Genomic DNA, 57,186 nt, shown 5'->3' with positions numbered 1-57,186 from the left:
TGCGGCCGTGGGCTCGTCAAAGACGGCAACCACGTCGAGCCCCGCTCCCTCGGCGACGTTTTTGACAACGCCGCCGTCAAGACCCTCGGTTCCCGGAGGAAGGGCCACGGCACAGGGCTCAAGCTCGCGCCCGAGCCGCTGTTCGAGCTCCTCCTTGAGCTCGCGCGCGATATCGACCGCACCCATGTAGTCGACGACCATGCCGTCCTTGACCACGCTGGCAAAGCGATACGCGCAGGCCACAGGCTCACCCGCGGCGTCAACCACAGCGAGCACGATAAATGCGGTGCCCACGTCAAGACCGCAATACAAGGGCTCGTCGGCGCTTACCGGGCGCGGGCTGCCCACACGGTCGAGCAGATCTTGAAGGCGAGCGTTGGCGGCCTCGAAATCAACCATGGTGCGCCTCCCCTGCGACCTTTTCCAAACACGTAGCCAGGCACGCACGACAGCGAGTCACGCTTTGCGCCCACGCGTCAACGCTGGCATGGCCCTCGGCCGTCATCTCGCCCGCAGCCTGCGCCCAAAAGCGCTGCGTGCGCGCGAGCTCGGCTTCGAGCAGCGCCATCTCGTAATAGAGCGGGTGCACTGCCGCGGAAAGCGGCGGGAGCACGGGCGCTGTCAAAGCGTCGCCTGCGGCTTCGCATTCGGAAAGGAGACCGCCCAGGTCGGTGTGGTTTTGCCACAGGGTTCCCAACGTGTCGCACACATGGGCGATATCGTTCTCGATTCCCAGGGCGTTGCGGCCCAGCATGCGTAGTCGGGCACCCAAAACGGCGATATCGTCGTAAAACGATGCCAGGGCATCCTCGGCGCGGGCCGCAGCGGCGGCAGGATCGTGCACAGAGGTGTCAGCATTGCCGCAAGCAGCCCCGTAGCCCTCGTTAAAGTCGATGTGAAAATCGATGAGGAACTGACGGGCGCTCGGGGTGAGTTTGGCGTCCTCGGGCAGCGTATAGCTGGAAAAATGTTCCCGGTTGTACGCGCCGCGCAGCTCGTTTTCGGTTACATAGAACATAGGTGTCTCCTCCTTTCTGGTTATCGGTCACTCGTTGGGTGCGACGTTTCGCACCCAGTCCAATAATTCGTTCACGCCCTCCCCGGTTGTTGTCGAAAGGCAAAGTGCCATATCGACGCCGGCATCCACGAGCCTGGCCAGCCCTTGCTCGCGTTCCTCTTCGCTCAGCAGGTCGCACTTGGTAAGCACGCCCAAGCAGGGCTCATTGAACGCACGGGCAAAACCGCTCGAGTAGAGCGTCTCGCCGCTCGCCCCGTCGATCAAAAGGAGCACCCCAGAAGCCTGGTTTTGCGACAACATGATCACGATGCTGTGCATCCAGTGGTTCTCGATATAGCTCCCCGGAACCTCGAAGCTGCGCGAACGATACAAGCAATCTTCCCGATGCTGATGGTCGGAGGGCTCCCCCTCCACCAGATCGGAGATCGTCGACTTACCCGATCCGGGCAAGCCGATGACCATAAGGCGATCTCCCATCACGACCTCGTGACCTCATGAGCACGAAATCCCAGGCCGTCATGGAGAACGCGAACGACCTCCTGCATCGACGTCTCGACGCTTTGCACGTCGCCCAAGACCACCACAGCACCGGTAAAGCGATCGAGAAACCCGATGCTCACCGGAGCCGCCTTCGCGGCGATATCGGCCGCGATAATGGAGGTCTCCTCCGGCGACAGCGTGAGGATGCCGATGGATTGGCCATGCGGCACGCCGATGCGGTCGTAGATATCCGGCGCGGGAGACGCGATGACGTGTGCCAACACGACTTCCTTACCGTCGACCGACTCTTGGATGATGCGCTGAAGATGCTCCATGCCCCACCCCTAGTGCCGAACGAGGTTGACCTTGAAGTCCGCCTCGGAGATCCAGCCCTCGATGCGGTTTAGGTCGTCCTCGGAAAGCGACGGGTCGCCTTCGATCTCGTAGTCACGGCCGAGCTGCGCGTACTTGCCCACGCCCAACTTGTGGTACGGGAGCAGGTCTACGCCGTCGAAGTTCTTCTGGTAGCGATACGGCGTGAAGAACTCGATCATGGCGTCTATCTCGGCCTTGTCATCGTTCACCCCGTGAAGCAGCGGCATGCGCACGCGCACGTTAAAGCCGTTTTCCAGCAGGGCACGGATGTTGGCGAGAATCTGCTCGTTGTTCACGCCGGTCCACTGCTTGTGCTTGACCGGGTCCATCTGCTTGATGTCGAACAAGAACAAGTCAACGTAGCGCGCGATATCAAGAATCGTCTCGGTCTTGGTGTAGCCGCATGTCTCGATCGCCGTGTGGTAGCCGCGGTCCTTGCAGGCCGTAAGCAGGGCGCGGGCGGCCTCGGGCTGTGCCAAGACCTCACCGCCGCCCAGGGTCACGCCGCCACCGGACATACGGTAGAAGTCCGCATCCTGGTCCATAAACGAAACCAGGTCGCAGATCTTGCGATCCTCGCCCATGATGGAAAGCGCCTTTTGCAGGCAGGCCTTCTCACAGGCACCGCAGCCCAGGCACTGCTTGGTGCGGTCCACCACATGCTCGCCATTGACGAACTGGTGAACCCCTGCGGGGCACGCCTCGACGCACGCCCCGCAGTTCACGCAAGCAGTCTGCTTGAACATGACCTCAAAACCACGATGCTGGCTCTCGGGATTGGAGCACCACTTGCAGCGCAGAGGGCATCCCTTGAAGAACGCGATGGAGCGAATGCCCGGGCCGTCGTACATGTTGTACTTCTGCGTATTGAAGATGCGCGCGCGGCGCTCGAGGCTCTCTTCCAGCTGCTCGCTCATGTGCGTCCTCCTTTCTGTTGGGGTTGCGCCCATTTGGGCTTGAGTGGTTACGTGCTTAGAGCTTGGTCAGCATCGTGCGGCTGATGATCTCGTCCTGAACGTCCTTGCACAGCTCGACGAAGAACGCGCTGTAGCCGGCGACGCGAACCACAAGGTCGCGATGCTCCTCGGGATGAGCCTGGGCGTCGAGCAGTGTCTGGTTATCCAGGTAGTTGAACTGCATCTCGCCGTTGCCGTACATGCAGGCCGTACGCAGAAGCGTGACCAGGCCGTTTTCGCCCTCGGGGGTATCCAGCAGGCCGGCCATGAGCTTGAAGTTGTGCACCATGCCGATGTTCATGCTGTCGTTGCTCATCTTGGAGACCGACTTGATGATGGCTGTGGGGCCATTGTGGTCGGCACCCTGGGTGGGGCTGATGCCGTCGGACAGCGGGGTCCAAGCCTTGCGGCCGTTGGCAGAAGCGCCGGTCATCTGGCCAAACGGGGTGTTGTTGGAGATGGACAGCGTGCCGTGGGACAGGCGCGAGTACAGGGTCTTGAACTGGCTGTGGATATGCTCGGTGAAGTAGACGATGTCCGCCACGAAGTGATCGGCATAGTCGTCGTCATTACCGTACTTGGGGGCGTCCAGGCAGTCCTGACGCATCCTCTCATAGCCCTCAAAATCGGCCTTGAGGCCCTCGTTGAGCTCGCACAGCGTGTACTTGTGGTCGTCAAAGACGAGCTTCTTGATAGCGGCCATGGAGTCGGCATAGGTAGCAAGACCGCTCCACACGACACCGGGTCCGAAGTTGTACATGGCGCCGCCGGCAGAGACGTCCTTGCCGGACTCCATGCAGCCCTCGAACATGATGGACATGAGGGGCTTAGGAGCCATGTCGCGATGTACGCGCTGCGAAATCACCGTCATGACGCTCGTCCACTTGGTGATGTAGTAGATGGTGCTCTTGACCGCAGCCTCGAACTCCTCAAAGGTGTGGTACTGGTCGAGGTCGCCCAGGTCGGGGGTAACCTGCTTGCCATACCACAGGGGCACGCCGTGGTTGAGCGTGAGCTCGATGGCGATGGGCCACTGAGTGTAGGAGGTGGAGGTCCACTGATACAGGCGGCCGGACTTCTGCGGTTCGACGCAACCCATCATGCAGTAGTCGCGTGCGTCCTCAACAGAAACGCCCTTGGCAAGCATCATCTTGATGTGTGTGTCGTCAAAGTGGCAAGCGGGGAAGCCCATGCCGGAGCGAACAACGTCGACGATCTTGCGCAGGTACTTCTCGGGGCTCTTGTTGTGAATACGGCAAGCCAGGGAAGGCTGGTAGATCTTGACGTGACGAACGGCGTCCATCAGCAGGTAGGTGAGGTCGTTGGTGGCGTCGGCGCCGGAGCGGGTCACGCCGCCGAGCGTCATGTTGACGAACGGCTGATAGCCGGCGAAGAACTTGGAAGCGTCCTCGGAGGTAGCCCACATCATCTCGCTCATCTTGATGAGCATGCAGCCGGCGATATCAAAGGCCTGGTAGTCGGTCAGGCGGCCAGCCTCTTTGTCGGCCTTGTAGAAGGGATACATATACTGGTCAACGCGGCCGATGGACATACCGGTCTGGTTCTCCTCGACCGGCAGCAGGCTCTCGACAACCCATACGGACTGCACGGCCTCCCAGAAGGTGCGCGGCTTGTGAGCAGGCACGTTCTTGAGGTTCTCGCAGATCTGCAGGAGCTCGGCGCGGCGCTTGGGATCGCTGCACTCCTGGGCCTTCCGGCAAGCGAAGTCGGACAGACGGCGGGCGTAGATCATAACGCCCTCGGTGGTGTCGATGACGGACTTGTAGAAGTAGATCTTGTCCAGATCATCGGGGTTTGCGTAGTCAAGGTGCTTGAGGTGCTCGCGAGCCTCGTCCTGGATGTCCTGCATGCCCTTCTTCATCAAGATGACGTCATAGCCGGGGTTGGAGTCGCCGCCGCCGTTCACCTGGTGATAGGAGCAGTCGGAAACAAAGGACTCACCGGAGAGCTCCCAGCCGCCGCACTCGCGGTACTGGTCCTCGCAGACCTCGTCGAGCGACTTGCCCTCCCAGAACGGGAAGAGCTCCTCGCGCATGTACTTCTTGTCCTCTTCGGAGATGTAGAAGGGGTCCTGAGCGCGCGTGCCAATGGTGTCGAGCTCGTCGCGCAGCCAACGCCAGGCGATATCGGGCGAGAAGGCGCCGGCGCGCGGAGCACCCGTGGGGTTGCCGACGATAAGCTCGTCGTCCTGGATGATCAGCGGGGCGGTCTCGCAGCAATAGCGGAAGCACTTGGCACGCAGCTCGATCTTGGGCATGCCCGGGTTCTTGCAGGTAAACTCGGTGACGGCGCGAGCGCGGTAGGTGGTGATGGAGGGAACCTGCTTGAGGAAGTTCTGCTTCAAGCGCAGATGACGCTCGGTAGGTCCGTTGGGCACCTCGGTGCACTCGGCGTGGGCGACGGTGCTGTCCAGGGGGCGATCAAGCTGGTCGGCAACCTTGCTGAACATCGCACGGACGTTTGCACGCTGCTCTTCGCTCATGTCCTTGGTGGCGTCGGACAGCTGCTTGGCAAACTCTTGAATATCCATCAGTACTCCTTTTCTTCTAATCGGTCATGTTTTTAAGCAGGCTTGCAAACCATGTGTTGTCCTGCGGGGCAACTTCTGTTGCAGGCTGCTGTTCGGTCATATGTGCGACGATCTTCCGATCCGGCACCCGGTTGAGACCGGCATCCTCGAGAAGAGAAAGATCAGAAGACTCGAGGCTGCACCCAACCTGGCGCCGGCGGATAAAGTCGCGATAGGTCACACCCAGATTCGAGGTAGTCGCGCTTTCCCAGCCGGTAACAGTGAGGGTCTTGGGCAACGTGGAATGGCAGCCGGTAGCTCCCATGCCGGTGCCCACGTTCACAAGAATGCGTCCCACCGGCTTTTTGAGCACAAACTGACGAACAACTTCGCCATCGCGCGAGAAGATCGAAAGCGCATTGCCCGAGCCGCTATTCAAGATCAGCTCGATGCACTTCTCGCAGGCGTCACGCCAGTTCTCCTCCACGTAGTAAGACAGCACGGGGCCGTACTTAGTGCGCGAGAAAAAGCTGCGCTCGGAGACATAGGGCTTCTCGGCCACGAGCACGCGCGTAGAGGCAGGCACCGCGATGTCTGCACGACGAGCCAGGTCGCATGCCGATTTGCCAATGAGCTCACGATAGGTGCGCCCGTCCTCGCGAAAACACACGTGGTAAAGACGCTGGCACTCCTCGTCGGAAAGGAAGTAGCAGCCGCGGTGCTTGAGCTCGGTCTTAAAGGCCTCGTCCACAGCTTGCTCGACTACAACCGACTGCTCGGCGCCCGGCAGCATGCCGTAGCAAAACGACTTGCCGCACACAACTTCCTCGGCGCACAGGGCCAAATCGGCGGTTTGCTCCACAAAGACCGGATTGTTGCCAATCGATGCGCAGTACACATCCTTGCCCGTGGTATCGGCCACGTGGATGTGCTCGCACTCGCGCGAATCAATAAGCACGCGAACGGCCGGCTGAGCCGCCAACCACTCTTCACCCTCGGGGGCATAGAGCTCCAGATACGTGAGGGCGTCGAGCGGATAGTGGCACTCGGCGGCAACATGGCGCACGTCCTCGATAACGGCCTTGCAGGCGGCATGTGTACGCTGGCGAGCCGAGAAGACAATCGGGCTCTTGGATGCAACGGCACACACAAGCTGCGAAAGCATCGTGGGAATGCACAGCCAATCGGGCAAAAGCGAGACGACCGTGCCCTTAGAGATGCCCACCTCGACGGAATGCGTGGTGCTGCGCGAGTAGAGCTCCTGCGTGGGCATCTGGGCGTACACGTCGTCCAGAAGCTCAGTGAGCACCCACTCGATGAGGACCTGTTCGTCCTCAGCGTTGCCGTAGTCGCTCTCGTCTACGGCAAGTTGAGCATACGAGGCAGCATGCGGAAGCAAGCGCTCGCGCAGAGCCTCCAAAAATCCGTCGATAAGCGTGCCGGGCAGACCCTCGAGAGCTTCCCTCGACTCCTCGGCGTGCTCCAAAAGGATGCGCGCCTCCTGAACGGAGCGAAGATCGGTGTCAACAAGGGACATGGCACACCTCCTTAGTAGGGAAGCAGGTTCTCAAGACGGTAGCGATCGGTGATCTTCTTCAGATCGGGATGCGGGCGCGGGATGACAACCGAGCTGTAGACCTCGGCGCCCAGGGCCTCGACGGCCTCGACGCCCGCGTGAACGGCTGCCTCGACGGCCGAGACATCGCCCTCGACAAGAATCGAGATGTAGCCGGAGGCGGTGTTCTCGTAACCAATCAGGTTCACATCGCCGGCCTTGCACATGGCGTCGCCAGCTTCGAGCACCCACACGAGGCCAAAGGTCTCGATGGCACCGAATGCGTTGCCTTTGCTTTCAGACATCAGGACCTCCTAAAAATCCACATCGTGGACGGAAACAACATCGCCAATAGGCGGAACGGGGCGCTTCATGACGTTTTGCGCCGTGACCTTGCCGATGGCCGATGCGGCCTCGACGCCTGCCTTGACGGCGGCCTCGCATGCAGCGACATCGCCCTTGACGATGACGGTGACGAGCGTGGAGCCAACGTTTTCATAACTCACGAGCTCGCAGTCGCCCGCCTTGAGCATCTTGTCGGCGGCTTCCAGAGCCGGAACCATGCCGAGGGTCTCAATGAGGCCGATGGCCTCTTCGCCGGTATAGCGCATGGGGTAGCTCCTTTCCTATTTGATGTAGGAATTGATGGTGTCGCGTTGCTCTTGATCAGCGCTGTAGTAGACACGGACCTCGCCCGCGCCGTCCAGGTCAAAGCGGGACTCGCTGATCAGACCGTTCTTCTCGGCGGTCATCAGGGCCTCCTGCATCTTGGGCTTGGTAAAAGCGGTAAACGAGGAGTACTCGCCCTTGAGGGCCTCCATGACGTCGTCGGCGCAAGCCTCGTCATGGCAGGTAAAGTACTTGAGCATGGCATAGTTCAAAGGCAGCACGTTACTCACCGTCCTTCTTCAGGAGGTCCATCGGGTTCACGGCGATCAAAAAGATGCCGATAAGGTTGACGATGGCAGCGACCCAGGCGATGGGAGCCAGCGCATAGCCGTCAAAGCCCATGACCAGGCCGAGGATGATCCAAGTGGCAAGCGGAGCGGTGAAGGTATAGGTGCCGTTGATGGCCATACCCAGGGCGGTGCCGCACATGGCGTTAGCGCGGTACCAACTCATGAAGGAGAGGTAGGCGGCGGCGCCGGAGACGGCGAAGAAGATGACGGAGGGGCCGTCGGTGAGCGCCTGGGCAACATAGGTGTAGCTCTGGGCAAGGGTGCCACCGCACACGAGGGTGAGGATCGGCAGAACGATGATCAGGTTGCCGATGCCGGAGACGAGCTGACGGATATTGATGGCGATCTGCGAGTCGATCATGCAGGTGGCGTAGCCGCCCACGCAGCCTTCGATACCCCAGCACAGGGCGGCGAGAAGAGCCAGGCCCAGACCAAGTGCCATGCCCGGTGCAGCCTCGCCGGTGAGGCCGGTGCTTCCGATCATTACGCCTGCGATGACGCAGATCACGATACCCGCGATAACACGGGGGCCAAGCGGCTGCTTGTAGAGGATGCGAGAGAGGATTGCGCCGATTGCGGGGTTTAGAGCCGCGATGGGCACGGCAAGGGTGCCGGCCTGAGAAAGCGCGATAACGTAGGCAGCAGAGGCAATGGGGCCGCCGATGAAGGCAGCAAGGATCACGATGCGACCGGGCTTGGAGGCGATGCAGCGACCCAGGTCGGCGATCTTGCCCTGCTTGAGGGTAACGAGCGTGGCCCAGATGGCGCTCAGGGTATCGTTGATGCCCGAGGCAATCGTAGGCAGGATGAAGACGACGACCAGGCTGGTAGATGCGAGCGCACCAAACCAATTGCCCCAGACGCCAAAGAGCTGACCACCAGTAACGAAGGCAGTGTACAGCGCGTACATTATGCTGGAGAGCGCCGCGATAGCGATGCCTTTCTTGAAGAAGCTTGCGTCGAGCGCCTTCTTCTTTTTGATCGCAAGTGCGCGATCAGTTGGAGCTGTTGCGGTTGTTTCCATGCAAGCGGTCTCCTTTCCATCATTGATCGTTTGTTGGACACAGGTGTCGACTCCCATGGCGTTCAATGACTGAAATGCTAGAAATTGACGCGGGCGTGAAAGAAAGGAATCGACCGTTTGTATTCCGTGAACGGCATTAGCCTGCGTTTTTTGACCGTTTGGCGCTCACGAACGGTCAAAAAACGGCCGCAAACGGCATAAGTGCTTCCATTCTCATATCATTTGTCGGCAGCAAGGTTATCGCTCACACCAAGGTGCGCGCACATTAAATCCCCCCTGACAAAGCGAAGGCTTCTCTAATGGCAGCTGAGACTCTCCCTGTTAAAAGTGATAATCGACCGCAAATCAAATGAGGATTCCCCTCACATTGCGAAGCAATTTAGAAACAATTACCTAACGTTAAAGTGTCGAAACCAGCACACAATAAAAGGACCGTATCGCGCACGACACGGTCCAGAACACAGCAGAAGTCCATGGGTTGTTTTGTCATATTTTTGGGACGTGAAGGCTGCTCCCCCGCACCCCAAAGCTGCATAGCGGCGTTGAAAAAACTAGGCTTCGCCGTCCTTTCGCACGGTCTCCACCTCGTCAAATGCCGCCTTCATGGTCTTGTTGCCCCACGTGAGCTTGCGAATGGTAAGATCGTCGGCCTTCTTGTTTGCCAAGCGTAGATTGTTCTCGGAGGACAGCAACGCCTCCTTGGTTTTCTGCAGATGGCTAATCGTCTTGTCAATCTCATCGATCGCCGTTTGGAACTTGCGGCTCGCGATCTCGTAGTTGCGGCCGAAATCGTTCTTGAACTTCTCCATTTTGGCCTCGAAGTTCGTGACGTCGATGTTCTGCTGCTTGTACTCCGCCAGCTCCTGCTTATAGCGCAACGAACCCATGGCAGCGTTGCGAAGGAGCGTGATCATGGGAATGAAAAACTGCGGGCGGATCACGTACATCTTCTCATAGCGGTAACTCACGTCCACGATTCCCGCGTTATAGAGCTCGCTCTCGGGCTCGAGCAGGGTGCAGAGCACCGCATACTCGCAGCCTTTCTGGCGACGATCGTGATCGAGTTTCTTAAAGAAGTCCTCGTTTTTATGCTTGGTCGCGGTCTCGTCGTTCTCGTTTTTCATCTCGAACATAATCGAAATGACCTCGTTGCCGCTCGCGTCGCACTCGCGGAAGATAAAGTCGCCCTTGGTACCCTCGGACGCATCGTTATCCTTCTCGAAGTACGCGTTAGGAAATGCCGTCATGCGCAGACGGTTAAACTCGGTCTCGCAGTGCTGCTCGAGCGACTCGCCCACCATCTTGGTAGACAGGCGGACCTTCATGTCCTTAAGGCGCTCAATCTCTTCATCCTTGTAGCGAATCAGGTCATCACTCGCGCGCTTGGCCTGCGCAAGCTCGAGCTCGTGTGCCGCCTTGGCCTGTTCCTCGCGAGAATCGCGCACCGCCAGCTCGCTCGTCAGTTTGGCACGCGCCTCATCGCGCTCACGCTCCGCCGCGGCGACAGCCTCCGATAGGTTCATTTTGGCCGTCAGCTCCTGTTCGCGCAGCTGCACACGCAGGCCCTCGGCCTCTTGCTCGGACTGAGCCTTTGCTGCGGAAAACTTCTCCTGCACCTTCGCGCGGTAGTCTGTGAGTGTGCGTTCGGCCTCGCTGCGAGCGGCATCGAGCTCACGCTGCGACTCGGCCGCAGCGGCGGCAAGGGCCATCTCCTGGGCCTTGTCCGCCGCGGCAAGCCTAGCCTGCAGCTCGGCAATCTGCGCATCCCGTGCAGCTAAATCGTTTTGAGCGGCATTGCGCACCGCCGCCTCGGCGAGTTTGGCTTCGTCATCCTTGCGCCCCAGCCGCGCGCGCAAGTTGTCGATCTCGCGCTGGAGCTCTGCGTTTTCCTTCTGCGCATCCGCACGGGCCTCAACCGCCGCACGCTGGCTTGCACTCTCGCGCTCTGCGGCAGCACCCTCGAGCTTGACACGTAACTCAGCAAGTTCGGCATCGCGCTTGGCAACCTCTTGAGCCAGCTCCTGAGCTGCAGCATTCTTCTGCTCGACAAGCTGAGCGTCGTGCTGAGACTCTGCCTTTTGCAAGGCAGCCGTCGAGCGCGAGCGTTCAAGCTCCAACGCCTGCTCGCCCTCGCGCTGGACTGCCCTCACACGCTCGTCCAGGTCGCGCGAGAACTCGGCGTCGCGCACCTGCTTGACGATATCCGCATAACCGGACGCATCGACCTTAAAAACTTCGCCGCAATGCGGGCACTTAATCTCGTTCATGGCAGCTCCTCGATGGACGCAAATTTCAACCGCCTACACTCTACCGCGCCGCGCGGACAAAAAAGGCGCCGCCGCCATAATGGCAACGGCGCCAGAACCACGACAAAGGTGCCTGGCCCATCTTGTGGTGGTTCGAGAATTACAGCCCAAAAAAGCCGAGAATCTGGTCTCGGCTTACGGGCTTATACCCGTTGGCGTCGAGGCCCACATCGTAGCGAAAAATGGGTCGCTCGCGATCGCGGTTGCGTGCGTTGGTGCGGTCTCCCCTGCTGTGGATATGCCCGTGCAGCATGATGGCACCACGCGCCTTGCCGTTCCAGCTGAGCATGGGGTAGTGGCTCATCACCAGACGATGGCCCTTGGCATAGCCGGGAGCAATCTCCAGGTAATCGCGCACGTCTTCCCAAATTTGCGGTACGTCGGGATCTTCCCAGTCACCGTCATGGTTACCACGGATGAGCGTCACGTTCTGGCATTTGATACGCTCGCGCAGGCGCACCGCTTCCGCCAGGGGCAACCGATAGGTAAAGTCTCCCAAGATATAGAGGCGGTCGTCCGCCGACACGCACTCATTGATGGCAGCGATGACCTTGCGGTTCATCTCCTCGACCGAATCAAACGGTCGATCCATATCGTGCAGGATATTCGTATCGCCCAGGTGCAGGTCGGCGGTAAACCACATCATCGTCTATGCCCTCATTTCGCAACGCATATAAGACCTGTTTAGTATACAGACGCGACGATGAGACAGTCATCCAAAGAGCCCGCCGAACAGACCGCGGTGGCGCTTGTCTTGCTTCTTCGAAGCGTCACCCTGAGTTTTCTTGCCCTGCCGCTTCTTACGGTCCTGCTCCAACTCATCGTCATCGAGCAGCATATCCCACTCAAACGGATCATTCGTCAAATCGAACAGATCGTCGTCATCAAACATGGCTGCCTCCCTTGCAGACTAGCGAGCATCCACCACACAGTTGAGAAGTCTACAGACCCGTGCGGACACAAATTCATCCTGTCTGCGCCTTTCAATCGTTTGCCGCAACGCTTGCGCGACGGAACGCTTGCAGATAAGATAGGAATACGGATGGCACCCGTGGCAGCGGGTCTTGCCAACTCCGATACACGTTTTCATCGTGAGAAGTGGCCATCTTCGCTTACGCGGGGGCAGCCACTTTTTATCCCTATGCCATCTGTTTCTAATGCACAAACATGCGCACGAACTTGTGCTTCCAGCTTGTGTAAGGGGCATAGCGGAATGGCACGTCCAGCCACGTTGCCTTGTTCACGATGCTCTTCTTGTGGCTAAACGCATCGAAGCTCTCGCGACCATGGTACTGCCCCATGCCGCTCGCGCCCATGCCGCCAAAGCCCATATGACTCGTAGCCAGATGCATGATGGTGTCGTTGACGCAGCCGCCGCCAAAGGGCACGTAGCGCACAAAGCGCTGCTGAACCGCGCGATCCTGGCTAAAGATATACAGGGCCAGCGGCGTCGGACGATTTGCAATAAACGCCTCGGCCTCGTCGAGGCTCTCAAACGTCAGCACCGGCAAGATGGGGCCGAAAATCTCCTCCTGCATCACGGCGTCATCGGGGGACACGCCGTCCAAAATCGTCGGCTCGATCTTGAGCGAAGTCTCGCGCGCGGTACCTCCAAGCACGACCTTATCGGGATCGATCAGCCCGCGCACGCGCGCAAAATGCTTGGCGTTGACGATATGCCCGTAATCCTCGTTATCGAGCGGATGCTCGCCAAACATACGGCGGGCCTCCTCCTTGATGAGGCCCAGCAATTCGTCGTGCACGCGCGTATCGACCAGCAGGTAGTCGGGCGCCACGCAGGTCTGCCCCACGTTGAGCCATTTACCAAAGGCGATGCGCCGTGCCGCGACCTTCAAGTTTGCCGTCGCATCCACGATACAGGGGCTCTTTCCGCCCAGCTCAAGCGTCACGGGCGTAAGGTTTTTGCTCGCACGCTCCATGACGAGCTTGCCGACCGGAACGCTACCGGTAAAGAAGATCTTGTCCCAGCGCTCATCGAGCAGCGCCTCATTCTCGGCGCGCCCGCCCTCGACGACCGTCACCAGGCGCGGATCAAATGCTTCCTCGCAGATTTGCCTGAGAACTGCGCTGGATGCCGGAGCATAGGCACTCGGCTTGATGACCACGGTGTTACCCGCAGCGAGCGCGCCGGCGAGCGGCTCGAGCGTCAGCAAAAACGGATAGTTCCAAGGCGCCATGATCAGCGTGACGCCATAAGGCACGGCTTGCGTCTTGCACACGCTAATAGCATTGGCGAGGTCGCAGGGGTGCAGGCGCGGGCGGCTCCATCGGACCACATGCGCAATCTGATGGCGAATCTCGGAAAGCGACGTGCCGATCTCGCACATATACGCCTCGTCATGCGACTTACCCAAATCGGTCTTGAGCGCATGGGCGATATCGCCCTCGTGCGCACGAACCGCATCGCGCAGGCGCACCAGTGCGCGGCGGCGAGCATCGACATCAAACGTGGCATGCGTCTTAAAATAGGCGCGCTGATCGGCAACGACGCGCGCGATCTCCTCGGTATTCATGGACCCTCCTAGTTCTCGCCCTCAAACATACCACCCGCGACGACCGCGTACATACGCTCAAGCTCCAAACGGTCCATCAAAAGTGGAACGGGATATAGCGGATTGGCCTCTGTATCGGCATGGGCCGCCATTTGCGGAATATCGGAGCGGCGAATACCCAAGACATATTTGGGAATTCCCAGGGCCTCATTCATACGGTCGACCCAATCGATAAAGGCCTCGGCCGCAAGACTGTCCTGCGCGGTAGCCGGCGCAATGCCCGCCATGCGGGCGAGATCGGCGAGTTTAGGAGCAGCAGCTTCGCCATAGGCGCGAAGCATATGCGGCAGGATGATAGCGTTGGCCAAGCCGTGCGGAATCCCGCAACGCCCGCCCAAGCTGTGTGCGATGGCATGCACATATCCAACATAGGAGCGCGTAAAGGCAACACCCGCCTTATACGCCGCCGAAAGCATATTGCGGCGCGCACGCATGTCGTCACCATGCTCATAGGCCTCGAGCAAATTGTCGCGGATGAGCCGGACCGCCTGACGCGCCATCTTGCGCGTGTAGGGCGTGGTGCTGCGTCCGATAAAGGCCTCGACAGCATGCGTCAGGGCATCCATACCCGTCTGCCCCGTAATGGCGGCAGGCAGGCCGCGCGTAAACTCGGGGTCGTGCACCGCAAAGCGCGGGATGAGCACAAAGTCGTTAATGGGGTATTTATAGTGCGTCTCGGCATCGGTGATAACCGCCGCGAGCGTGACTTCGCTTCCCGTACCAGCGGTAGTGGGAACCGCAATAAGCAGCGGCAGGAGACGGTGGACGCGCAACAGGCCGCGCATCTTGTTGATGGGCTTGTTTGGCTGCGCAATGCGCGCCCCCACACCCTTGGCGCAGTCCATGGCCGAACCGCCACCAAAGCCGATAATGGCCCGGCAGTCGTTCTCGCGATACAGCGCCGCCGCTTCCTCCACATTCGAGACCGTGGGGTTCGCACGCGTTTCGGCATAGACCGTAACGCCAATCCCCTGAGCCGTAAGCGCGCGCTCGAGTGATGCTGTGAGCCCCAAACGTGCAATACCAGGGTCTGTCACGATAAGGACCTTCTGGATCGAGCTCTTTTGAAGCACCGCGGGCACATCCTCGGCATGCTCCAAAATGCGCGGCTCGATATAGGGCAGGATCGGCAATGCAATGCGAAAAACCGTCTGATATGTTCGGCACCAGGCGCGACGGGCTAGATGCATAGAGGAAACTCCTTTATTTGTTGATAGGTCAACATTTTGCTCGACCGATTGTACTCATCGGCGTCCGTATATGGCTTGCCAACCGTTAATCAATCAACATCTTCATATGCTTAAAAATATTTATTAAAAATCATTCCTAATAGGCTTCACTTTCAGTCTCATTTATGGATAATAGAACTCGTTAAGACGCACGTCCGGAGAGGGCCCTTATGGGACCGGGCGAGCGCACCATCGCCATCGATCGAAGGGATCGAATCATGAAATTTGTTTGCCCCGTTTGCGGTTATGTTGAAGAGTACGACGGCGACCAGCTGCCCGAGGATTTTAAGTGCCCCCAGTGCGGCGTTCCCGGTTCCCGCTTCCTGAAGCAGGATGAGGGTGGCTTTACTTGGGCTGCCGAGCACGTTGTGGGCGTTGCCAAGGAGGGCGTGCCCGAGGACATCGTCGCCGACCTGCGCGCCAACTTTGAGGGCGAGTGCTCCGAGGTCGGTATGTACCTGGCCATGGCCCGCGTCGCTCATCGCGAGGGTTATCCCGAGGTTGGCCTTTATTACGAGAAGGCAGCCCATGAGGAGGCCGAGCACGCCGCCAAGTTCGCTGAGCTCCTGGGCGAAGTCGTGACTGACTCCACCAAGAAGAATCTCGAGATGCGCGTTGAGGCCGAGAATGGCGCCACCGCTGGTAAGACTGATCTCGCCAAGCGTGCCAAGGCTGCCAACCTCGATGCCATCCACGACACCGTCCACGAGATGGCTCGCGACGAGGCTCGTCACGGCAAGGCCTTCGAGGGCCTGCTGAAGCGCTACTTTGGCTAAGCCAGCCGCCTGAGAGACACTCTCTAGCTCGATAAGGCCCGGACCGCACGGTTCGGGCCTTTTTCGTGCCTCACAGAACTTGTTAACGCCATGAAATAGGACCACCTTAGGCCTCGGCTTCTCATCAAAAACTAAGTGAGTAGACTTTTTAGAACTTGCCGAGCAGGCCATCTATATTGCTTTATAAAGTCGCAGGTAAATGACTTGTTGCAAACCGGCCTGGTCGACATCACGCCAAAAGTCTACTCACTTAGATCCGCAGCCGTCCACGATCGAGCTGTTTTGTGTCTAACGGGCATCTTTCCGTCGATTACTCCCAGTTTTGACCAGTCCACGAATAGCTCAGACCGGAGTAATGCCTCAGCCCTTTGCTCATCCGAGCTTTTATCACGATATTCAACATCGAGCATCCTGCATACGGCCTTAACGATCGCGCGGAATCTATCCTCATCGGATATCTGTCTGTGCGTCAGGAGAAGTACATCATAGCCCATGGCCTGAAGGGCCGTCATGCGGTCAGCGTCACGCAAACCATCCCCTGCGCGTCCGTGCGAGGCCTTTCCCTGACATTCAATGGCCACCTGTCGCCTGCCGTCCGGCGAAGAAAGAAGTAGGTCGATATACACACGCGACTTTCCTACAATCGATCGAGCACTTGTGCTTAGCGCCACTTCGACATTGAGTTCTATGCCGCAAAAACCTTCACCTCCCAGGGATCGCGACAGTCCAAACAACAAATACGCCTCAACCTCAAAAGGCGATGCGGCGCCCAATGGAACGAGATGCGATACCGCCATAAATCGATTGCCGTAACGCATCCCGCAAACATCTGAACAAAAACGGTCAAGGTCGCCGCCCAAAACCAAAGCGTCTCGACGCCATAAGTTTGAGGCGGTACCGTCCTCGGACGGACAGCGCGACCAGCCCAGCGTTGTCGAAATCGCGCCCGAATCAATTGCACGCGAAAGCTCCGCCTCAAGCGCCGCCGGCAGAGCACACACCGCAAACAGGCCGCACATTTCCGCCAATACCAAAAGAAGCTGAAGATCCGTCAAATGCCGCGACATGATGAATGCCGTCAGTAGAGGAGATGTAATCAAAAATCCATGCTCCGTTTCCAGCACAGATTCCCTGGGGAGCTCGCCAAGAAACAGCCGCTGCCTCATGCTGACAGAGCATGTCCGCTTGCTTCTCGTCCGAACCAATGTATACAGCGGAAAGCCAAGCACAACCGCAGCCGTCGGGTTACGGGAGAGGTCATATCGCTACCGGTCTTCTTCTGGTCGTGGAAGCGGCGGACACAAAGCGCGGACTTGAGGGGGCAAACGCCAGTACCTAAAAGCCGATATGTCACAAAGTAGATCCTTCATAGGCACAGGAAAACACGGATTTCAACACAGCCGGTCTCGCTATGGCGCAAACGCACCAAAAATGGTGCCGAACGGACTGCCAAGTTTTCAACAGCCCTCCCCAACTGACCAAAAGCTTGCCAAGAACTGGACGGGACCCTGTTGAAAACCCCATTTTTTTCTCGTGCGGAAGCTTTGCGCGGCAAGTGAGTAGACTTTTTGGAACATCCCGAGCAGACCGATCATCCTGCTTTTCAAAACCGCAGGTAGACAACTTGCTACAAAACCGTCTGGTCGCCGAAGTTCCAAAAGCCTACTCACTTAGGTTGCAGAGTGCCCCCATTAGCTGCAATTCCAAGGTATTAAGCACATTTGGACTCAAATCGTCATACTGGACAAGGATTCGAGTCGGGTTTTCAGGGACAGATGCGCCATCGGCACACCAATAACAGTCACTGATATCGACAAAAGGGATACCCGAGCGCGTGAGGGCCTGTGCAAAAGAGCTTCCGCCCGTTCCACGCTCCGCAACCACAGTGCAGTAAAGGCCTGCGTCTGCATACTCGATCGAGACCTCCCCCGCCGGAAACGCTTTCCGTACAAGTGCCGCCAGGCCATCACGCGCCTCGCGAGCACGAACGCGCACGCGGTTCACATGCCGCTCGTAATCACCCGATTCCAGCAAACGCGCCAAAGCGACCTGGTCAACAGAGCTCACCGACGAGGCGTAAAAACCAAGGTTGCGCTTAAACCGCTCCATTAGCTCATCGGGCAACACCATGTACGCTAGACGCAACGCCGATGACAGGCTCTTCGAAAACGTGTTGGTGTAGATAACAGACTGGGCGGCATCGATCGACGCGAGCGCGGGAATCGGCTTGCCGGCAAGGCGAAACTCACAATCAAAGTCATCTTCGATGAGATACCGACCTGGTCGCTCGGCGGCCCAGCTCAACAGCGCATATCGGCGCGCGATACTCGTCACAAGGCCGGTTGGATACTGATGGGACGGCATCAGGTGAAGGACGTCGGTCCCGGTTTTCTGCAGAGTGCTCAGGTCCACGCCGTCATCATCCAACGGGATATGTCGTACTTGGCAACCCATAGCCTGATAGATGCGCGTCAGGCGCAAATACCCCGGATCCTCAACGGCATACACCTTGTCGGCTCCAAGCAATTGAACCAACATGGTATCGAGCAGCTGGGCACCCGCACCGATAACAATGTTGTCGGGGTCGACATTCATGCCCCTCGTCCCGCGTAGATGGTGCGCAATCGCACGTCGCAGCCGAGCGGTGCCCTGCGCCGGCGCGGGCGAAAAGATTTCACGTTCGTCTTCGGATGTCAGCGTCGCCCGTAGCGCGCTTTGCCAAAGCCGCGCCGCCTCCAAAGCGGAAGGAGAAAGAGCATCGAATTGCTCGACCCGTCCGTTGACATCATGCGCGCCGAGGTCCACAGAGACGGCATCTCGATCGATACTCCCCGTAACCAAAGGCAAAACCGGTGCATCCGGAAGCTTGCAAGCGTAGTAGCCACGCCGCGGCATTGAACAAATATAGCCCTCGGCAAGTAACTGGCTATATGCATTCTCGATAGTAATGACACTGATTCCCAGATGACTGGCAAAGGCGCGTTTAGACGGCAGATGCTCTCCCGCCGCAATGCGCCCAGCAACGATATCATCTCGAATTTGCTGGTAAACATACTCATAGAGCGATGCCTCGCCGCGTTGTTCCAAATTATAGTCAAGCATGAGTTTGTCACCTGACCTTATCGAGTCATTCAATCTGACATTAGTCTGACCTTATTATTATCTCGAAAACTGAGTATTTCGCCATACCCAGCTCCCCGATAGGATGTTCCGTCAAGCAATGCACATGCCAACCAAGGGAGCAACCATGGCAGAGCAGACCAGCAAGGCCGATCGCGTCAAACTCAACCGCGAGCTCGCGCAGATGCTCAAGGGCGGCGTCATCATGGACGTCACCACGCCTGAGCAGGCACGCATCGCCGAGGAGGCAGGCGCCTGCGCCGTCATGGCTCTCGAGCGCATCCCGGCCGACATCCGCGCCGCCGGCGGCGTGTCGCGCATGAGCGACCCCAAGATGATCAAGGGCATTCAAGAGGCCGTCTCCATCCCCGTCATGGCCAAGTGCCGCATCGGCCACATCGTCGAGGCGCAGGTCCTTCAGGCCATCGAGATCGACTACATCGACGAGTCCGAGGTTCTCTCCCCCGCCGACGATGTCTACCACATCGACAAGACCCAGTTTGACGTCCCATTTGTCTGCGGTGCCCGCGACCTGGGCGAAGCGCTGCGCCGTGTTGCCGAGGGTGCCACGATGATCCGCACCAAGGGCGAGCCGGGCACGGGCGACGTGGTCCAGGCCGTGCGCCACATGCGCAAAATCCAAAAGCAGATCCGCGACGTTGTTGCCCTGCGTGACGACGAGCTCTTTGAGGCAGCCAAGCAGCTGCAGGTTCCGGTCGAGCTGGTGCGCGAGGTCCATGCCACGGGCAAGCTTCCCGTCGTGAACTTTGCTGCCGGCGGCGTAGCAACCCCCGCCGATGCCGCGCTGATGATGCAGCTGGGCGCCGAAGGCGTCTTTGTCGGATCGGGCATCTTTAAGAGCGGCGACCCGGCCAAGCGCGCGGCCGCCATCGTCAAGGCTGTGGCTAACTTCACCGACGCCAAGCTCATCGCCGAGCTTTCGGAGGATCTAGGCGAGGCCATGGTCGGCATCAACGCCGACGAGATCGAGATCATCATGGAGGAGCGCGGACGCTAGTCCGGCAGAAAGGATCGCACATGAGCGATTACACAGACCAGACGGTCGCCGTGCTGGCGGTCCAAGGTGCTTTTGCCGAGCACGAGGCGAGGCTGTCCGAGCTGGGCGCACGTTGTATTGAGCTGAGGCAGGCGGCCGATTTGAAGCAGGACTTTGACCGTCTGGTACTTCCCGGCGGCGAGTCTACCGTTCAAGGGAAGCTGCTTGATGAGTTGGGCATGCTCGAGGAGCTTCGTGCCCGCATCGCTGAAGGCATGCCCGTCCTGGGCACATGCGCCGGCCTGATTCTGCTGGCTCACGACCTTGCCGCCCATGACGATAAGGGGACGCCGCGTTTGGCAACCATGGATGTACTTGTCGAGCGCAATGCCTACGGCAGGCAGCTCGGCAGCTTTCGAACCAAGGGGCAGGTAGCCGGCATCGACGGTGAAGTGCCGCTGACGTTTATCCGCGCGCCCCGCATCGTCGAGGTCCACGGCGACGCCAAGGCCTTAGCGAAAGTCGACGGGCGCATCGTCGCCGCCCGCCAGGGCAACCAGCTCGGCGTAACCTTCCACCCCGAACTCGATGAAGACACCCGTCTCCACGAACTGTTCCTACAAATGTAGGCGGAATAGAAACGAGAATGGATACTCTCGTTCTATTTAGTCGTTGGGGACGTTCTTAAACGACTACTCAAACAAGAACGTCCCCAATGACCCAATGACTACATTGCGATAGACGACCACGTTTGCCCAGATAAAACCGACCAAAATGAACCTGTCCCTTTTTGGCAGGTTTCGACCAAGACAACGCCGATGTCTTGGTACCGACAGCGAAAACCCGTCAGAGTGAGCAAGGTGCCTTGAAACGAGGCGGCATTGACCTTCTGGTCATGCCGCCGAAGTTGAAAGGCAGATTGCCGCTCTGGCGGGTTTGCAGCGTCAACTAGTTACGCGGTTTGGTAAAACCGCGTAACCCAATTAGAAGCGGTTGCCGCGGAAGCCGCCGCCGTTGCGGCCGCCACGGTCGCCACCACGGCCACCGCGGTCGTTGCCACGGTTGCCGCCGAAGCCGCCGCGGTTGCCACCGCGGTCGCCATAGCCACCACGGTTGCCGCCAAAGCCGCCGCGGCCGCCACGGTCGCCGCCGCGGTCACCAAAGCCGCCACGGCCGCCGCGATCGCCACCGCGACCGCCACGGTCGCCACCACGGCCACCGCGATCGCCAAAGCCGCCGCGACCGCCACGGTCGCCGCCGCGGCCACCGCGCTCGTCACGGCCGCCGCGAGGACCGCGGTCCTCGTCCAGGCCCATGGCGACGAGCGGAGCGATGACCTTATCGAGAGCGGCCATCAGCTCGGTGGCCTCCTCGTAAGAAAGCTCGGGCAGGAGCTTCTCCTTCTTGTTGGCAAGCTCGACCAGGCCCTCAGCAGCATCCTCGGCAGCGAAGACGACGATCTTGCGCATATCGCCCTCGGCGTCGTCGATGCGGCCGACCAGATCGGCAGCCTCGGCCTCGGCCATCAGGCCATCGAGCTCACGGAGGCGCATGCCCAGCAGATCGGACATTTCTTTCTGCTCCATCTTGGGCTTGAGGTCAAGGAGCTTGATGGCGCGCTCGATGTTTGCCATGCGCTCGGCCTTGGCCTCCTCCTCCTTGGAAATAGCAAAGCGACGGCTACGCAGCAGGCGGGCGGCCTTCTGCATCTTGTCCATCAGCTCTTCGTCATCGTAATCAGCGGTGGCCTCGACAACCTCGGCCTCCTCCTCGGCGGAAACCTCGTCAGCAGCCTCAACCTCGGCAGCTTCGGTCTCCACGGTCTCGACTGCCTCGACCTCGGCAGCCATGGTCTCGTTCTCGGTCTCGTTCATGATCTCTTCGTTCTCGGACATGAGACTCCTTCTTGGCCCTTTCGGGCATCATCGCCCCATTCGCGGGGCCCGTCGCGCACTCTTTGCGCTTTAAACAATCATGCCTCTCGGCAAAACGTCCATTAGTTTATGGTGTCGCCATCCAATCTAGCTGCAGAATCTATGTGCACACATTAATGCGACATGTCGCGGTATCATGACCTGAACCAAACGTGTCCACCTTAAGGAGCCCGCCATGATTAAGCCCATCATGAAATCCGAGTTCTTTTTACGCCTGCCTTCCGAAGACGCAGGACCCGACGACGCCGTGACCGGGCAGGACCTCCTGGATACGCTCCATGAGCATGAGCACGAGTGCGTGGGTCTCGCCGCCAACATGATTGGCGTGCGCAAACGCATCATCTGCGTAAAAGATGGCAACAGGGCGCTCCTGATGTACAACCCTCAAATTCTTGAGCAGGTCAATGCCTATCGGACGAGCGAAGGATGCCTCTCGCTGATCGGCGAGCGTCCCTGTACCCGCTATCGCCGCATTAAGGTTGAGTATTTGGACGAGAACTTCGTCCATCGCATCAAAAACTTCTCGGGCTACACCGCCGAGATCATCCAGCACGAAATCGATCATTGCTGCGGAATCGTTATTTAGACAGCCAGGGTAACGATGCAGGTTGAGCACACGACAGCAAGCGGTCCGCCGTTCGGTAGAACGGCAGAACCAATTAGCTCTGGCGGTAATGATCGAAGAAGTCAGCCAAGTCTTCGAGCGACTCTTTGAGCACTTCCATGCGCGGCAGATACACGATGCGGAAGTGGTCGGGCTCGGCCCAGTTAAAGCCGCCGCCGCGCGTAATCAGGATCTTCTTCTCGTGCAGCAGGTCGAGGGCGAACTGCTCGTCATCGGTGATGTTGAACTTCTTCACATCCATCTTGGGGAAGATGTAGAACGCCGCGCGCGGCTTAACCACCGAGATGCCGTCGATCTTGCTGAGTGCCTCATACACAAAGTTGCGCTGCTCGTAGACACGACCGCCGGGGCGGATGTAGTCGTTAACCGACTGATGGCCGCCGAGCGCCGTCTGGACGATCGACTGAGCCGGCACGTTGGAGCACAGGCGCATGTTTGAGAGCATGTTGATGCCCATGATGAAGTCGCTCATGCAGCGCTGGTTGCCCGAAAGCACCATCCAGCCAATGCGATAGCCCGCGATCATATGCGACTTGGACAGGCCGCTAAACGTAATGCAGGGCAGGTCGGGGGCGAGCGAGGCAATGGAGACGTGCTCATAGCCGTCCATGCACAGGCGGTCGTAGATCTCGTCGGCAAAAATCATGAGCTGGTGCCTGCGCGCGATCTCAACAATGCCCTCGAGCACCTCGCGCGGATAGACAGAGCCCGTGGGGTTGTTGGGGTTGATGATGACGAGGGCCTTGGTCGCGCTCGTGATCTTGGACTCCATATCCTCCAGGTCGGGATACCAATCCGCCTGCTCATCGCACAGATAGTGCACGGGATGACCACCGGCAAGGGTTGCGCACGCCGTCCAGAGCGGATAGTCGGGGCTGGGGATCAGAATCTCGTCGCCGTTGTCGAGCAGCGCGTTCATCGAAAGCTGAATGAGTTCGGACACGCCGTTGCCCGTGTAGATGTGCTCCATCTGAACATTGGGCAGGCCCTTGATCTGCGAGTACTGCATGATCGCCTTGCGCGCAGAGAACAGGCCGCGCGAGTTGGAATAGCCTTCGCAGTCGGGCAGCTGCTGGCGCATGTCCTTAATGACCTCATCGGGCGTGCGAAAACCAAAGGGGGCGGGGTTGCCAATGTTGAGCTTGAGGATGCGCTCGCCCTCGTCCTCCATACGGGCGGCCTCGTCGACGACAGGACCGCGCACGTCATACAGGACGTTATCGAGCTTGGTGGATTTAGAAAAAGTACGCATGGTTGTGCTCCTTGGAATTTGAGCTGAGGGATGGGGTTCGGGCCTGGAAACGTTGCGGGGCGATGATGCCTCGCCTTGATCGGCGTCACCGGCGAGCAGCCAGGTAAAATCGACCTCCAAAATGCGGGCGAGCAGCTCTGCCACATCGCGTCGCGGGATCGTCTTGCCGCTCACATATTGGCTCATCTGACTCTTGCCGAGTTTTTTGCCGAACATCTCCGATGCACGAATCACGTCCGACTGTCGAACGTCGCGATCGGACATAGCCCGTCGCAGGCGATCGCTAAACGTCTCTTGGGCCACAGGAACCTCCTTGCTGGCAAAGTTCAATTTATAGAACACGAATTGAACTAAGGTTCAATTTAGGCAGCAGTATAGCGCGGCACCTCATTCGAAAGTTCAATTTCATAAGAAAATGTACCGAACTCCAAGATTTGCCCAAGGCGGACAATGACGTATACACGTTTAGAGGTATTCAAGGAATCGGGCGGCGGCAAGCGAAACATCAGTCGTGCGATATATCGCATTGATTTGCCGATGGGGATGCCCCTCGAGCGAACGCACGGCAACATCGAACTGACAGCGACGCAAGATGAGCGCGGGAAGAATGCTCACGCCCAGGCCGTCCTCGACCATGGCCATAATCGCATAGTCATCCCAGGTCGACAGTTTTGAGCGCACTGTCAGTCCCGCCCGACGAAACAGCGGCGTAATCTCGTCATCGGTGCCGCGTTCCAGCAGAATAAACTGCTCGTTGGCCAAATCGGCAAGGGAAACGACCTCCGCGGTGGCAAGCGAGGAGTCCGCTGGCACCACGGCCATCAACTCATCGCGTACCAACGGCCGCGATGCCATGCCGGCGCCGCGTGGCTCACGCGGGATAAAGCCCAGATCGCAGCGGCCCTCTGCCACCCATTGTTCGATCTCTGAGTAATCGCCCATCAGCAACTCATAATCGACGTCCGGGTGATCGGCGCGAAAGCGCGCGATCACCGGCGGCAGTACGTGGGTCGCCACGCTCGAAAACGTACCAATGTAGATTTTGCCGCGCATGAGCCCACGCATCTCATCCACCCGTCGCTGCAAACGAACAAATTCCTCGCATAACGCCTCGACCGCTGGCATAACTTGCCGCCCATCGGCAGAAAGCACTACGCCCTCGCGGCTTCTATCGAGCACTTTAAAGCCCCAGTCGGCCTCAAGATCGGCCACCATACGGCTCACGCCCGACTGCGAATAGCTCAGGCGCTCGGCAGCACGCGTAAAGCTTCCGGCGCGCACCGTCTCCAGCAGCACCTGCATCTTTTGTATATTCGTTTCCAAGCCACCCCTCCACCTTTACATGAGTTTTTGTCATAACATCCATGCATTATATTCTCTTTTCTTCTAAACCCACCTCACCCATAGTGAACTTGCACGAATATAGAGGGGACGGCAGTGCATGAACAACGGATTGCTTACATACTTAGCAGCATTGCTGCTGTTTGGCTCCAATGGCATCATCGCTGCTGCCATCGCACTGCCGAGCTCCGATATCGTGCTACTCCGCACGTTTTTGGGCGCACTCTCGCTTGTCGCCATCCTCACCATCACCCAACGCCATACGTTGCAGGCGCCATCTCGCCCCCGCGAAGCCGCAGCCCTCCTTCTCTCGGGAGCCGCGCTGGGCGCCAGCTGGATTTTTCTGTTCCGCGCCTACCAGACGATCGGCGTCGGCGTATCCTCGCTGCTGTACTACTGCGGCCCCATCATTGTCATGGCGCTCTCCCCGCTCATCTTTGGCGAAAAGCTGACCGGCGGCAAAATCGCCGGCTTTATCGCCGTCGCCTGTGGTGCCTTCCTCATTGCGGCACAAGGTCTAGGCGGCAATATGCCCATTGCAGGTATCGCTTGCGGCATCGCCTCGGCCTTCTGCTACGCGCTGATGGTCATCGCCAGCAAGGGTGCGCCACACATCGAAGGCCTCGAAAACTCCGCGCTCCAGGTGAGCGCCGCCTTTGTGACCGCGCTGACCCTCACACTCATCACGCAGGGCGCCCCCTCATTCCTGTCCGCCGGTGTCGCCGCCAGCATTGATTGGCGCGCCGTCGTCATGCTCGGTATCGTCAATACCGGCATCGGTTGCCTGCTCTACTTTAGCGCCGTCGCCAAACTGCCCGTGCAGACCGTCGCGGTCGTCGGCTACCTCGAGCCACTTTCGGCGGTCGTGTTCTCGGCCGTCCTTTTGGGCGAAGCCATGACACCGGTCCGCCTGATGGGCGCCGCACTTATCATCGGCGGCGCGCTCTTTTGCGAACTCGCCGGCAGACGCGCAGGCGCCAAGGCCGGCATCGCCCAGGCAGCACGCGCCTAAAAGCCCCCTCTTCATTCAGTTTCAAAGCCGGGGCGCGTCCGCAGTTATCACATTGCAGCACGTCATTCAGCGGATGCGCCCCTGCTTTGAAATACTGCCTGCGTACATGAGTAATCCCCAGATGGGGAATTATTGTCTAAAACAACCTGATGTGCCAAACTGCTCTTATATGTATAAAAGCGGCATAAAAGTTATCTGTCTTGGACAGATAACCGGATGTCTAAGGGAGTCCACGTGGCACACACCAAACTGGAGGCAAACCTCCAAGGCCGGCATGGGCAGGGCGGGCACGGAGCCATTCCCCTCTCCGCTGGCATGCTGCTCGTTACGCTCGGCGTCGTCTATGGCGACATCGGCACGAGCCCTATGTACACCATGAAATCAATCGTCGCCAACAACGGCGGCATCGGCACCGTCAGCGAGGATATGATTCTGGGCGCGCTTTCGCTCGTCATCTGGACCATGACGCTCGTGACCACGGTCAAGTACGTGGTAATCGCCATGAAGGCCGACAACCACAACGAAGGCGGCATCTTCGCTCTGTTCAGTCTCGTGCGCAAGGTGGCGCCGTGGCTGATTCTCCCCGCCATGATCGGCGGCGCGGCGCTGCTCGCCGACGGCATCCTCACCCCCGCGGTCACGGTCACCACAGCCATTGAGGGCCTGCGTACCATCGAGTGGGGCCACGCGCTTTTGGGTGACGGGCAAACCAACGTCATCATTATTACCATCATCATTATCTGCGGCCTATTTGCCATGCAGCGTGCCGGTACCTCGTCGATCGGCAAGCTGTTCGGCCCACTCATGACGCTGTGGTTCCTGTTCTTGGCTGGTGCCGGTCTGTTCAACATGCTCGGCAACCTGTCCATCTTGCGCGCGCTCAACCCCATCCGCGGCATCATGTTCCTGTTCTCGCCCATCAACCACTCGGGCATTATGGTGCTCGGCTTTGTCTTCCTGTCAACGACCGGCGCCGAGGCGCTCTACTCGGACATGGGTCATGTGGGCAAGGCCAACATCTATGCATCCTGGCCGTTCGTAAAGGCCGCACTTATCCTTAACTATCTGGGTCAGGGCGCTTGGCTGCTCGCCAACAACTCCAATCCTCAGATGCTCGCGATGGATATCGTCAACCCGTTCTATATGATGCTTCCCGAGCCCCTGCGCCCCTTTGCCATCGTGCTTTCGGCCGTAGCGGCCATCATCGCCTCGCAGGCGCTCATCACCGGCTCGTTCTCGCTGGTATCCGAGGCCACGCGTCTCAACCTTATGCCGCATCTGCGCATCCACTACCCCAGCGACACCAAGGGCCAGCTCTATATTCCGCTCGTCAACAACATCATGTGGGTCGGCTGCATCTTCATCGTGCTGCTGTTCCAGAACTCCGAGCGCATGGAGAGCGCCTACGGCCTCGCCATTACCGTGACCATGCTCATGACCACGACGCTTTTGACGAGCTACATCGCCGGCATCCTCAAGCACAAGCTGGGTGCCTGCGTCTTCGCCCTGCTCTTTGGTGCCATTGAGCTGTGCTTCTTCACTTCGTGCCTCACCATGTTCTTTGACGGCGGCTACGTCATGATCTTCCTGGCCTCGCTGCTGTTTGGCCTTATGTATGTGTGGCGCCGCGGCACCGCCATCGAGCGCACGCAGACGATTCTGCTGCCCGTCTCCAAGTACATCGACCAGCTCAATCGCCTGCGCAATGACGAGACCTATCCCGTGCTCGCCGACAATCTGGTGTTCCTCACCAACAGCCCCGACCCGCTCACGCTCGACCGCGACGTGCTCTACTCCATCTTGGACAAGCATCCCAAGCGCGCCAAGGCATACTGGTTCATCAACGTGCACGTTACCGACGAGCCCTATACGCACGAGTATTCCGTCGAGACCTTTGGCACGGACTTCCTGTTCCGCGTGCGCCTGAACCTGGGCTTTAAGGTCAACCAGCGCGTTAATGCCTACCTGCGCCAGATCGTTGGCGACCTGATGGCATCGGGTGAGTTGCCGCCGCAGCACCACATCTACTCCATCTACGAGACGCGCGGCAACGTGGGCGACTTCCGTTTTTGCATGCTGCGCAAGATGCTTGCCCCCGAGACGGACATCAACCGCAACGACCATCGCGTCATGGCTATCAAGTACGCCGTCCGCCGCGCCTGCGGAAGCCCGGCACGTTGGTATGGTCTCGAGAACTCGGCCATCATCATCGAGTACGTGCCCCTCTTTGCCCGTATGCGTCCGGCAGTCAAACTCGTACGCACCCAGGTGCCACTCGAGGTTCAGATCGAGGAAGCCGAGGAAATGGATGTCGATATCTTCTCGGGCGACCTGGTCAACGGCAACGAAGCCGGTAGAGACATGAACGTCGATCCCACCGAGCTGCTCGAGAGCGTCGCCGAGACGCCCGAACAGCAACAACTCGACGGCCTCGAGAGCGAACAACTCAACGACGCCAACTTCTAGCGACGTCGCACATCGATGACAGCGGCCCTGCACCTCACAGGAGATGCAGGGCCGCATTGCATTGCAGTAAAGCTATCGGCTACGAACGGCGCGGCTCGGGAACCACGAGCCTATCGGGGCTCGCACCCTCGGCATCCATCAGGCTCACGTAGCGAATCGAAGGGTCCTCGTACGTCGCGTAGTAATAACTGCCCGTACGCGCGCTAAAGCATCCGGTGTAGATGGTCTTCTCGAACTTGCCATCGCCCATCCTGGACGCCCCCTCGATCATTACCACACCCTCGAGCGAGCGGAACATGCGGACGACGTTTTCGGACTCGCTGTCTTTTTGCGGGTAATTGGCGTTGAGGTACGCTGCCTTTACAAAACGGCTCGGCGAATAGCAGTCGCCGGGAATGCCGCGCATGCCGGCACCCGCGCCATAGGGCTTAAGCTCGGCGCCGCGCCACGTCGCCGTCTGCGGAAAATCGTTCGTGGCGGTGATATAGGTGCGCAGGTTTTCCATGTGCCACGGGAAGGTCGGCTGGTTGGCAAGGGTGTCAACCGGATCGTCGTACACATGCAGGCCGTCGGCCATCATCTCGACCACAATGCTGCGCTGGTCGTCGCCGATAATCCAGTGGAGCAGCGATACTCCCAGCTCCTCGCCGGCAGACTTGCCAACGATTGTCGCATCGTGCAGCGCCGCCTCGACCTCATCGACCGTCGAGAACGTCGACGCCACCCACAGGGGAAACTCGTAGGCCGCGATATTGGTCTTGCCCTCGACAGGGCCCTCGGCATACTCGGCATAACCGGGAAAGTTGAGGCCCGCCACTGCCAGGCCCGCATCGTTGCCGCAGTCGAAAAACATGGGATAGTTCTTGTAATCGATGCACATGCCGATTACCGCGTGTGCCGCCGTCGCATCGTCGATAAACGAATACGGGATGTGGAACCCGCGGGGCATCACACGAACCTGCTCGCCGTATCCAAAGCTCCAGTCGAGGTTGCGGCCCAGATACATGTTGCCAGAATTATCGGTAAATCGAATACTCGTGCACATAGCGCCTCCTAGCTTTACGTTCTTGCTAAGTTCATTGTCACCAATTAAAGGGACCCTAAACAAAAAAGCCCGGACATGACAACAATGTCACGCCCGGACTATTCAATCAGGATAAACTCAACCAAGTTAACCCCGCAGGTCGTCTAAGGGGTCAAAGTGCCGCAGATGCCGCAAAAGAGGAGCGAAGCGTACTTAAGGTACGCGAGCGACGATTGAGCGGCAAGGTGCGGTGCTTTGGTCCCCTTAGACCAACTTTCCTAGACAGTGGTCAATCATGTGTTGAATCATCTGCGCCTCGAAGCCGACGAAGTCCTGCTTGCACTCGCGCATCTTGCCATCGACGATCTGGTTAAAGGCAACCTTGCACTTGATGTAGCGCGTAGACTTGGTGATCTCCTCGTGCGTCAGGCAGCTCTCCTCCATCTTGCTGGCACCCAGGCCAAACACCAGACGGGGGTTGTAGAGCACATGGGGCTCGCCGGCATCGTCCAGGTAGACGCAGACCTTCTTGGTGACGCCGATCTGGTTGGCGGCAAGGCAGCCGGCATCGTCGAGCGACTTGATGGTATCGATCAGGTCCTGTGCCACCGACTCGTCCTCGACAGTCGCGACCTCGCAACGTTGGGACAGAATAGCCTCGTCGTGGCAGAGCTCTTTAATCATGCATTCCTCCATAGGGGTCGTTGTAACTGCTTAAGTATACGGTACCTACACATTTTCATACGGAAAATACCACCCGTCTGCTACATTGCGCCGAACATCGACATGCGAGGAACAGCAAGGTTGTAAAGGCGATATAGTAAGTAAGTTCGTGTCAATCGGCCTAAACTCGGGGCCGAACAAGGAAAGGGTGTGCATGGACGAACTATTTCACGTCAGCGAGCGCAAGTCCACAATCGGGACCGAACTTCGCGCTGGACTGACAACGTTCCTGGCAATGGCCTACATCATTGCCGTCAACCCCGCGGTGCTCTCGGGCGCCGGCATCGATGCGAGAGCGCTCGCCTGCGCCACTTGCCTGGGCGCCGGCATCATGACCATCTGCATGGGCATCTTCGCCAACCGCCCGCTCGCCTGCGCGTCGGGTCTGGGCATCAACGCCATGATCGCGGGCATCACCACCACCATGTGCGGCGGCGACTGGCACGTAGCCATGAGCGTTATCTTCCTCGAGGGTATCGTCATCTTGCTGCTCGTCCTGTGCGGCCTGCGCGAGGCCATCATGGATGCCATCCCCGTGGTCCTGCGCCACGCCATCTCGGTTGGCTTGGGCCTGTTCATCGCCATGATCGGCCTGTGTGACGCCGGCATCATCACCGCTGGCGCCGGTACGCTCGTCGGCCTGGGCGACATCACTTCTCCCACCTTTATCGTCGGCATCATCTCCATCGTCGTGACGGTCGCCCTGGCCTCCCGCAACGTGCCGGGCTCGCTGCTCATCGGCATCATCGTCGCCGTTATCGCCGGTATCCCGCTGGGCGTCACCCATGCCCCCGAGGGCCTCATCGCCCCGCTCGATTTCTCGACCTTCGGCGCCCCGTTTGCCAGCACTGCCGACGGCAACATGGCCATCGTGAAGGTTCTGACCGACCCGACGCTGCTCGTCGTCGCCTTCTCGCTGCTCATGAGTGACTTCTTCGACACCATGGGTACCGCGATGGCCGTCGCCAAGCAGGGCGAGTTCCTAACCGAGGACGGCAATGTCGAGGACATCCGCCCCATCCTGGTCGTTGACTCCGTGGCCGCCGCTGCCGGTGGCTTTATGGGTGTCTCCTCCATCACCACCTTCGTCGAGTCCACGTCCGGCGCCGCCGACGGTGGCCGCACGGGCCTCACCTCCGTCACCACCGGCGTGCTGTTCATTCTCGCCGCGTTCTTCTCCCCCATCGTCTCCATCGTTTCCAGCGCCGCCACCTGCGGTGCCCTGGTCTACGTCGGCTACCTCATGATGAGCGAGGCCTCCGGAATCGACTGGTCCGACGTGTCGCAGGGCTTCCCGGCGTTCATGATCGTCGCCGGCGTGCCCTTCACCTACTCCATCTCCGCCGGCATCGGCCTGGGCTTTATCGCCTACGTGGTCGTCGCGCTCTTTAAGGGCGAGGCTTCCAAGATCAAGCCGCTCATGTGGGTCGCGGCCCTTGCCTTCCTCGTCTACTTCTTCGTAGCGTAAGGGCATAGCCTACTAAAGCAAAACAACAAGGCGCGGAGTCGCATCGAGCGGCTCCGCGCCTTTCTTTTAGCGTCTGCCCCCGTGCCAGCGTGCGACAATTGAAGCTGTCAATATCACAACACCGAGAGAAGCCTGCCTTGGAAGCGCATCAGAAGCAGATAACCGTTTATCCAGAGTGTGCGGAAGGCGCGCCCGTCATCTACCTCCCCGTGGTTATGGGCGACGGTAGTGGAGTCTACGAGCGCTGCCGAGAGCTCGACTGCCCGCCGTTCACCCTCGTCGCCATTGGAGGACTCGATTGGAATCGCGAGCTGAGCCCCTGGGCATGCGACGGATGCGTGCGTGATGCCGAGCCCTTTGGCGGGCAGGCGTCTGGGTTTCTCGATGAACTGCTGAATCAGATAATCCCACAGGTCGAATCATCACTTCTCTGCCCGCCTACCTGGCGCGGCATTGCCGGTTACTCATTGGCGGGCCTCTTTTCGCTTTGGGCCCTCTGGCAAACCGATGCCTTTGATCGCGCGGCGAGTGCATCGGGGTCGCTGTGGTTCCCCGGCTTTATCGACTACGCGCACGAGCACACGATGCCGAACGCGCCCGATGCCGTCTATCTGTCGCTCGGTAAAAAAGAGACCAAGACGCCCAACCGCATGATGCGGCACGTACTCGACGACACGCGCGCGATGGAAGAGCTCCTCGGCGAATGTGGTATCCCCACGACACTGGAGCTCAACCCCGGCAACCACTTTGCCCAAACCGACCTGCGTATGGCGCGTGGCATTCACTGGATACTGACGCACTAAATACAGCCCCGGCACACCGTCACCGACCGTGACCGGTACTGCTATCTCCAAACGCGCTCGGCAATGTGCTTGACCAGCGCAATCTTTGCCCACTGTTCATCCTCGGTCAGTTTGTTGCCAATCTCGCAGCTGGCAAAGCCGCACTGGGGCGACAGGTACAGGTTCTCGAGCGGTACGTACTTTGCAGCTTCGCGGATGCGCTCGACGATGGCATCCTCGTCCTCGAGCTCTGGCGTCTTGGTGGTCACCAGGCCCAGCACGACCTTCTTGCCGGGAGCGACGTACTTGAGCGGCTCAAAGCCACCGGCGCGCGGCGTATCGAACTCAAGATAGAACGCGTCGACATCCTCGCGCGCAAACAGGTACGGTGCAATGGGATCATAACCACCCTCGAAGGCATACGTGGAGTGATAGTTGCCGCGGCACACGTGCGTGTTGATGACCAGATCGTCGGGCTTGCCCGCGATGGCGGCATTGTTGAGCGCCACGCCCAGCTCGCTCACCTTTTGCAGGTCAACCGGGCTCATGCCGGTCTTGGACACAAAGTCGCTATCGCAATAGATGCCCCAGGTGCAGTCATCAAATTGGATGTTGCGGCAGCCTGCGGCATACAGGTCGGCAATCACGGTGCGATATGCTGCGGCGATGGCATCGGCGAGCTCTTCGTCGGTCTTGTAGACGGCGCGCAGACTCTCCTGCTGACCATCGCAGCGGTCGAGCGTGACTTCGGAGAATGTCTGAATCGGCGCCGGAATGGTCTGACGCGCGACCTGGCCCTCCCCCTCAAGCGCCTTGACAAACTTGAAGTGCTCGACGAACGGATGGTTCTCGCCGCTGATGGAACCGGTTACCACGGCGGTGTCGGCGGTAGTCTCCTCATCGTGGAACATATAGCCCGTACGAGAGGCACGATGCTCGACGCCGTTAAGCCCCCACATAAAGTCGAGATGCCAGTAGCTGCGGCGGAACTCGCCATCGGTGATCACCTGCAGGCCGGCGGCCTTTTGCTTAGCCACCAAGTCGCGAATGGCCTCGTCCTCGACGGCCTTAAGTCCCTCGGCATCAAGCGTGCCTGCCGCATAGGCAGCGCGGGCGTCCTTTACGGTCTGCGGACGAAGAAAGCTGCCGACGATATCGGCGCGAAACGGCGCGTTCGGTTGAATTGAAGTGCTCATAGATATCTCCCTTTGCATTGGTTGCTTTACTGAGACAGAGTATGAGCGTTCATATGGCCATCGTAAAATATACGTTTATAACAGTTTGATATAGATGCTTCCTATATCACTCTGGACTGCCATAAAGAGATTTGACCCATGCAGGACGCAGCAGCCTAGATGTGCCGACGAATCGCGTCGATATAGGCCCGCCCATAGCGCGTGAGCGTCGTGTTCTTGCGTGTGATAATGCCGATCTCCATGTATTCGTCCACATCGAGCGGAATCGAGATAATACCGGGACCGTTAAGTTCATGGCTGATCACGCCCGAACATACCGTGTAACCGTTAAGGCCCATAACTAGGTTGAACAGCGTCGCACGGTCACGCACACGGATATTCTTGCGGCGCTCAAACGTCGAGGTCAGTTCCTCAGAATAATAAAACGAGTTATAGCTGCCCTGCTCATAGGACAGGAATGGGTAGTCCTCGAGATCTTCGAGTGTCACGCTGGCGTGGTCCGCCAGTGGATGGTCGGCGCATATAAAGACATGCGGCGTGGCGCAGAAGAGTCCCTCGAATACGAGCTCGTTAGCGGCGAGCATGCGCTCGATAACCTCGCGGTTATGCTCGGATAAGTACAGGATGCCCAGTTCGCTTTTCATATGCGCGACGTCCTCGATAATCTCGTGAGTCTGCTCCTCGCGCAGGGTAAAGTCGTAGCGCGCGGCATCGAACTCGCGGATCACGTCGACAAACGCGTTAACGGCAAAGGAATAATGCTGGCAGCTCACGCTAAAGTGCGGCACCTGCTCGGACGTGCCTTTGTACTTACCCTCGAGCAGGTCGGCCTGGTCGAGCACCTGGCGCGCGTAGCCCAAGAAGGTCTCGCCTTCCTCGGACACAATGACGCCCTTGTTGGTGCGCTCAAAGATGTGCACGCCCATCTCGTTTTCGAGATCGCGGATCGACGCGGTAATCGAAGGCTGCGACACAAAGAGCCGGCGCGAGGCCTCGGTGATACTGCCGCATTCGGCAACCTTAACAACATACCTGAGTTGCTGAAGCTTCATGACTTTCTCCCTAGACGTTCGTGACGCCAAAACCCGCTGTGTCCATCTGACGCATAAACGACGGCATCTCCCCCGTCGCGGCGCAGGCGGCAATCTGATGCAGAGCCCCGGCGACCGTATCATCTGCCGCAGCGCCTATATGCCAGCGCGCGGCAGCCGTGACGGCCTCGTTGGCATTGGCGACTGCGACGGAGTTGGGAACGGCATCGATCATGGGCAGATCGTTATCGGAATCGCCGAATACGGCCACCTCGTCGAGCGTCAGGCCCAAAGCGCGCGCCAGCTCCAGTGCAGCGCAACCCTTGTCCCAATCTGCTGGAAGAATGTCGAATAGGCGCACACGATTGTTGGGAAACACGAGCGAGAGTTCCGGCACCTCAGCGGCAACACGCTCGCGTAGCCCCGCGAGCTCCTCACGCGAACGGGCACTCCAGATATTCGCCTTGTATACCGGGGCATCATCGACAACAGGACGGCACGGGGCCTCTTCGCCTTTGAGCCATGCGTTGCCGCCCGACTCCATGGCGCGACGAACGCGCTCGGGATCACTCGTCACACAATAGGCATCGTTATTCCAAAAGTCATCGCCCAGACTGTAGACTTTCAGATACGTATCGTCGGTCTCTTGCTCCAAGTAGTCAGCCAAGCGCATCAGGACGGCGTTGTCGGTCGCATGCGAGGCTACCACCTCGCCGTCCACAAACATGACCTGGCCGTTGCAGAACGCACCGGTCGAAAAGCACTCGGAACAATTTTTGAACATCCAGCCCATCGCGGACGGTTGGCGACCCGAAACCGGGCCAAAGTGCAGACCCGCCGCCTGCATGGCATGAATGCCCTCGATGGCGTAGTCGCTGGCGCCGTCATGCCCGGCCGGAATCAGCGTATCGTCCATATCGGTCAGCACAAGTTTAATCATAAGGTCCCCCGTCATTTTCACCGTAACCATTGTAACGACCTACCAATAAGGGACAGGTTTATTTTGGCAGGTTTTATCTGGGAAAATACCGCACCCCAGTTGCCACCTGCCAAAATAAACCTGTCCCTTTTTGGCAGGTGCGCTAGTATAGGGAACAACAGATTCGATGCAGGAGTGCCGGCGGTGCAAACCACAAGGCTGAGAGGGCATGGGGCCCAATCCTTTGAACCTGTCAGTTAATGCTGGCGTAGGGAGCATGCCGCCTTTACAGGGGCGCTGTCTATGCACAGCGCCCCTTTTCTATGCCAAGGAGGCATGTGCAGTGATCAATTCGGAACAGCTCAAGCAAAACGTAGTCAAGGCCGCGGAGGAGATTCGCGCCACCAATCCGATGGCCGGCTCCATCACCAATACGGTGACGATTGATTTTGTCGCCAACGCGCAGCTCGCCGTGGGCGGATCGGCCGCCATGGTCTACCTGCCCGACGAGGGCGAGGCGCTCGTTGCCGGCGGCGGCGCCATCTATCTCAATATGGGCACGCTCTTCCCCATCTACGAGCAGACGATTCCCCGCGCAGCCAAGGCGGCGCATGACGCCGGCAAGCCCTGGGTGCTCGACCCGGTGGGCCTGGGCATCGGTAGCCTGCGCACCCAGCTGGTAAACGAGCTCAAGCAGTACAAGCCTTCCATCGTGCGCGGCAACGCCTCCGAGATCATCGCGCTTGCCGCCCTATGGAACCTTGAGGGTGAGGCAGCCGACCTCAGCCGCGCCCGCGGTGTCGACACCACCGATACCGTTGATGCCGCCCGCGATGCCGCCGTGGCGCTCGCTCGCTACACCGGTGGCGCCGTAGTTGTCTCGGGCGAGGTTGACCTGATCACCGACGGCACGACCGTGGCCAAGTCCCATGGCGGCAGCCCGCTCATGTCCAAGATCACCGGCTGCGGCTGCTCGCAGGGCGGCGTGCTGGCCGTGTATGCCTGCGCCGGCGACCCGTTTACGGCAGCCATCTGCGGCACCGCGGTCTACAACGTTGCCGGCACGCGTGCCGCCGCTGTCGCCGATGCCCCGGCAAGCTTTAAGGTCGCCTTTATCGATGAGCTCTACCGCGCGACCGCCCAGGACATCGCCGACAACCGACTCGAGCTCGAGGAGGCATAAGCCATGTCCAAGGCCGCAACCAGTGCCGGCATGAACACGTTGGTCGCCGTGGCCATCGCCCCGTGCGGCACGGGCGACGAGCTCTCCGCCGAGGTCGCCGAAGTCGTACGTGTCATTCGCGAGAGCGGCCTTCCCAACCGCACCACCTCGATGTTCACCGAGATCGAGGGCGACTGGGACAAGGTTATGCAGGTCGTACGCGATGCGACCTTTGTGTTGGCGAGCAAGGGCATCCGCACCGAAGTCGTGCTCAAAGCCGATATTCGACCCGGATTTACCGACACCATGACCGGCAAACTCGAGCGCATGGGAGCACAGATCAAAAAGCAGGAGGAAGCACGATGAGCATCCGCGACAACCTTGATATCTCGGCCTATCTGGTACTCGGCCCCGAAAACACACTCGGGCGCCCCGTGGGCGATGTGGTGGCGCAGGCGCTCGACGCCAGCTTTACCTGCATCCAGGTGCGCTCCAAGGTTGCAAGCGCCCGCGAGATCATTGCGCTGACAGGCGACGCCGCGCAGGCAATCGCGCAGGCCGGCAAGACCGGTCAGGTCGCCCTGCTGATCGACGACCGCCTTGACTGCGTGCTCGCCGCGCGCGAGCAGGGCATCGCTGTCGACGGCGTGCACGTGGGCCAGAGCGATATTCCCGTCGAGGTCTGCCGCAAACTTTTGGGCCCCGATGCCATTGTGGGTCTTTCGGCCCGCTGCGAGGAGATGCTCGAGTACGTCAAGACCGCCGACATGAGCCTGGTCGACTACCTAGGCGTAGGCCCGCTGCACGAGACCGAGACCAAGCGCGACTGCGGACGCGCAGCCGATGGCTCCATCATCACCAAAAGCTATGAGGATCTGGCCGCACTCCACGCGGCAAGCCCCGTGCCCATCGTGGTGGGCGGCGGCGTCAAGACGGCCGACCTGCCGCAGCTCAAGGCCACCGGCGTCGATGGCTTCTTTGTGGTGAGCGCCGTCTGCAGCGCCGACGACCCCCACGCCGCAGCCAAGGAGCTCGTCGACACCTGGCAGCAGGCGTAAACGCGAGCCGAGCAGCTGCTCTGCCGTCTCATATCTTCAAGAGCGGAAAGCGCATCCCAGTTTGGACCTCCATTCCGGGATGCGCTTTCCGTATAGAGGGGCAGTGGGAAACTGCATCCCAGTCTGAACACATATTCCGGGATGAACTTTCCGCCACGGGCCTCTCGCGGAAACCGCATCCCATTCCAAACGCTCATTCCGGGATGCGCTTTCCGCCGAGATAGCGGCGGCAGCCTCTACCCTGCCAGATATGTCTCCAGTGCCGGCAAAGTCGCCTCCGCATCGCGGCGACCGATCTGATAGATGCGCTCGAGTTCATCGGGTTCGCGGCACAGCGACGGCACCTTCACCGATTCGCTCGGCCGCACCACAAAGATCTCGCCGGCAGCCTCGCGACGTGCCAAGTCGTCGAGCGCGGCATTGTAGACCTCATGCCGATGCTCAAGCGCTGCGACAAACTCCGGGTAGTGACGGAACACGCGCCGCAGCATGGGCATCACGCTGTTGGGCTGCTTTACAAAGCCCGCCGGCTGCGTCAGCACCACCACGTTGCGGTCATACCCCTGCGCAAACAGCCAAGCACTGGGAATGGAATCAGCCACGCCGCCATCTAGATATTTATGCCCGTCAATAGCGACAGGACGCGTTGCCACGGGAATCGCCGACGACGCCCGGATCCACTCGATATCGCGCTCGTCACCATACGGCAAATCGTGATAGACGGCCTTGCCCGTCTCGATATCGGTACACACGCACGTAAACCGCATGGGACAGGCGCGATATGTCTCCAAATCGATGGGATCGCGCTCGACGGGCACCTCGTGATAGGCAAAATCGGCATTGAACATGTTGCCGGTTCGCAACCAGCTTGTCACGCTCGCATAGCGCTTGTCGGCGCAATAGGCCTTGTTGTAACGAATGGCGCGACCGATCTGGCGCGATTTAAAGTTGTAGCCAAACGCCGCGCCCGCCGAGACACCCACCATATGGTCGCAAGTTAAGCTGTGCTCCATCCATACGTCGAGCACGCCCGCCGTATACATACCGCGGTAGCCGCCTCCCTCGAGCGCAAGCCCCACCGTGCGCGTCGTATCTGGCTGCGCCATACGACCATCTCCGTTTCTGCGTTTTAAACCGAGACAAATATACCCGTCAACATATATCGTCTCAGTTGCATTTTTCATCGAACATCGCATTGTCGCACCACTGTTTGGCGAATAATACCCTCCCACAGCATGGGCGCCCGTATACAATCATATACTGCTGTTCATACTACTCAGCAGTTATCAACGGCGAACGCTAGCCGAAAAATTAGCCCAGCAACGCAGCAAGGCGGGGCCTGGATACACGCAAGGCGCTGAACGACAACGCGTGTGCACAACGAGCTCGCCCGACGCAATCCGCCCCGTCCTCAGAAAGCCGCTTACAACATGGACACTGACAGCAATTACACCGAAACACTCGAAAAGACCGTCCGTGACCTTCTCGAGCGTCAGGAGGATCTGATCAGGACCGCCTTTACCGACCAGCTCACCGGACTTGGCAACCGCGGCGGCTTTGCCCATTCCTTAGAGGAAATCTGGGAACAGGAACTGCCCGTGACCATGGCTTTTATCGACATCGATAACCTTAAGCACTGCAACGACATCTTTGGACATGACGAAGGTAACCGCTATATCTTGCAGGTAAGCCTCTATCTCAAGCTGTATATGAAGGTAGACGAGGCGGCATTTCGTCTGGGAGGCGATGAGTTTGCCATCTTATCTACGATTGCAACCGAGGACGACCTCGCCGAACGTCTGGAACACTGCCGAACGATCCTGCTCAAAAACAACGATTCCGAGATGCCTCACTCGTTTAGCTACGGAGTGTCACACGCCGACCCCGCCCTGGGTGAAGCCCCCAATCGTATGACACTCGATGCCGATCATCGCATGTACGACTACAAGCTACGTCATGCCATGCACCTTGATCGACGCAATATCACGCAAGTCCACGCCGACGACTTCGAAATAAGCGACCGCGTTTTCGACGCGTTTTCGATGCTCAACGAAGGCCGTTATTTCTTTATCGAGAACTTGGACAAACATCGCATCCTTTGGTCGCAAGGTGCCTTGCGCGATCTCGGTCTTCCTTCGGAGCATATAGATAACTACCGCGATTACTGGAAAACGCGCGTCCATCCCGATGACCTTGAAGCCTGTATCGACGACATCGACCAAGTCTATAACGGCACCAAGCACCGTCGAGTCATGCAGTACCGTGTACGCAATGCCGCCGGCGGCTACGTCCTCTGCCGTGCTCGCGGGTTTCGTATCGATGGCGACGGAAATGCCCCCTCGCTCTACGTCGGCGAGCTCGTCAACCACTCACTTGTCGAAACCGTCGACGCCGCCACTGGCCTCGGAACGCAGCGCATGCTGGTCAACGCTATCGATGCCTGCCGTCGCGACCGTTGCGAGACGGGCCTTATAGCGGTGCGCGTTCGTGGCACGGCAAAGCTCAACGAGCTCTACGGGGCCGAGGCTGTCGACAACATGCTTGCCGAATACGCAGGCCGCATGCTGTCGATCACCCGCGGCAGGAGCCGGGTCTACCGTTCACGAAACGTCCAGTTCGTCGTGCTCAGCAACGATTTGGGCCGCGAGGCATTCGAGCAACTGACCTGCCACCTTAAAGAGGCCGTTTTCGCTCCTATTCGAATCGCAGGCGACACCATTACTCCCGTCTGTCTTGTCGTCCCGGCCTTTTACGAGCACTTAACCCATCAGACGACCGCCGTTTTAGGCGAACTCGACCGTCGCCTTCGCACGGCCGGCGGACTTGTTCCCAACGACAGCCTCCCCATACCCGAGGCTGAGCGTAAAAGCGCCATAGCCGAACGCATCGACTCGCTCACGGGCCTCTATCGACCCAGTGAGTTTATGCGGCGCGCCAATACATTTCTCAAGACAAGGCGCGACGGCACCTGGTGCGTCGCCACGGTCGACATGGGCCACATGCGCCTGTTTAATGAATGGCACGGCCAGGCCGAGGGCGACCGCGTGCTCGCCGATGTGGGCACGGTCCTCAAGAATATCGAGAATGGCGATATGGGCGTCGCAGGGCACTGGGGCCAAGACGACTTTTGCATACTCATCCCCTTTGAGCACAACACCATCCATCAAATCTATAGCCGCGTTCGCGAGGCCGTAGCCAGACATGATGACGGCGTAGGCTTCTGGCCGTCCATGGGCGTTTACCCCATCGACTCCAGTGAGGAAATCACCATCGATGCGCAGGCAAAGGCCATGTATACCAATCAACGCGCAAAAAACGACTTTAAGGAGCGCATTGCCATTTTCTGCCCCGCGGAGTACGAGCGCGAAGTCGCGTTCCACCGCACGCTGACCGAATTCCAGTATGCGCTCTCAAACGGTCGCATTACCTATCACTTGCAGCCCCAGGTCGATATGAAAACCGGCGAGATTATTGGCGCCGAGGCGCTCACGCGCTGGATTGACAAAGATAGCTCCCTCATTTCACCTGCCACCTTTATCCCCGCTCTCGAGGAAAGCGGCTTTGTGGTGACGCTCGACAAATACATTTGGCAGGGTGTCGCCTCGTGGCTGCGCAAACGCATCAATCGAGGACTTCGTGTGGTTCCGATCTCGCTTAATGTGTCGCGCGTGGATATCCTTGCCTGCGACGTTGCCGAACATATGGGAGCGCTTGCCGCCCAGAACAACCTACCGCCCAAGCTCATGCGTATCGAGATCACCGAGACGGCTTATACGGGAGAGTCCGAGGTCGTGGACAAACTGACGGCCGACCTGCACGCCCGCGGCTTCTCGACCTATATGGACGATTTTGGCACCGGTCAGTCCACGCTCGCGATGCTCAAGAACGTCAACGTCGACGTCATCAAGCTCGACCGCGCATTTGTGCCCGTCGACGGCGATCATGGCCGCAGCACGCAAATCATTTCATCGATGCTCGAGATGGCGCATTCGCTCCATCTGCCCGTCGTGGTCGAAGGCGTCGAGACAAATGAGCAGGCGAACATGCTACGACAAATGGGCGCCCGCTACGCCCAGGGTTTCCTCTACTACCGCCCCATGCCGGCGAAAGATTTTGAGGTATTGCTCGATGGTGGCAATAACAATTGATACGCTCGCGCGCAGAACGCTACCGTTAAGGGACATGCTTATCCCCATTGGCTAACTTGTATTCCCAAATCGAGTTAAATTGGGGATATGATACAAACCACTGTCTCGCCCAAGGAGGTTATGCATCATGAACGAGTCCTATCGCCTGGGCGAGCAATCGGTTATTACCTATCTTCAGCGACTTGCGAATGGCGTCTCAACCGCCGAACTCGATGTTGCCGCGCTGCCCACAGAGCTGCGCGCCATTGGCGAGCAGCTGCAGAAGACGCACGCCATCCTGCAACAAGAGCGGCAGTTGCTTGAGTGCAACGCCTATATCGATCCGCTCACCAACTTGGGCAACCGTGGCGGACTCGACCGTCACGTCGAGCAACTCTGGCGCACAGGAGACCCCTTCACCTGCGCCTATATTGACATCGACCACCTTAAGCACTGCAACGATAAGTTTGGCCACGCCGAGGGCAATCGCTATATTCTGAGCATCTGCCGCGCGCTCACTGAAACAATGGAGCACGATGAGATGCTGTTCCGCATCGGTGGAGACGAATTTGTACTCGTGTCCCCCACGACAGGCGAAGCCGAGCTCGAGCAGCGCCTTGAGCGGGTACGCGCCGACCTTATCGAGGCGACATCAGACGATAAAGCGCCCATGATCTCTAGTTTTAGTTTTGGCTGCTCGCGCGTCGACCCGCTTGCAGGCGACACGCGTCGCCAGATGACGCTGGATGCCGATCGCAAGATGTATCGCTATAAGCTTATGCATCGTGTGCAGCAACCGAAAGACAATGACGCACTGCAACACCCAATCGCCGAGCAGTTTCCGTGCAACGACCGGGTGTTCCAAGCAATCTCCATGAGCTCCGAGACGCGCTATCCGTTTATCCTCAATCTCGATACGGGCGAATCGCAATGGTCGGTCAACGCCGTGCGCGATTTTGACCTGCCTTCCCAGCACCCTTTTAACTCGGTCGATATGTGGCTTGCCCGCGTCCACCCCGAGGACCGCGACAATGTGCGCTCCGAGCTCGATATGGTGGTCAACGGCACGTGGCACTTCCACTACATGCAGTACCGCGTGATGGACGCCACCGGAGCGTACGCGCTTTGCGACTGTACGGGCTACCGCTTGGACGGCACCGATACCGAGCCCAACATGTACGTGGGCATTATCATCAACCGAAGCTTGGCAGATACGACCGATTCCGTAACCGGCCTGGGCGATATTCACGCCCTGATCAACGCTATTGGAGAGATGCGCCGCGTGCCGCGCAAGGCAGGCTTTATCGCCATTAAGGTCGACGATATCGCCGAGGTCAATGCCCGCTTTGGATTCGATGCGGGCGACCGCGTGCTCGCCGAAAGCGCCGCCTGCCTCATGGATTGTTCGCGCGGCAAGGGCCGCCTGTTCCGCTCGACGGGACCAACGTTCGTGGCACTCTTCGATGAGCTCGGCCCCGAGGCAATCGATGAGCTCGCAAGCGAAATCGAACGATTCCTGGGCTCTCCCGTGCTCATCGACTCGCTTGAATATCAGCCGCCCATTCGCGTGGCCACGCTCCATCTGGACGGCGTCGACCGACAGCCCGTTTCCATTTTGAACGAGCTCAAAGCGCGGCTTAAAGAGGCGCCGCAAGTACCGGGCACCAAACTGGACTAGCGCTGCGGGGCGCGATGCGAAACACAAGCCGCTTCACATCGCGCCCCACGCCATCTACCCTCTCGTGCGATAATCCTCCGCAGAAGTCACCGACAGCAGAGGGAGTTCGTGATGAAGGTTCTTTTAGTCAATGGCAGCCCCAAGGCAAACGGCAACACCGCCCGCGCACTCGCCGAGATTGCAGAACAGCTTAAAGCCGAAGGCATCGATACCGAGGTGTTTCAGCTGGGCGCCAAGCCCATTCGCGACTGCATCGGCTGCGGCCAGTGCGGCAAGCTTGGCGGTCGCTGCACCTTTGACGACGACGTAGTCAACGAGCTCATCGCTGCCGCCGAACAAGCCGACGGTTTTGTCTTTGGCTCACCCGTCTACTATGCGCACCCCAGCGGCCGCATCCTTTCGGCCCTCGATCGCGCGTTTTATGCTGGCAGCAAGGCCTTTACACACAAGCCGGGAGCAGCAGTCGCCGTCGCCCGTCGCGGCGGCACGTCGACTACCTTCGACGTGCTCAACAAGTACTTCACCATCAACCAGATGCCCGTGGTGGCCTCCACGTACTGGAACAACGTCTTTGGTGCCATGCCGGGCGAGGCCGCCCAGGATGCCGAAGGCCTTGCCACCATGCGAAACATCGGCAAGAACATGGCCTGGCTCCTGCACTGTATCGAAGCTGGACAGGCAGCCGGCATCGACGCCCCCGAAGCAGATCGCGAGCGCACCAACTTCATTCGATAAGTCCAGCGGTGGTTGCCTCGATGTTCTACCAACCCGAGGTGACCGCCGTTCGTTAGAACGGCGGAACCAAACAATGAATATCCAGATTTTTGGCACCAAAAAGTCCTTCGATACCAAGAAGGCACAGCGCTATTTTAAGGAGCGCCGCATTAAGGTGCAGTTTATCGACCTTAAGGAAAAGGAGATGAGCAAGGGCGAGCTCACGAGTGTCATGCAGGCGGTCGGCGGCATCGACAAGCTGCTCAACCCCAAGGCCAAAGACGAGGAGACACTCGCGCTCATCCAGCACCTCACGCCCAGCCAACGCTTCGACAAGTTGCTCGAGAATCAGCAGGTGCTAGCCGAGCCTATCGTGCGCAACGGCAAAAAGGCGACCGTCGGCTATTGCCCCGATGTATGGGGAGCCTGGGAGTAGCCTGTGTTATTTACCGGCGCGTGGGTATAAGAGCAGGCGTTTAGCATATGATTCAACTGTAAACCATGTCTAACAAAGGAGGGCACATGCCCAACAAACCCGTGAAGATCATCATGCTTACCGGATACCTCGGTGCCGGTAAGACCACGCTGCTCAACCACATCCTCGCTAACGACGGCGGTATCCGCGCCGCCGTGATCGTCAACGATATCGGCGAGATCAACGTCGATGCCAGCCTCATCGCCGACGGCGGCCTTTCCGAGACCGACGACCTCATCCCGCTCACCAACGGCTGCATCTGCTGCACGCTTTCGGATGACCTGGCCAACCAGCTGGAGGGCATCGCCGATTCGGGCAAGTTCGACTACATCATCATCGAGGCATCGGGCATTTGCGAACCCATCCCCATCGCCTACACCATCTCGAGCTTCTGCGACGAGGCCAAGGTGGGCGGCGAGCCCAAGCTCGCGCTCGACAACATCGTGGCCGTGGTCGATTGCGCCCGCATGTACGACGAGTTCAACGGAGGCCGCGACCTGCTGGCAGAGGATATCGACGAGGACGACATCGAGAGCCTGCTCATCCAGCAGATCGAGTTCTGCTCCACGCTGATCCTCAACAAGACCGACACCGTGAGCCCTGAGCAGATCGCCGAGCTCAAGGCCATCGTGCGCAGCCTGCAGAAGGACGCCGTGATCGTCGAGGCCCAAAACGGAGAGGTTCCTATGGAGGAGTTGCTCGACACCGGCCGCTTCGACTTTATGCGCGCCTACAACTCCGCCGCTTGGATCGAGGCCATGGAGCATCCCGAGGAGCACGACGACCCCGAGGTGCTCGAGTACGACATCGACACCTTTGTGTACTCGCGCCGCAAGCCGTTTGACCTGAAAAAGTTCACCGATTTTGTTGAGCAAGAGTGGCCCGACGAGGTCATTCGCGTCAAGGGTCCGCTGTGGCAGACCGGCGATCCGGACATGTGCTACATGTTTGAGCAGGCCGGCCACCAGATGCGCCTGATGGAGAACGGCTTGTTCGTTGACTCCGCGCCCGAGGGCGAGAAGCAGAAGATCATCGACGAAAGCCCCGAGATCATGCAAATTTGGGACGACGAGACGGGCGACCGCATGACGAGCCTGTGCATCATCGGCCGTCACATGGACAAGGATGCGCTCATCGCCTCCCTCGATGCCTGCCTGACCGACTGGCAGCGCGCCTAGGTTTATCCAAGCGGGCATTTTTCCGCCTACGTAACCGCCAAACCACCACGAAGGTACCCTTCGTGGTGGTTTTTCATTCTGAGCCAAGGAGATTCATGTTCAACATTGTGCTGTATGCGCCCGAGATTCCGGCCAATACGGGCAATATCGGCCGCACCTGCGTGGTTACCGGCGCCCGTCTGCATCTGGTGGAGCCGCTGGGGTTTTCGCTCGACGACAAGACGGTGCGTCGCGCCGGCCTGGGCTACTGGCAAAACTTGGACGTGACGACCTATGCCGGCTGGGAGGATTTCCTTGCGCGCAACGGCCTCTCCCCCGCCGACGAGCGCCTGCATCTGCTGACAAAAAAGGCACGCCGCACCTATGCGCAGAGTACCTACCGCGATGGCGACTACCTGGTCTTTGGCAGCGAGAGCTCGGGCATTCCCGAGCCACTGCTTGCCGCGGCGCCCGAGCGTTGCGAGCGCATCCCCATGCTGCGCGATTGCGACTCACTCGATAACGCCGATGCCTGGGAGGCTCATGAGGAGTCGCTCGGGCATACCGAGGGCAGCCACGAGGCCATCCTTCAACAGGACATCTGCGGCAACTTCGTCAACCCGGATGACTACCGCATCAGCGCACTCAACCTCTCCAACAGCGCCGCCATCGTCCTCTACGAAGCCTTGCGCCAAACAGGCTTTCCAGGAATGTGACGAAGGAACTGCCCCTTTGTCACATTCAAGCGCCACGTCGATGACACACGCGCCTGATTGATGCTCTAAATAACGAACCATCACTTTTAATCATAATTAACTAGAATAAAATGAAATTAATCTGAGATGCTAAAGGAGGGCATTGTGGAATATCTCGAGAACCCGTTTACCCCCAGTTTTGGTGAGGTTCCTGCCCATCTCGCTGGCAGACAACAGATTATTCGGGATTTGGACCGTGCCTTCTTGAGCCAGCGCAGGCGCCCGGAATTGACCTCGATCTTCTCAGGCGCGCGTGGAACCGGTAAAACCGCTCTCATGTCGTCGCTTGCGACGAGGGCCGAATCCCATGGCTGGGTTGCCGTAAAGACAACCGCGCTCTCGGGAATGCTTGAGGAAATCGAGTTCGGGGCGAAACGTGCTGCAGGCCATCTTATCGACCCGTCTAACAACTTCGAAGTCACCGGTCTCGGAATTGCACCGCTCGGCAGCATCGAGGTCAATCGCGTTCACGATACCTCAACCTGGCGTTATCGCATGAGTGACATCATCGACCAGCTCAACGAGGCGGGCACCGGGCTGCTCGTCACGGTTGACGAGGTGGACCCGACACTCGACGAGATGATTCAGCTCGCAGCGACGTATCAGCACTTTGTGACCGATGGGAAACGCGTCGCCCTGCTCATGGCGGGACTTCCCAACAACGTCTCGACGTTGCTGAACCACAAGACGGTCTCGTTCCTTCGCCGCGCCCAACAATATCATCTGGGTCGCATCGCAGACTATGACGTGCGCGAGGCCTTGATTCGCACAATCCAGGAAAACGATCGCCTGGCAGATGCTGAGGGAATCGATAGAGCCGTTCGCTCGATCTCTGGTTTTCCCTTCCTATTGCAACTCGTAGGCTACCGTGCCTGGGATCTCACAAGCGATTCGAAGGAAATCTCGTCACGCGACTTTGACCTGGGAATCAAAATCGCGCGCGACGAGATGGACGACCGAATCCTCGCGGCAACCTATCGGGAACTCACTGCGGAGGACAAGCGATTCCTCATCGCTATGCTCGATGACGAGGAAGAGTCCACCACCGCCGACCTTATCGAGCGCCTTAAGCGTTCGCCGCAACAGGTCTCTCGCTACCGATGCCGCATGATAGACGCCGGCATCATTGGAGAACGCGGGCGCGGAATCGTCGCTTTTGAATTGCCATTCTTCCGCGACTATCTCGCCGCTCAATGCGTGAAATAGACATCAATGTGACAAAGGGACTGCCCCTTTGTCACATTCGGTTATAGGTAGCGGCCGGTGATGCTTGCGGAGCAGGCTGCGATGTCGCCCGGCGTACCGACGCAGACGATTTGCCCGCCGGCATCGCCACCGCCCGGGCCCATGTCGATCACGTAATCGGCGTTACGGATAAGGTCGAGGTCGTGCTCGATCACGACGACTGTGGCGCCCTTGGCAACGAGGCCGTCAAACACGCTCAGCAACACCTGGACATCGAGCGGATGCAGGCCGATCGTGGGCTCGTCGAACACGAACACGGCATCGTCCTGCACGCGCCCCATCTCGCTCGCAAGCTTAAGGCGCTGCGCCTCGCCGCCCGAGAGCGCCGGCGTGGGCTCACCGAGCGTGAGATACCCCAAGCCCAGGTCGTGCAAGGTCTGCAAGCGCGCCTGAACTTTCTTGAGTCCCAGTGTGGCGTCGAGGGCCTCGTCCACACTCATGTCCATGAGCTGCGGCAATGTAAGCAGGCTCCCGTCTTTGCCCTCACGATGGATATGTGAAGCCGCGTCTGCATAGCGAGAGCCGCGGCATGCGGGACAGACGATCTCGACATCGGGCAAAAACTGTACGTCGAGCGATATCGAGCCCGTGCCATCGCACGTAGGGCAGCGCAAGGCGCCGGTGTTATAGCTAAAGGCACCCGCCTTGTAGCCGGCTGCCTTGGCCTCGGGCGTACGGGCGAAGGCCCGACGCAGCTCGTCGTGGATATCGGCATAGGTCGCCACCGTTGAGCGCACGTTGGCACCGATGGGCGTGGCGTCGATCAGGTTGGCACGCGCAATGCCCTCGGCATCGATCCAGCGCACATGGCCGGGCAGGCGCTCGCCAGCTGCTTGCGCCTTAAGTGCAGGAATGAGCGTCTCGAGCACCAGCGTCGTCTTACCCGAGCCCGAAACACCCGTCACCGCAACCAAGCGACCGCGCGGGATATCGACTTCGAGCGGCTTGACGGTATGGATGGCATCGGTCGCCATGCGGATATGACCCTGGTCGAACATTTCGTCGTCAGCCACCTGCGGCCGCAAGCGCTTGGGCCCTGAGCGCAAAAACGGGGCGATGCGGCTGCCCTGCGATTGTTCGACCTCGTCCACCGTACCTGCAGCGATCACATTACCGCCGCCTGCTCCGGCAACGGGGCCCATCTCGACCAGATAGTCGGCTTCCGCCAGCACGCGCGTGTCGTGATCGACAACGACCACGGTGTTGCCGTCATCCACCAAATCGCGCATCACGCCTACCAGGCCGTCGACATTGGCAGGATGCAGACCGATCGAGGGCTCATCGAGTACATAAAGCACGCCCGTCGATCGGTTGCGCACCACGCGGGCGAGCTGCACGCGCTGGCGCTCACCCGTGGAGAGCGTAGCACCGGCGCGGTCGAGCGAAAGGTAATCGAGCCCCAGGTCGACCAGGCGACGAGCCGTGCTCAAAAACGAATCGCAGATATCCGCTGCCATGGGCTGCATCTCGGCCGGCAAGGATGCGGGCACCCCGCGCACCCACTCAATCGCCTCACCCAACGTCATGGCCGCTGCCTGCGCCAGATTGATACCGCGCACATGGGGCTGGCGCGCCGCCTCGGAGAGACGCGTGCCGCCGCAGTCACGGCACGGGCCCTCGCGCAAAAAGCGTGCAACGCGCTTGAGACCCTTGTCGTCCTTAACCTTGGCGAGCGCATTCTCGACCGTATAGACGGCGTTGTAATAGGTGAAGTCGAGCGGCGTGGCGCCCTCGCCGTTTTTGGGAACGTAGAGAATATGCTTCTTAACCGCCGGGCCGTGAAACACAATGTCGCGCTCTTGAGGTGTGAGCTGGTTAAACGGCACGTCAGTGCGCACGCCCATCTCGCCGGCCACCTGCTTCATCAGATCCCACATGAGCGTGCCCCAGGGAAGCACCGCGCCCTCGTTGATAGTCTTTGACTCGTCGGGTACCAGACTCGCCTCGTCCACCTCGCGTATGACACCGGTGCCGCCGCAGGTGGGACACGCACCGCCGCCGTTAAAGGCAAGGTCCTCGGCACTCGGCGCGTAGAACTCGCGGCCGCATGCGGGGCACGTGAGTGACAGGCCCGCAGCCACGTTAAGGCTCGGCTCCACACGCGCCCCGCAATGCGGGCACATGTGATGGGCGCAGCGGCTAAAGAGCAGGCGCAGGCTATTGTTGAGCTCGGTCATGGTGCCAAAGGTGGAACGCACGCCCGGTACGCTGGGGCGTTGATGCAATGCGAGCGCCGCCGGCACATGCAGCACCTCGTCCACCTGGGCGTGCTCGGCCTGTGTCAAACGACGGCGGGTGTAGGTGCTGAGCGCCTCCAGGTAGCGGCGCGAGCCCTCGGCATAAAGAACCCCCAGCGCCAGCGAGCTCTTGCCCGAGCCCGACACGCCGGCAATACCCACGAGCTTTCCCAGCGGGATATCGATATCGATGTCCTTGAGGTTATGGACGCGCGCGCCACGTACCTCGATAGCACTTGGTTGTTGCGACACCGTCATCGCTTTCCCTCCCGTTGATCGAATGTGACAAAGGGACTGTCCCTTTGTCACATTGTCTGTCTGCGCCAGTCTTCGCGGCTCAAATACGTAAAGCACTCGGTACGTACATCGCCCATAAGCTCGCAGGGCACGTCGCGCTCAACGTGATGCGGCGCGAATCCACACTTTTGCTGAACGCGTAACGACTTGTTATTGCCCTCGTAATATCCGCACCAAAGCGCCTTGCAGCCAAGCGTTTCGAACGCATAACGCTGCATGGCTCGCACCGCTTCGGGAGCAAAGTCTCGGCCCCAGAACGGCTTGGCGATCCAGTACCCCACTTCGAGTTCGGAACCGTCACCTTGGCGGCTTGTTTCGCAGCGAGGTGGCATCAGTCCAATGCTGCCCACGGGTTCGTCTGTCGCAGCCAGACAAACGGCAAAGGTGTGGAGCGCAGATAAGACCGTCCGAATGATCGCTCTGCTTTCTTCAATGCTTCGGTGGGGCGGCCAGCCCGCAGCCGGCCCCACGTCCGGGTCGCTAGCATATGTAAACAGACTCGCCGCATCCGTCTCGCGCCATGGACGAAGCGTCAAACGCTCGGTATGAATCACCATGTTTCGACCTCTCAACTATCAATGTGACAAAGGGACTGTCCCTTTGTCACATCACTCATGCCATAAAATGCGGTCGCGGATGTACGCACCCAGCATGGGCACGGTAAACCGCACAAGGCCGTATCCGGCAGCCTCTATGACGCGCTCGCGAATCAGGCTTGCGCGATATTTACTCGCCCAACTCTGGGTGCGGTCGCAGCGCTCGATGATGTCCGCCATGCGCGTCGGCTTGTCCTCGTCAACCGCCATCGCCTCGATAAACAGACGCTGCGGGCTGCGCAACCCGTAATACAGCGGTGCGTCGACCGCTTCGTAGAACTCGGAGATGGCATCCGTGTGGCCAGCCTCGACATCGCGCCCTTCGATGGCCTGCGAACCACGCCGGGCAGCCGACCGCCACATGTAATAGCCCACGAGCTGAACCATGTAGGGATGGCCCATACTCTTGCGCGCTGCAAGGTCCGCCGTCTCCGCGTCAGCGTAAAGACCAGCGTCTTTGACCGTCTGGATATACGAATCGCGCACCTTGGGCAAGGATATCGCCCCCAGTGTACGCTGCTGGGCACGCCGCAAAAACGTCACGCTCGGCTCTTCGAGCAGATCGTCAACCATACTGGGTAAGCCGGCGAACACCAGCGCAAGACCGCACTGGTCGCTATCGGGCAAGCCTGTAGCATCCTGGTCTCCAAGCACCTGCTGATAGAGAACGGCAAGAGCCGCCAGTTCCTCGATAGATGCCGATTGTGCCTCGTCAATCGCAAACAGTAAGCCCTTTCCCGGCCCGAGCCTCTTGAGGCGCTCGTTGACCAGCCCTCGCAACGTCTCGCCCTTTGCTCGCGCCGCCTCGACCGACATCCGGCCAAACGACGGACCGAACTCCATTGACGTCACAACGGGCTTATTCGAGCGAAGCGCGTCGGCCAAGCGATCGCATAAGCCAAGCGAAGCGGAATCGGAGACAACCGCCCATCCGCGCTCATTGGCAAGACGCTGCAGCTCCCGCAGGAGAACCGTTTTGCCACAGCCGCGGTTTCCCGTAATGAGCATGAGCCTGCCCGGCGCTCCGGCGCCGTTATCGAGCCCTTCCTCGAAATCTTCGATGACCGACTCGCGACCGATGAGTATCGGGGGCCGCTTGCCAGCCGTGGGCTTAAAGGGATTTGGATTCATGTCGGCCTCCTCGAATTGGCAAACTCTGATAATAGTTATACCAACTTATACCGAGTTATACCAACAGGATGAGGCAAAGAGACTGACCGTCTATCACCTATGGCCGAAAAACTCAGCGTCTGCTGCTCGCCAGGGGCGGAAGGTGGCGGGATCGACCTTTACGTGCGCCGCGGCGGGTACGTCGTACCATTTGACCGTGTAACCGGCGCCGTGAAAGCAAAAGACCGAATCGGGCGTGTTGGGCAGATCGGCCTCGGGCTCATAGGCGGCCGTCTCGATGACGCGCTCGGCATCATGGCAAGCCGCATAGCCGGCGAACTCCAGGTACAAATGGCCGCGACCGCTCGTGTAGGCAGCCACCTCCAGCGCGTAATCCTGCACCTCGGATGCCGGCACGCGACCCACAAGCTTCGCCCGGTCTCCCGCCATCGTCGGCGGCTCGTACTCGGCACCCATGCGCGTGGCATCCGAGAGCGCCCGGCCCACGCACTCCCCCGGCACCTCGAGCTCAAAGTGGTACCACGGCTCCAGCAGCACGGCTGCGCTGGCCTCACGCGCTTGCATGAGCCCCTGGCGAATCGCGCGGTACGTGGCCTGGCGAAAATCACCGCCCTCGGTGTGCTTGGCATGCGCACGGCCGCCCGTGAGCGCAATGCGCACATCGGTGATGGGCGAGCCGGTCAGCACGCCCAGGTGATCGCGCTCCATGGCGTTGGTGAGTGCCAAACGCTGCCAGTTAAGATCGAGCTCGTCGGTCGAGGTCACGGTGCCAAACTGCACGCCCGAACCCGCTGGCAACGGCTCCAGGCGCAGATGCACCTCGGCATAGTGGCGCAGTGGCTCAAAGTGGCCCACGCCCTCGACCGGCTGCGAAATGGTCTCCTTATAGAGAATGCCGCCAGACTCAAACGCAACCGAAAGGCCAAAGCGATCGGCCAACACCCGCTGCACGACCTCGAGTTGCACGGCGCCCATCAGCTGCAAATGGATCTGCTCAAGATGCGTATTCCAGCTTACGCCGAGCATGGGATCTTCGTCCGCCAGCTCAGTCAGCGCTTTGAACACCGCATGGACATCATGTTCGCCCGGCAGCACCGTATAGGTGAGGACGGGCGCGATGACGGGCGCATCGCACGCGGGCTCCGCGCCCAGGGCGTCCCCTGGGCGAACGTGCGCAAGACCCGTCACGGCACAAATACCGCCAGCAGCAACTTCTTGCGCAAGCTCATACTTCTCGCCGTTATAGATGCGTACCTGATCGACCTTCTGCTCCCATGCCTCGGCACCGGAACGTCCGTCAATCATCTGCTTGGCGTGCAGCGTTCCGCCGGTCACTTTAACCCAAGCCAAGCGCTCACCGCGATCCCCGCGGCTCACGCGGTAGACGCGGGCGGCAAACTCCGGGCGCCATGCCTGTTCGCGCATCAGCGCGCATATGCCATCCAGCAGCTCGTCCACGCCTTGGTCCTTGAGCGCCGACCCAGCAAAACAGGGAAAGAGCTTGCGCTCGGCAACCATGCGCGACAGCGTCGCGACGGAAAGCTCACCCGCTTCAAGAAACTCCTCGAGCGCCGCCTCGTCCAACGCAGCAGCGTCCTCCTGAACGGCACCACCCGCCAACAGTTCGTTGGCATCCAAGCAGCCCTCGGAAAGACGCTGCCCAAGCTGTGCCAGCAAAACATCGCGGCCGGGATGCTCCAAATCGATTTTGTTGATATAAATGAACGTCGGGATGTCATAGCGCGCAAGCAGGCGCCACAGAGTTTCGGTGTGCCCCTGTACGCCGTCGTTGGCACCCACAACCAAAATAGCGTAGTCGAGCGCGCGCAATGTGCGCTCCGCCTCGGCAGAAAAATCGACATGCCCCGGTGCGTCCACGAGCATGACGCGGGTACCACCGTGGTCGAACACGGCCTGCGACGAGAAAATCGTGATGCCACGCTCGCGCTCGATCGTGTTCGTGTCCAGATGCGAATCGCCATCGTCCACGCGGCCGCGCTTGCGAATGCGGCCCGCGTTAAACAGCATGGCCTCGGCCAACGTGGTCTTGCCGGCATCGACATGCGCCAAGATTCCAACGACCGCTTGCTTCGACATGGCTCTCCTCTTATTGCAAGCCCATCGCACGCGGCAACGGGCATCCTCGTTCCACACTGGATGATACAATGTACGGGCCGGTGGGCGAAGCGGGCCCTATCCCCCGACCGAGCTCATCGCCCCGCGTTGCCGCGCGGCGATTTTCGTAGGTTCGCGCCTTGCGAAAGCCGGCTTACAAAACAGCGTAGCGAACGAACATGGCCCCACCCGGGGCCATGTTCGTTCGCACGAATTGTTGATATGCGTCCCTGCTCTTACGCCTCGCGCAGCCAATCAAACGCAACACGCGGCGTGCCGTCCGACACATGCACGATGCCGGCGCGCTTAAACCCGGCCTTGGCGATGGCGCCCTGCATAGGCAGGTTGTCTTGGTGTGTGTCAATACGCAGATGGTCGATGCGTTCCTTGGCAAAGGCAAACATCGCCGCCGCGACACCATGCGCGGTACCGTCCGACGCCACACGGTGCAGCACGGCATACGGAGTGTCGCTGCGCCATTGACCGTCCTCAATGACGTCATAGCACTCGTCCGGGCCCGGCAAGAAGGCAAACGTTGCCACCACGCGGCCGTCGACTTCGAACACATAGCTGCCACCGGCGGCGATATCGGCAGCCAGCTGCTCGGCAGAAGGTGTGCCCTTGGGCCACTGCGTGACGTTGCCATGCGCGCGCATAAAGGCGCGGGCCGCGTCATAGATAGCCATGATAACGGGAATGTCGGTATCGAGGGTTTTTCTGATCATCACGCGGCGACCTCACGTTTATTGGTATCACTTTGATTGAGCAATGATACCAGCGTTTAGAGAGGGGCGCGAAGCAGATGGGGAGCAAAAAGCGAGCCGCCTGGTCAAAAGCCAAAAGCGAGTTTTTGGGCGCTGCCACCGGCGGCGATATGAGCGACCTGTTTGCACGCGAGGACGAGCGCCGCGACGTCCTGGAAGCCGAACGCGATGAAGCCTGGCGCTACAAGTCGTGCGAACGCAAAAACCGTTACGACACGCGCGCCGAGGCCGAGGCAGTTATGGCCGACTGCGAAAACCGCGGGCGGCGCGGCCTTGCCTGCTACAAATGCGAATACTGCGGCGGGTGGCGTCTGACGTCGCACCCTTGGAAATAGACTCCGCATCGGCACGGTGTTGGCGGGACGCCAGCCATCGTGCACAAGCTACGGGCGCGGCGGCACCAAAACATCGTAACGAACAGCCTTGCCCGCAAGCTGATAGCTCGGCTTAACACCGGCAAGCAGTGGCCCCTTCACCGGGCGCTTGATAACGACCTTGCGCGGCCGCACCGCAAGCGCAGCTTCGACCAGCGCCTCCTCATCGGCACACGGCTGTTCCAGATGGTGCAAGAGTTGGAACTTCTTTTTCACCGCCGCGCTCTTGGTGCGCCCGGGAAACATGGGATCCAGATACACCACGTCGGGAGCGGTGAGCTCGCCCCGCCCGATCAGCTCAGCTGTATGGCGAAGGCCGGCAATGCTGTCCTCGCCCGCATGTAAGCGCATGCGCGCCACAGCAGCCGCAAGCGCCGGATCATCTGCCGCGCGATCCAAGGCGTCCTTGAGGAGCGCCGCGATTACGCAATCCTGTTCATACAGATCGACGGTAAAGCCCGCGGCCGCCAGCAGCAGCGAATCCTCACCAAAGCCCGCCGTGGCATCAATCGCCCATAGGCGCTCGATGCCTTTTGTGCGCGCGGCCTTCACCAGCAGCTCTTGCTGCAGGCGGCCCTGCTTGAGCCGCGGAAGCATGCGGGCAAAATCGGCACGCAGCTCCATCGTGCCGTCGGTGAGCGTGAGACCCTCGGACTTCCCGGTCAGCTCAAGCCCCGCGGCCCGAGCAACAGAAAAGGGATCGACGACGCCCATGGACACTCCCTAACAAGCAAAACGGATACGTGAGCGCCGTTTATGCCAGCACCCAACCGTCCGCTATTGTCCCACATGCGACATGGTCCACAGCATCCCAATGCAAAGCACCGCCATCAATCCCGTGCACACGGCAGCAATCACGGAATCACTCATGCGTCTTCCCAACGATCGCGGCTCACGCACTTGCTTGGCTCCGTACATCATGGCTCCTCCTTGAGACCAGCTCTTTGTTACGGCCCCATCATCTCAGCGCCGCACATGAGCTGCCATCGATTTGGCTTACAGCTGGCTTTCTTTTTTGAAAGATTGCCCTGCACAGGCGAGAAGCGCTTTCCAACACACACGCTGTCACATTGAACTACAATGTGCTTCACGATATGTGCAGCATATGGGACGCGCCAGCCTGGCAGCGCCCGCATCGAAAGGACTACCCATGAGCTTCGCGCGCAAGACACTCAAAATCCTTGCCCTCATCTACTTAATTCGAGGCATCTCCGACCTCGTCATCGCCGGCGTCGGCATTGCCACGAACAACCTCGATTATTCCACATTCGGTCCAAACGCCATGCTCGCCGCGGTCGTGATTATCGCCAAGGGCCTCGTCGACCTTGCCGCGGGCGTTGCGGGCATCAAGGGTGCCAACAAGCCGTCGCAAGTAGACGGCGCGTTTAAGCTCGGTATTGTTGCCGCAGCCGCCACGCTCGCCCAGGCCGTGCTTACCCTTCCTGCGCTGGGCGGCAGCGCCCTCAATATTGGGGCCTTTGTCATCGTGGTCTACGACCTGTTCTTTGTTCAGCAGGCACACGCCGTTAAGGTCGAGAACAAGGACCGCCTGTAAGCGACCACTTCTCATAACCTCTGCTATCAAGCAGCTAAAAAGGGCCGATCGCGTAGCAACGCGGTCGGCCCTTTA

53 protein-coding genes and 1 riboswitch (1 of these 54 running past the window's edge) are annotated in these 57,186 nt (G+C 59.5%); of the genes, 20 read left to right on the top strand and 33 right to left on the bottom strand.

The annotated features are described in order from the left end of the window. From eutJ to SFLMC1_RS04870, 16 genes are all read right to left on the bottom strand, one after another. Positions 1–399, bottom strand: the beginning of a protein-coding gene (eutJ, locus tag SFLMC1_RS04945) for an ethanolamine utilization protein EutJ (protein ID WP_152074328.1). It extends 450 nt beyond the left edge of the window; only the first 399 of its 849 coding nucleotides appear in the window; the start codon lies at positions 397–399; the stop codon falls past the left edge of the window. Beyond that, complete coding sequence (locus SFLMC1_RS04940; RefSeq protein ID WP_152074327.1) at positions 392–1,018, bottom strand: hypothetical protein; 627 nt, start codon at positions 1,016–1,018, stop codon at positions 392–394. The genes eutJ and SFLMC1_RS04940 overlap by 8 nt, the downstream gene beginning before the upstream one ends. Positions 1,019–1,045: 27 nt before the next feature. Beyond that, on the bottom strand, positions 1,046–1,495 hold the full coding sequence (locus tag SFLMC1_RS04935) for a EutP/PduV family microcompartment system protein (RefSeq protein ID WP_226814269.1): 450 nt from the start codon (positions 1,493–1,495) through the stop codon (positions 1,046–1,048). Continuing rightward, entirely contained in the window at positions 1,495–1,833 is a 339-nt protein-coding gene (locus SFLMC1_RS04930) for a BMC domain-containing protein (protein WP_022387084.1), read from the bottom strand. The genes SFLMC1_RS04935 and SFLMC1_RS04930 overlap by 1 nt, the downstream gene beginning before the upstream one ends. A gap of 9 nt (positions 1,834–1,842) precedes the next feature. Then, positions 1,843–2,790: a choline TMA-lyase-activating enzyme gene (gene cutD / locus SFLMC1_RS04925; RefSeq protein ID WP_152074325.1), complete on the bottom strand. Its 948-nt coding sequence runs from the start codon at positions 2,788–2,790 to the stop codon at positions 1,843–1,845. A 55-nt stretch (positions 2,791–2,845) separates the two neighbouring features. Next, complete coding sequence (cutC, locus tag SFLMC1_RS04920) at positions 2,846–5,380, bottom strand: choline trimethylamine-lyase (RefSeq protein ID WP_152074324.1); 2,535 nt, start codon at positions 5,378–5,380, stop codon at positions 2,846–2,848. 16 nt (positions 5,381–5,396) lie between these two features. Continuing rightward, positions 5,397–6,896 (bottom strand): aldehyde dehydrogenase, encoded by a 1,500-nt coding sequence (locus tag SFLMC1_RS04915; protein WP_152074323.1) that lies wholly within the window; start codon positions 6,894–6,896, stop codon positions 5,397–5,399. 11 nt (positions 6,897–6,907) lie between these two features. Continuing rightward, a complete protein-coding gene (locus SFLMC1_RS04910) occupies positions 6,908–7,219 on the bottom strand; it encodes a BMC domain-containing protein (RefSeq protein ID WP_022387080.1) in 312 nt (103 codons plus the stop codon). A gap of 9 nt (positions 7,220–7,228) precedes the next feature. Then, on the bottom strand, positions 7,229–7,525 hold the full coding sequence (locus SFLMC1_RS04905) for a BMC domain-containing protein (protein WP_022387079.1): 297 nt from the start codon (positions 7,523–7,525) through the stop codon (positions 7,229–7,231). Between the two features lie 15 nt (positions 7,526–7,540). After that, entirely contained in the window at positions 7,541–7,813 is a 273-nt protein-coding gene (locus tag SFLMC1_RS04900) for a hypothetical protein (protein ID WP_226814268.1), read from the bottom strand. Continuing rightward, the gene (locus tag SFLMC1_RS04895) at positions 7,806–8,897 is read right to left on the bottom strand and encodes a hypothetical protein (protein ID WP_152074322.1); all 1,092 of its coding nucleotides are present in this window, start codon (positions 8,895–8,897) and stop codon (positions 7,806–7,808) included. Before SFLMC1_RS04895 ends, SFLMC1_RS04900 begins: the two co-directional genes overlap by 8 nt. Positions 8,898–9,448: 551 nt before the next feature. Next, entirely contained in the window at positions 9,449–11,164 is a 1,716-nt protein-coding gene (locus SFLMC1_RS04890) for a DUF2130 domain-containing protein (RefSeq protein WP_152074321.1), read from the bottom strand. Between the two features lie 139 nt (positions 11,165–11,303). After that, entirely contained in the window at positions 11,304–11,849 is a 546-nt protein-coding gene (locus SFLMC1_RS04885; RefSeq protein WP_152074320.1) for a metallophosphoesterase, read from the bottom strand. Positions 11,850–11,915: 66 nt separating this feature from the next. Further along, positions 11,916–12,095 (bottom strand): hypothetical protein, encoded by a 180-nt coding sequence (locus SFLMC1_RS04880; protein WP_152074319.1) that lies wholly within the window; start codon positions 12,093–12,095, stop codon positions 11,916–11,918. 262 nt (positions 12,096–12,357) lie between these two features. Further along, entirely contained in the window at positions 12,358–13,737 is a 1,380-nt protein-coding gene (locus SFLMC1_RS04875) for an aldehyde dehydrogenase (protein WP_152074318.1), read from the bottom strand. Between the two features lie 8 nt (positions 13,738–13,745). Next, positions 13,746–14,966, bottom strand: coding sequence for an iron-containing alcohol dehydrogenase (locus SFLMC1_RS04870; protein WP_152074317.1), 1,221 nt, complete (start codon positions 14,964–14,966; stop codon positions 13,746–13,748). Between the two features lie 254 nt (positions 14,967–15,220). Between SFLMC1_RS04870 and SFLMC1_RS04865 the strand changes: the two genes are divergently transcribed. Then, positions 15,221–15,781 (top strand): ferritin family protein, encoded by a 561-nt coding sequence (locus SFLMC1_RS04865; RefSeq protein WP_187323865.1) that lies wholly within the window; start codon positions 15,221–15,223, stop codon positions 15,779–15,781. Between the two features lie 242 nt (positions 15,782–16,023). Here the strand turns inward: SFLMC1_RS04865 and SFLMC1_RS04860 are convergent, their stop codons facing one another. Beyond that, a complete protein-coding gene (locus SFLMC1_RS04860; RefSeq protein WP_152074315.1) occupies positions 16,024–16,905 on the bottom strand; it encodes a hypothetical protein in 882 nt (293 codons plus the stop codon). A 538-nt stretch (positions 16,906–17,443) separates the two neighbouring features. After that, complete coding sequence (locus tag SFLMC1_RS04855) at positions 17,444–18,883, bottom strand: PLP-dependent aminotransferase family protein (RefSeq protein ID WP_152074314.1); 1,440 nt, start codon at positions 18,881–18,883, stop codon at positions 17,444–17,446. 145 nt (positions 18,884–19,028) lie between these two features. Between SFLMC1_RS04855 and pdxS the strand changes: the two genes are divergently transcribed. Next, the gene (pdxS, locus tag SFLMC1_RS04850) at positions 19,029–19,919 is read left to right on the top strand and encodes a pyridoxal 5'-phosphate synthase lyase subunit PdxS (RefSeq protein WP_022094325.1); all 891 of its coding nucleotides are present in this window, start codon (positions 19,029–19,031) and stop codon (positions 19,917–19,919) included. Between the two features lie 20 nt (positions 19,920–19,939). Next, positions 19,940–20,527 carry a pyridoxal 5'-phosphate synthase glutaminase subunit PdxT gene (pdxT, locus tag SFLMC1_RS04845; protein ID WP_152074313.1) on the top strand — a complete coding sequence of 196 codons (588 nt, stop codon included), beginning with the start codon at positions 19,940–19,942 and terminating at the stop codon, positions 20,525–20,527. Between the two features lie 354 nt (positions 20,528–20,881). Here pdxT and SFLMC1_RS04840 read toward each other — a convergent pair whose 3' ends face one another. Next, positions 20,882–21,793 carry a hypothetical protein gene (locus SFLMC1_RS04840; RefSeq protein ID WP_152074312.1) on the bottom strand — a complete coding sequence of 304 codons (912 nt, stop codon included), beginning with the start codon at positions 21,791–21,793 and terminating at the stop codon, positions 20,882–20,884. A 214-nt stretch (positions 21,794–22,007) separates the two neighbouring features. On the opposite strand from SFLMC1_RS04840, the gene SFLMC1_RS04835 reads away from it, so the two are divergent. Further along, positions 22,008–22,418, top strand: coding sequence for a peptide deformylase (locus SFLMC1_RS04835; RefSeq protein WP_152074311.1), 411 nt, complete (start codon positions 22,008–22,010; stop codon positions 22,416–22,418). A 73-nt stretch (positions 22,419–22,491) separates the two neighbouring features. On the opposite strand, the gene SFLMC1_RS04830 is transcribed toward SFLMC1_RS04835, so the two are convergent. Together SFLMC1_RS04830 and SFLMC1_RS04825 are read right to left on the bottom strand one after the other, a co-directional pair. Beyond that, positions 22,492–23,973 (bottom strand): aminotransferase class I/II-fold pyridoxal phosphate-dependent enzyme, encoded by a 1,482-nt coding sequence (locus SFLMC1_RS04830; RefSeq protein WP_152074390.1) that lies wholly within the window; start codon positions 23,971–23,973, stop codon positions 22,492–22,494. 201 nt (positions 23,974–24,174) lie between these two features. Continuing rightward, positions 24,175–25,032, bottom strand: coding sequence for a LysR family transcriptional regulator (locus tag SFLMC1_RS04825; protein ID WP_152074310.1), 858 nt, complete (start codon positions 25,030–25,032; stop codon positions 24,175–24,177). A 118-nt stretch (positions 25,033–25,150) separates the two neighbouring features. Between SFLMC1_RS04825 and SFLMC1_RS04820 the strand changes: the two genes are divergently transcribed. Further along, entirely contained in the window at positions 25,151–26,062 is a 912-nt protein-coding gene (locus SFLMC1_RS04820) for a DMT family transporter (protein ID WP_152074309.1), read from the top strand. Positions 26,063–26,278: 216 nt separating this feature from the next. Beyond that, on the top strand, positions 26,279–28,528 hold the full coding sequence (locus SFLMC1_RS04815; protein WP_152074308.1) for a KUP/HAK/KT family potassium transporter: 2,250 nt from the start codon (positions 26,279–26,281) through the stop codon (positions 28,526–28,528). Positions 28,529–28,607: 79 nt separating this feature from the next. Here the strand turns inward: SFLMC1_RS04815 and bsh are convergent, their stop codons facing one another. Beyond that, positions 28,608–29,573 carry a choloylglycine hydrolase gene (bsh, locus tag SFLMC1_RS04810; protein WP_152074307.1) on the bottom strand — a complete coding sequence of 322 codons (966 nt, stop codon included), beginning with the start codon at positions 29,571–29,573 and terminating at the stop codon, positions 28,608–28,610. A gap of 243 nt (positions 29,574–29,816) precedes the next feature. Beyond that, the gene (locus SFLMC1_RS04805; RefSeq protein ID WP_152074306.1) at positions 29,817–30,236 is read right to left on the bottom strand and encodes a peptide deformylase; all 420 of its coding nucleotides are present in this window, start codon (positions 30,234–30,236) and stop codon (positions 29,817–29,819) included. A gap of 193 nt (positions 30,237–30,429) precedes the next feature. On the opposite strand from SFLMC1_RS04805, the gene SFLMC1_RS04800 reads away from it, so the two are divergent. Together SFLMC1_RS04800 and SFLMC1_RS04795 are read left to right on the top strand one after the other, a co-directional pair. Beyond that, positions 30,430–31,743 (top strand): NCS2 family permease, encoded by a 1,314-nt coding sequence (locus SFLMC1_RS04800; RefSeq protein ID WP_152074305.1) that lies wholly within the window; start codon positions 30,430–30,432, stop codon positions 31,741–31,743. A gap of 137 nt (positions 31,744–31,880) precedes the next feature. After that, positions 31,881–32,546, top strand: a complete 666-nt coding sequence (locus tag SFLMC1_RS04795) for an alpha/beta hydrolase (protein ID WP_152074304.1) — start codon at positions 31,881–31,883, stop codon at positions 32,544–32,546. 41 nt (positions 32,547–32,587) lie between these two features. Here the strand turns inward: SFLMC1_RS04795 and SFLMC1_RS04790 are convergent, their stop codons facing one another. The 3 genes from SFLMC1_RS04790 to SFLMC1_RS04780 form a co-directional block, all read right to left on the bottom strand. Beyond that, positions 32,588–33,721 carry a 5-methyltetrahydropteroyltriglutamate--homocysteine S-methyltransferase gene (locus SFLMC1_RS04790; protein ID WP_226814267.1) on the bottom strand — a complete coding sequence of 378 codons (1,134 nt, stop codon included), beginning with the start codon at positions 33,719–33,721 and terminating at the stop codon, positions 32,588–32,590. Positions 33,722–33,876: 155 nt separating this feature from the next. Continuing rightward, complete coding sequence (locus SFLMC1_RS04785) at positions 33,877–34,773, bottom strand: LysR family transcriptional regulator (protein WP_152074302.1); 897 nt, start codon at positions 34,771–34,773, stop codon at positions 33,877–33,879. A gap of 10 nt (positions 34,774–34,783) precedes the next feature. Then, a complete protein-coding gene (locus SFLMC1_RS04780) occupies positions 34,784–35,692 on the bottom strand; it encodes an HAD-IIB family hydrolase (RefSeq protein ID WP_187323862.1) in 909 nt (302 codons plus the stop codon). Positions 35,693–35,852: 160 nt separating this feature from the next. After that, positions 35,853–35,963: riboswitch (TPP riboswitch) on the top strand. Between the two features lie 51 nt (positions 35,964–36,014). On the opposite strand from SFLMC1_RS04780, the gene thiM reads away from it, so the two are divergent. The 3 genes from thiM to SFLMC1_RS04765 are packed head-to-tail and all read left to right on the top strand — an operon-like array spanning position 36,015 to position 37,891. Then, positions 36,015–36,854: a hydroxyethylthiazole kinase gene (thiM, locus tag SFLMC1_RS04775; protein WP_152074300.1), complete on the top strand. Its 840-nt coding sequence runs from the start codon at positions 36,015–36,017 to the stop codon at positions 36,852–36,854. A gap of 3 nt (positions 36,855–36,857) precedes the next feature. Continuing rightward, the gene (locus SFLMC1_RS04770) at positions 36,858–37,199 is read left to right on the top strand and encodes an MTH1187 family thiamine-binding protein (protein WP_226814266.1); all 342 of its coding nucleotides are present in this window, start codon (positions 36,858–36,860) and stop codon (positions 37,197–37,199) included. Then, positions 37,196–37,891, top strand: a complete 696-nt coding sequence (locus SFLMC1_RS04765) for a thiamine phosphate synthase (RefSeq protein WP_152074299.1) — start codon at positions 37,196–37,198, stop codon at positions 37,889–37,891. Before SFLMC1_RS04770 ends, SFLMC1_RS04765 begins: the two co-directional genes overlap by 4 nt. A gap of 236 nt (positions 37,892–38,127) precedes the next feature. Here the strand turns inward: SFLMC1_RS04765 and SFLMC1_RS04760 are convergent, their stop codons facing one another. After that, a complete protein-coding gene (locus tag SFLMC1_RS04760; protein WP_152074298.1) occupies positions 38,128–38,997 on the bottom strand; it encodes a patatin family protein in 870 nt (289 codons plus the stop codon). Positions 38,998–39,321: 324 nt separating this feature from the next. Between SFLMC1_RS04760 and SFLMC1_RS04755 the strand changes: the two genes are divergently transcribed. The 7 genes from SFLMC1_RS04755 (at position 39,322) to SFLMC1_RS04725 (ending at position 48,003) form a co-directional block, all read left to right on the top strand. Next, positions 39,322–42,039, top strand: a complete 2,718-nt coding sequence (locus SFLMC1_RS04755) for an EAL domain-containing protein (protein WP_152074297.1) — start codon at positions 39,322–39,324, stop codon at positions 42,037–42,039. Between the two features lie 127 nt (positions 42,040–42,166). Further along, on the top strand, positions 42,167–43,696 hold the full coding sequence (locus SFLMC1_RS04750) for a diguanylate cyclase domain-containing protein (RefSeq protein ID WP_152074296.1): 1,530 nt from the start codon (positions 42,167–42,169) through the stop codon (positions 43,694–43,696). Positions 43,697–43,807: 111 nt separating this feature from the next. Continuing rightward, positions 43,808–44,431, top strand: coding sequence for a flavodoxin family protein (locus SFLMC1_RS04745; protein ID WP_152074295.1), 624 nt, complete (start codon positions 43,808–43,810; stop codon positions 44,429–44,431). Between the two features lie 73 nt (positions 44,432–44,504). Continuing rightward, positions 44,505–44,846: an arsenate reductase family protein gene (locus tag SFLMC1_RS04740; RefSeq protein WP_022093957.1), complete on the top strand. Its 342-nt coding sequence runs from the start codon at positions 44,505–44,507 to the stop codon at positions 44,844–44,846. Positions 44,847–44,932: 86 nt separating this feature from the next. Then, positions 44,933–46,063, top strand: coding sequence for a GTP-binding protein (locus tag SFLMC1_RS04735; protein WP_152074294.1), 1,131 nt, complete (start codon positions 44,933–44,935; stop codon positions 46,061–46,063). A 95-nt stretch (positions 46,064–46,158) separates the two neighbouring features. After that, positions 46,159–46,758, top strand: coding sequence for a tRNA (cytidine(34)-2'-O)-methyltransferase (locus tag SFLMC1_RS04730; protein WP_152074293.1), 600 nt, complete (start codon positions 46,159–46,161; stop codon positions 46,756–46,758). Positions 46,759–46,902: 144 nt separating this feature from the next. Further along, on the top strand, positions 46,903–48,003 hold the full coding sequence (locus SFLMC1_RS04725) for an ATP-binding protein (protein ID WP_152074292.1): 1,101 nt from the start codon (positions 46,903–46,905) through the stop codon (positions 48,001–48,003). A 41-nt stretch (positions 48,004–48,044) separates the two neighbouring features. Here the strand turns inward: SFLMC1_RS04725 and SFLMC1_RS04720 are convergent, their stop codons facing one another. From SFLMC1_RS04720 to SFLMC1_RS04700, 5 genes are all read right to left on the bottom strand, one after another. Beyond that, a complete protein-coding gene (locus SFLMC1_RS04720) occupies positions 48,045–50,537 on the bottom strand; it encodes an excinuclease ABC subunit UvrA (protein WP_152074291.1) in 2,493 nt (830 codons plus the stop codon). A 47-nt stretch (positions 50,538–50,584) separates the two neighbouring features. After that, positions 50,585–51,133 (bottom strand): GNAT family N-acetyltransferase, encoded by a 549-nt coding sequence (locus SFLMC1_RS04715; RefSeq protein ID WP_152074290.1) that lies wholly within the window; start codon positions 51,131–51,133, stop codon positions 50,585–50,587. A gap of 51 nt (positions 51,134–51,184) precedes the next feature. After that, positions 51,185–52,303, bottom strand: a complete 1,119-nt coding sequence (locus tag SFLMC1_RS04710) for an AAA family ATPase (protein ID WP_152074289.1) — start codon at positions 52,301–52,303, stop codon at positions 51,185–51,187. Positions 52,304–52,396: 93 nt separating this feature from the next. Continuing rightward, positions 52,397–54,400, bottom strand: a complete 2,004-nt coding sequence (locus SFLMC1_RS04705; RefSeq protein WP_152074288.1) for a GTP-binding protein — start codon at positions 54,398–54,400, stop codon at positions 52,397–52,399. A gap of 254 nt (positions 54,401–54,654) precedes the next feature. Next, positions 54,655–55,143, bottom strand: a complete 489-nt coding sequence (locus SFLMC1_RS04700) for an N-acetyltransferase (RefSeq protein WP_152074287.1) — start codon at positions 55,141–55,143, stop codon at positions 54,655–54,657. Between the two features lie 77 nt (positions 55,144–55,220). Here SFLMC1_RS04700 and SFLMC1_RS04695 point away from each other — a divergent pair, with 77 nt between their 5' ends. Beyond that, entirely contained in the window at positions 55,221–55,517 is a 297-nt protein-coding gene (locus SFLMC1_RS04695) for a hypothetical protein (RefSeq protein WP_152074286.1), read from the top strand. 48 nt (positions 55,518–55,565) lie between these two features. Here the strand turns inward: SFLMC1_RS04695 and SFLMC1_RS04690 are convergent, their stop codons facing one another. Beyond that, entirely contained in the window at positions 55,566–56,270 is a 705-nt protein-coding gene (locus tag SFLMC1_RS04690; RefSeq protein ID WP_152074285.1) for a class I SAM-dependent methyltransferase, read from the bottom strand. A 436-nt stretch (positions 56,271–56,706) separates the two neighbouring features. Here SFLMC1_RS04690 and SFLMC1_RS04685 point away from each other — a divergent pair, with 436 nt between their 5' ends. Then, a complete protein-coding gene (locus tag SFLMC1_RS04685) occupies positions 56,707–57,111 on the top strand; it encodes a hypothetical protein (protein WP_152074284.1) in 405 nt (134 codons plus the stop codon). The last annotated feature ends 75 nt before the right edge of the window (positions 57,112–57,186 follow it).

It is taken from the genome of Collinsella aerofaciens (assembly GCF_901212495.1).
GTDB lineage: Bacteria > Actinomycetota > Coriobacteriia > Coriobacteriales > Coriobacteriaceae > Collinsella > Collinsella aerofaciens_H.
Note: the sequence above shows the minus strand (reverse complement) of the source record. Positions and strands in the feature narration are given on the sequence as shown.

What these genes read in the sequence shown, in the direction of transcription:
- SFLMC1_RS04940 (WP_152074327.1), bottom strand. Translation starts at nt 1,018, where the DNA reads ATGTTCTATGTAACCGAAAACGAGCTGCGCGGCGCGTACAACCGGGAA.
- SFLMC1_RS04935 (WP_226814269.1), bottom strand. Translation starts at nt 1,495, where the DNA reads ATGGGAGATCGCCTTATGGTCATCGGCTTGCCCGGATCGGGTAAGTCG.
- SFLMC1_RS04930 (WP_022387084.1), bottom strand. Translation starts at nt 1,833, where the DNA reads ATGGAGCATCTTCAGCGCATCATCCAAGAGTCGGTCGACGGTAAGGAA.
- cutD (WP_152074325.1), bottom strand. Translation starts at nt 2,790, where the DNA reads ATGAGCGAGCAGCTGGAAGAGAGCCTCGAGCGCCGCGCGCGCATCTTC.
- cutC (WP_152074324.1), bottom strand. Translation starts at nt 5,380, where the DNA reads ATGGATATTCAAGAGTTTGCCAAGCAGCTGTCCGACGCCACCAAGGAC.
- SFLMC1_RS04915 (WP_152074323.1), bottom strand. Translation starts at nt 6,896, where the DNA reads ATGTCCCTTGTTGACACCGATCTTCGCTCCGTTCAGGAGGCGCGCATC.
- SFLMC1_RS04910 (WP_022387080.1), bottom strand. Translation starts at nt 7,219, where the DNA reads ATGTCTGAAAGCAAAGGCAACGCATTCGGTGCCATCGAGACCTTTGGC.
- SFLMC1_RS04905 (WP_022387079.1), bottom strand. Translation starts at nt 7,525, where the DNA reads ATGCGCTATACCGGCGAAGAGGCCATCGGCCTCATTGAGACCCTCGGC.
- SFLMC1_RS04895 (WP_152074322.1), bottom strand. Translation starts at nt 8,897, where the DNA reads ATGGAAACAACCGCAACAGCTCCAACTGATCGCGCACTTGCGATCAAA.
- SFLMC1_RS04890 (WP_152074321.1), bottom strand. Translation starts at nt 11,164, where the DNA reads ATGAACGAGATTAAGTGCCCGCATTGCGGCGAAGTTTTTAAGGTCGAT.
- SFLMC1_RS04885 (WP_152074320.1), bottom strand. Translation starts at nt 11,849, where the DNA reads ATGATGTGGTTTACCGCCGACCTGCACCTGGGCGATACGAATATCCTG.
- SFLMC1_RS04880 (WP_152074319.1), bottom strand. Translation starts at nt 12,095, where the DNA reads ATGTTTGATGACGACGATCTGTTCGATTTGACGAATGATCCGTTTGAG.
- SFLMC1_RS04875 (WP_152074318.1), bottom strand. Translation starts at nt 13,737, where the DNA reads ATGAATACCGAGGAGATCGCGCGCGTCGTTGCCGATCAGCGCGCCTAT.
- SFLMC1_RS04870 (WP_152074317.1), bottom strand. Translation starts at nt 14,966, where the DNA reads ATGCATCTAGCCCGTCGCGCCTGGTGCCGAACATATCAGACGGTTTTT.
- SFLMC1_RS04855 (WP_152074314.1), bottom strand. Translation starts at nt 18,883, where the DNA reads ATGCTTGACTATAATTTGGAACAACGCGGCGAGGCATCGCTCTATGAG.
- pdxS (WP_022094325.1), top strand. Translation starts at nt 19,029, where the DNA reads ATGGCAGAGCAGACCAGCAAGGCCGATCGCGTCAAACTCAACCGCGAG.
- pdxT (WP_152074313.1), top strand. Translation starts at nt 19,940, where the DNA reads ATGAGCGATTACACAGACCAGACGGTCGCCGTGCTGGCGGTCCAAGGT.
- SFLMC1_RS04840 (WP_152074312.1), bottom strand. Translation starts at nt 21,793, where the DNA reads ATGTCCGAGAACGAAGAGATCATGAACGAGACCGAGAACGAGACCATG.
- SFLMC1_RS04835 (WP_152074311.1), top strand. Translation starts at nt 22,008, where the DNA reads ATGATTAAGCCCATCATGAAATCCGAGTTCTTTTTACGCCTGCCTTCC.
- SFLMC1_RS04830 (WP_152074390.1), bottom strand. Translation starts at nt 23,973, where the DNA reads ATGTCCGATCGCGACGTTCGACAGTCGGACGTGATTCGTGCATCGGAG.
- SFLMC1_RS04820 (WP_152074309.1), top strand. Translation starts at nt 25,151, where the DNA reads ATGAACAACGGATTGCTTACATACTTAGCAGCATTGCTGCTGTTTGGC.
- SFLMC1_RS04815 (WP_152074308.1), top strand. Translation starts at nt 26,279, where the DNA reads ATGTCTAAGGGAGTCCACGTGGCACACACCAAACTGGAGGCAAACCTC.
- bsh (WP_152074307.1), bottom strand. Translation starts at nt 29,573, where the DNA reads ATGTGCACGAGTATTCGATTTACCGATAATTCTGGCAACATGTATCTG.
- SFLMC1_RS04805 (WP_152074306.1), bottom strand. Translation starts at nt 30,236, where the DNA reads ATGATTAAAGAGCTCTGCCACGACGAGGCTATTCTGTCCCAACGTTGC.
- SFLMC1_RS04800 (WP_152074305.1), top strand. Translation starts at nt 30,430, where the DNA reads ATGGACGAACTATTTCACGTCAGCGAGCGCAAGTCCACAATCGGGACC.
- SFLMC1_RS04790 (WP_226814267.1), bottom strand. Translation starts at nt 33,721, where the DNA reads ATGAGCACTTCAATTCAACCGAACGCGCCGTTTCGCGCCGATATCGTC.
- SFLMC1_RS04785 (WP_152074302.1), bottom strand. Translation starts at nt 34,773, where the DNA reads ATGAAGCTTCAGCAACTCAGGTATGTTGTTAAGGTTGCCGAATGCGGC.
- SFLMC1_RS04780 (WP_187323862.1), bottom strand. Translation starts at nt 35,692, where the DNA reads ATGATTAAACTTGTGCTGACCGATATGGACGATACGCTGATTCCGGCC.
- SFLMC1_RS04770 (WP_226814266.1), top strand. Translation starts at nt 36,858, where the DNA reads ATGTCCAAGGCCGCAACCAGTGCCGGCATGAACACGTTGGTCGCCGTG.
- SFLMC1_RS04765 (WP_152074299.1), top strand. Translation starts at nt 37,196, where the DNA reads ATGAGCATCCGCGACAACCTTGATATCTCGGCCTATCTGGTACTCGGC.
- SFLMC1_RS04760 (WP_152074298.1), bottom strand. Translation starts at nt 38,997, where the DNA reads ATGGCGCAGCCAGATACGACGCGCACGGTGGGGCTTGCGCTCGAGGGA.
- SFLMC1_RS04755 (WP_152074297.1), top strand. Translation starts at nt 39,322, where the DNA reads ATGGACACTGACAGCAATTACACCGAAACACTCGAAAAGACCGTCCGT.
- SFLMC1_RS04750 (WP_152074296.1), top strand. Translation starts at nt 42,167, where the DNA reads ATGAACGAGTCCTATCGCCTGGGCGAGCAATCGGTTATTACCTATCTT.
- SFLMC1_RS04745 (WP_152074295.1), top strand. Translation starts at nt 43,808, where the DNA reads ATGAAGGTTCTTTTAGTCAATGGCAGCCCCAAGGCAAACGGCAACACC.
- SFLMC1_RS04740 (WP_022093957.1), top strand. Translation starts at nt 44,505, where the DNA reads ATGAATATCCAGATTTTTGGCACCAAAAAGTCCTTCGATACCAAGAAG.
- SFLMC1_RS04735 (WP_152074294.1), top strand. Translation starts at nt 44,933, where the DNA reads ATGCCCAACAAACCCGTGAAGATCATCATGCTTACCGGATACCTCGGT.
- SFLMC1_RS04730 (WP_152074293.1), top strand. Translation starts at nt 46,159, where the DNA reads ATGTTCAACATTGTGCTGTATGCGCCCGAGATTCCGGCCAATACGGGC.
- SFLMC1_RS04720 (WP_152074291.1), bottom strand. Translation starts at nt 50,537, where the DNA reads ATGACGGTGTCGCAACAACCAAGTGCTATCGAGGTACGTGGCGCGCGC.
- SFLMC1_RS04715 (WP_152074290.1), bottom strand. Translation starts at nt 51,133, where the DNA reads ATGGTGATTCATACCGAGCGTTTGACGCTTCGTCCATGGCGCGAGACG.
- SFLMC1_RS04710 (WP_152074289.1), bottom strand. Translation starts at nt 52,303, where the DNA reads ATGAATCCAAATCCCTTTAAGCCCACGGCTGGCAAGCGGCCCCCGATA.
- SFLMC1_RS04705 (WP_152074288.1), bottom strand. Translation starts at nt 54,400, where the DNA reads ATGTCGAAGCAAGCGGTCGTTGGAATCTTGGCGCATGTCGATGCCGGC.
- SFLMC1_RS04700 (WP_152074287.1), bottom strand. Translation starts at nt 55,143, where the DNA reads ATGATCAGAAAAACCCTCGATACCGACATTCCCGTTATCATGGCTATC.
- SFLMC1_RS04695 (WP_152074286.1), top strand. Translation starts at nt 55,221, where the DNA reads ATGGGGAGCAAAAAGCGAGCCGCCTGGTCAAAAGCCAAAAGCGAGTTT.
- SFLMC1_RS04690 (WP_152074285.1), bottom strand. Translation starts at nt 56,270, where the DNA reads ATGGGCGTCGTCGATCCCTTTTCTGTTGCTCGGGCCGCGGGGCTTGAG.
- SFLMC1_RS04685 (WP_152074284.1), top strand. Translation starts at nt 56,707, where the DNA reads ATGAGCTTCGCGCGCAAGACACTCAAAATCCTTGCCCTCATCTACTTA.